The organism is Xylanimonas allomyrinae (assembly GCF_004135345.1).
In the GTDB taxonomy this organism is placed as follows: Bacteria; Actinomycetota; Actinomycetes; order Actinomycetales; family Cellulomonadaceae; genus Xylanimonas; species Xylanimonas allomyrinae.
In genome coordinates, this window is the sequence record NZ_CP035495.1 from 3,733,753 (window position 1) to 3,789,565 (window position 55,813).

Below are 55,813 nucleotides of genomic sequence, written 5' to 3' on the forward strand. Positions count from 1 at the left end.
TACGGGCTGTGGTACTCGCGGTCGCTGTTCGACCGGCACGGCTGGACCGTGCCGACCACGTGGGACGAGCTCCTGGCCCTGGGCGAGCAGGCGAAGGCCGAGGGCATCGCGCTGCTCGCCTACCCGGGCCAGGCCATGAGCTACCTCGCCGACGTGTTCGTCGCCCTCGTCGGCAAGCAGGCAGGCCTCGGCGCGCTGGAGGCGCTCGACAACCTGGAGCCGGGAGCATGGCGGGCCCCCGCCGTCGTCGCGGCGTTCGACGCGCTCGCCGGGCTGCGCACGCGGGGCCTCGTCCTGGACGGCTGCGAGGGGCTCGACCACACCCAGGCACAGACCGCGTTCGTGCGCGGCGAGGCGCTGTTCTACCCGGCCGGGTCGTGGCTCGAGAACGAGATGCGCCACGTCACGCCGGCGGGCTTCGAGATGGCGATCGCGCCCGTGCCGCTGCTCGACGACGACGCCGCGCTCGACGCCGCCGCGCTCACCGTCGTGCCCGGCGAGCCGTTCGTCGTGCCCGCCCGGGCCGCCAACCCCGCCGGGGCGATGGAGTTCCTGCGCGCGATGCTCTCCCGGGAGGCCGCGGCCGACTTCACGCGGCGCACCGGCGTGCCCACCGTCGTGCGCGGCACGACCGGCGACGCCGACCTGCCGGCGCTGCGGACGGTCACCGAGGCCATCGACGCGGGCGCGCAACCGCAGCTGCGAGCGTGGTTCCGCACCTGGTACGAGCCGCTGCGCACCCAGGTGTTCGCGACGCTCGGCGACGTGCTCGCCGGCCGGGTCACGGCCCAGGAGGCCGCCACGACCCTCCAGGAGACCGCCGACGACGTCGCGGCCGACGACGCGATCACGAAGCACACGCGGCGGTGACCGCATGAGGCACGCCCGCACGCGATTCGTCGCCCTGTTCCTCGCCCCCGCGCTGGCGCTCTACGGGGTGTTCGTGCTGTACCCGTACGCCCAGGGCGTCGTCGTGTCCTTCACCGACTGGGGCGGGTACGGCGGCGAGCGCCGGTTCGTCGGGCTCGCCAACTACGCCGAGCTGCTGCGCGACGAGCGGTTCTGGGCCGCGCTGGGGCACAACGCGGTGTTCCTCGCCGTCCTGCCGCCCGTGACGCTCGGCATCGCCGTGCTCCTCGCCGCGCTCACGGCGGTGGCCGGCGGGCCGGGCGGGCGCCTCGGCCCCGTCGCCGGCGCCGGCCTGTACCGCGCCGTCTTCGTGATGCCCCACGTGCTGCCGCTCGTCATGAGCCTGGTGCTGTGGCAGTTCGTGCTCACCCCGAGGATCGGGCTGCTCAACGGCCTGCTCGAACGGGCCGGCCTGGGCGGCTGGGCGCACGCCTGGCTCGGGGAGCCCGGCACGGCGCGCTGGGCGGTGCTCGCGGTGCTCGTCTGGGGCCAGGTGGGCTTCGCCTACCTGCTGCTGCTCGCGGCGTTCGGGGCCGTGCCCGCCGAGTGCCTCGAAGCGGCCCAGCTCGACGGCGCCGGGCGGGTGCGCGTCGTGCGGTCGATCCTGCTGCCCATGACGGTGCGGACCGTCCGGGCCGTGGGGGTGTTCCTCGGGATGCTCGCGCTCGACATGTTCGTCGCCGTCGCGATCCTCACGCCCGACGGCGGACCGTCCGGCTCGACCGAGGTGGTCGCCACCTACATGCAGCGCCTCGCGTTCAGCGCCGGCCGGTTCGGCTACAGCGCGACGATCGGGGTCGCGCTCACGGTCCTGACGCTCGCGTTCGCGCTCGTGACGTTCCGGGTCACGCGCCGCGAACGCGTCGAGTACTGAGGTGACGGCCGTGAGCGCACCCACCCGCCACCGACGCGTCGCCGGGCAGGGCGCCGCCCACCTGGCGCTCGCGGGCTGGGCGGCGCTCGCGGCGTTCCCCGTGGCCTGGAGCGTGGTCGGCTCGCTCAAGTCCGACGCCGAGATCTTCGCCTCGCCCTGGTCGCTGCCCGCGGCCCCACGGTGGGACAACTACGTGCGGGCATGGCGCGAGGCCGGGATCGGGCGGTTCTTCGCCAACACCGTCGTGGTCGTCGGCGGCGCGCTGGCGCTCACGCTCGCGCTGGGGGCCATGGCCGCGTACGTGCTGGCCCGGTTCTCGTTCCGGCTCAACCGGACGGTGCGGACCGTGTTCCTCGCCGGGATGGTCTTTCCCGTGTTCCTGGCGATCGTGCCGCTGTTCGTCGTCGTCGACGCGCTGGGGCTGCTGGGCACGCAGGCCGGGCTGATCCTCGTGCTGGCCGCCTACGGTCTGCCGTTCACGGTGTTCTTCCTGACCGGGTTCTTCAGCACGCTGCCCGGCTCGGTCGCCGAGGCGGCGCTGCTCGACGGCTGCGGGCACGCGGGAGCGTTCTTCCGGGTCATGCTGCCCATGGCGCTGCCGGGTCTGGCGAGCGTCGCGGTCTTCGACTTCCTCGGGCTGTGGAACGGCTACCTGCTGCCGCTCGTGCTCAACCCCGACCCCGAGCGGTACGTGCTGGCTCAGGGCCTGGCCTCGCTCGCCGTCACGCAGGGGTACGCGGCGGACTACTCCGCGCTGTTCGCCGGGCTCGTCCTGACGATGGCGCCCGTGCTGGTCGTCTACGTCCTGCTGCACCGCCGGCTGCGCGGCCTGTCGCTCGGAGCGCTCCGGTGAGCGCCGTGTTCCCGCCCGACCTGTCGCCGTCCTGCCCTGTTCTGCCCAGTCCAGCCCCTTCCCGACAAGGAGACCCACCCGTGACCGACCCGCTGACCGCGGACGAGCGGACCGCCTGGTTCCGCCACGACCACTTCGGGATGTTCGTCCACTACGGCACCTACGCCGTCGCGGGCCGCCAGGAGTGGGTCAAGTACGCCGAGCACATCGACGACGCGACCTACCGCCGCTATGCCGACCACTTCGACCCCGACCTGTACGACGCGCGCGCGATCGCACGCCTCGCGCGCGACGCCGGCCAGCGCTACGTCGTCCTGACCGCCAAGCACCACGAGGGCTTCTGCCTGTGGGACACCGAGACGACGGACGACAACCTGATGCGCACGCGCGGGCGCGACCTGGTGCGCGAGCACGTCGACGCGCTGCGCGCCGAGGGGCTGCGCGTCGGGATCTACTTCTCGCTGCTCGACTGGTCGCACCCCGACTACACCGTCGACTGGTCGCACCCCCTGCGAGACCACCCCGACGTCGCCGGCCTCAACGCGGTGCGCGACATGGGCCGGTTCCGGGCGTACATGCGCGCCCAGCTGTGCGAGCTGCTGACCCGGTACGGGCCCATCGACTACCTGTTCGTCGACTTCACCCAGCCGGGGGTGCGCCACGGGCTGCGCGGCAAGTCGCCCGCGGACTGGGACTCGGCAGGGCTGCTGGCCATGTGCCGCGAGCTGCAGCCGCACATGGTGGTCAACGACAGGTTCGGGCTGCCGGCCGACGTCGCCACGCCCGAGCAGTACCAGCCGGTGCGACCGATCGAGGTCGACGGTGTGCCCGTGCTGTGGGAGGCGTGCCAGACCGTCAACGGGGCCTGGGGCTACGACCGCGACAACCTGGACGACAAGAGCCCCGAGCTGATCGCACGCATGCTCGCCGAGACGGTCTCGCTGGGCGGCAACCTGCTGCTCAACGTGGGCCCGACGGCGCGCGGTGAGGTGCTGGAGCGGCACGCCGACCTGCTGCGCGCCGTCGGCCGGTGGGTGCGGCGCAACGCCGGGGCGATCTACGGTGCGGGCCCGGCCGCGTTCGAGGCGCCGTCGGGCGTCGTCTACACCCAGCGCAGGGACCGGCTGTACGCGCACGTGCTGGCCTGGCCGTTCAAGACGCTCTACCTGCCCGGCCTGAGCGGCAGGGTGAGCTTCGCCCGACTGCTCGCGGACGGGTCGCAGGTCGAGATCGACGCCGCCCCCGAGCGCCCGGAGGGATCGAACCTCAACCCGGCGGCCCCGCCGCCGGGCACCCTGACCCTGACGCTGCCGGTGCGGCGCCCGGACGACCTGATCCCGGTGATCGAGCTGACCCTGCAGCCCGAGGCGAGCGGACCGGCGGGAGAGGGACGCGATGGTGTGGCAGCCCGCCCGTGACCCGCGGCGCGCGAGCGCCTGGACGCGCGAGGAGTGGACGGGGTTCGCCGACCGCCTCCTGACGGGTGCGCGCGCCTACGCGTCGCCGGGCTACGCGCGTCTGACGCTGCCCGGCCCGGCGGGCGCGTACGGCACGGCGGTCGACGGGCTGGAGGGCTTCGCCCGGACGTTCCTGCTCGCCGGGTTCCGCATCGCGGGCGACCCCGGCGGCGCGCGTGACGACCTCGCCCAGCGCTACGCCGACGGCATCGCCGCGGGCGTCGACCCCGCCGCCCCGGCGCACGAGCGCTGGGTCCGCCTGACCGAGCACCCGCAGGCCAAGGTCGAGGCCGCGTCCATCGCGCTCGTGCTCGACCTGTGCCGCCCGTGGGTGTGGGACCGGTTGTCGGAGCGCACGCGCGAGCAGGTGGTCGAGTACCTGTCGCCCGTCGTGGGCGACACCGCCTACCCCGACAACAACTGGCTCTGGTTCCGCGTGGTGGTGCAGACCTTCCTGCGGTCGGTGGGCGGCCCGTGGTCGCCCGACGACGTCGAGTCCGACCTCGCCCGCTACGAGTCGTTCTACCGCGGGGACGGCTGGTACTCGGACGGCCCGCGGCGGGCGTTCGACCACTACGCGGGCTGGGCGATGCACCTGTACCCCGTCCTGTGGTCGCGCATGGCCGGGGCCGACACGCTGGCCGGGGGCCGGTCGGCCACGCACCGGGACCGCCTCGACCGCTACCTGCTCGACGCGGTGCGGCTCGTCGGCGGCGACGGGGGCCCGCTCGTCCAGGGTCGCAGCCTCGTGTACCGGTTCGCGGCCGCCGCGCCCTTCTGGGCCGGGGTGCTCGCCGAGGTCCCCTCGACGACGCCGGGCGTGCTGCGGCAGGCGGCCGGGCGGACGGTCGGGCACTTCCTCGGTCACGGCGTCCCCGAGGCGGGCGACCTGCTGACGCTCGGCTGGCACCGTCAGTGGCGTCCGCTGGCCCAGGGCTACTCGGGGCCGTCGTCGCCGTACTGGGCGGTCAAGGGGCTGCTCGGCATCGCGCTCCCGGCCGGCCACCCCGTCTGGGCGGCCCACGCCGAGCCGTTGCCCGTCGACCTGTCCGACCAGGCGTTCGCCGTCGCGCCGGCGGGCTGGGCCGTGGCGACGACGCGCGCCGACGGTCTTGTGCGGGTCGCCAACCACGGCACCGACCACGCGACGCCCGGCGTGCCGACGGGCGACTCGCCCCTGTACGCCCGTCTCGGCTATTCGACGGCGACGTCACCGCTGCTCGACGAGGACGCGTGGGTCACACCCGTCGACCAGGCGGTCGCGCTCGTCGACCAGCAGGGCCGTACGACCCACCGCACGCCGATGACGCCGCGGAGAACCGTCGTGGGCGACGGGTTCGCGATGGCGAGCTCGGTGACCGACGCGCACTGGATGCGCGACGTCGTCACCCCGCCCATCGACCTCGGTGACGGGCGTGCGGGCACGGCGGTGCCCGCCGGCCGCCTGGAGGTGGTCTCGGTGCTGCGCGGCCCCTGGGAGCTGCGCCTCGTGCGGGTCGCGTCGATGGCCGACGGCGTCGCGGCGCACGACCTGCGGCTGCACGTCGGCGGCTGGGCGCTGCCGGGTGACACCGTCGACGACGGTGCTCCGCGGCCCGTCGAGGTGCGGGTCGACGCAGGCAGCGCCGTCGTGACGTGCGGCGCACTGACCTCGGCGATCGCGAGCGTCGAGGTGGGCGGCATCGGCGACGTCGTCACCGTCGCCGATGCCAGCCCGCTCGCGCGGCGCTCGTTCGTCCCGGTGCTCGAACGTCCCGTCACCGTCGGCTCCTGGTGCGGGGCGCTCGTCACGCTCACCGGGACGAGGCCCCCGCGGCGACGGTGCCGGGCCACGGTGACGGCCGGTGCCGTGGACGTCTGCTGGCCCGACGGTGTCGCGCACCGCGTGGCTCTGCCCGCCGACGGCGCGGCGTGACGCGCGCCGCGCGGCGAAACGATCGTCCGACGGCTGGTCAGGACGCGACGGGACGGGGCGAGGTTCACGGGCCCACGGGGGCGTGCGGAGCCGACCGACACCCGGCCGACCTGCGTAGACGCTCCGTTGCCCGCGCGCACGCGGACCACTGCCGCTGAGTCGATTTGCGACGCCTCGTGGAGAGCGTCCCGTTCGGGTCCCGATGATCTCTGTGCGAGCGCGGCAGTGCCAGGGCCGTCCGCAGCACATGAGGGCAGGGGGCCACCATGCGATCAGGGAAACGGGCGGAAAGAGCGGGGGCTCAGCACGTGCGCCCTCGACGCGGTGGTGGCCTGCGCCGGGCTGCGGCACTCGCGGCGGTTGCCGCGCTCGCGGTCGTGCCGGTCGTCGTCGCCGTCGAGGTGGCGTCGGCGACGGGCTATGTCCTGCCGGTCGACTCGCTCGGGCTGGAGCCCGCGGCGGGCAACCTGACCGACGGATTCTGCGAGTCGACCGTGGGCACCTGCACGCTTCGCGCCGCGATCGAGGAGGCCAACGCCCTCAAGGGCGCGCCCGGTGACGTGACGATCACCGTCCACCCCTCGTTCGCAGGGGGTGTGATCCCGCTCGACAACGCCGTCGGCACGCGAATGCTCACCACGAGCCCGTCGAGCGGGGCCACGGTCACCGGGGACGCCGGCGCGTACCTCGTCGTCACCCAGCCGGTGACCATCGACCTCGGCCACCGGATCAAGCTCCAGGACGCGGCGCCGACGACCGCCGAGTCGGCGTCCGCGGCGGTGTTCTACCTCAACGGACCGGACATCACGGTCCGGGGCGTGGACGACACCTACTCGTCGCAGACCACCTTCTACGTCGGCCCGCAGGCGACCCGCGTGTCGATCACCGACGGTTCGGTGACGACCCCCAACACCGATGCGAAGCGGTTCCTGGTCGTGCGCGGCGGGGCGAGCAACGTGACGTTGCGCGGCTACCAGGTCTCGGGGTACGGCTCGCTCGGGACCGCGGCCGACGCCCCCACGCAGGGGTGGGTGATGGTGGACGGAGCCACCGTCTCGCCCGTGATGGACCTGCTCGTGGACGGCAACACGTTCACCGTGGCGACTCCCGGCGCTCGCTGCGACACCTCGACCGCGGCCGGGTGCACCGCCCCGGCGGTCAACTTCAACTCGGCGGTCGGGCAGCAGGCGACGAGGTTCACCTTCTCGAACAACGTCGTCCGCGGCCTCAACCAGCGTGGCGAAAACTGGCACGCCGGCATCGACATGGGCCGAGCGAAGCTGACCGACACCGTCATCTCCGGCAACACGTTCGAGGACTGCCAGATGTCAGGTGCCGACGCGAGCGCGCTCATCGAGATGAACACCCACTCGACCTCCTCCATGGCGGTGATCGACGGCATCAGGATCGACCACAACGCGTTCTCCGGGCTGAGGACCGCGGTCGAGGGCGGCATTAACAGCGGCGTGATCCGGTTCCCCGGGATCGGGGGACGCTCAAGGGCATCTCGACGGTGGAGCACAACTACTTCGCGGCCAGCCCGGGCAAGCTCGGGCCGCAGGCGATCACGTGGCTGCCGGCCGGGAGCGCTGCCGCCAAGGTGACCGCCTCACGGCTGACCATTCGTGACAACTTCTTCGACGGGCTCGCAAGCGGCACCTCACGCTCGATGATGCGGCTGTGGGACACCGGAGCGGTGTTCGTCACGGGCAACCGGGCCGGCCCCGGCTCGCTCACGCTCGCGAACACCGTGCTCGAGGAGAACGAGGGCGACGCGGTCTACCACCAGAACATCCTCAACAACCTCTACCCGTCGAGCAACGGCAAGCTCAACACCTGGTTCCCGACCGCTCGCTCCAAGGACAACACGCAGACCGGCCCGGTGAACGCGGTCGCGTGCAGCGTCCCCTCGAGGTGGCCCCGCCGACCGACGCCGCCGCGAACGCGTCGACCACGGGAAGGATGCCCCCGGCCGCCAGCACCACGCTCGACGTGTACTGGACGGCGACCACCAACGCCGAGGTGTTCCTCGGCACCTACCCGCTCAACGGCACGAACGAGCGCCAGACGATCGACGTCGCGCTGCCGGTCGCGGGCGACCCTCGCCTGACCTTCGAGGCCGTCGACGGGGGCACGACCGGGCGGATCACCGTGCCGGGACCCGTGGACCCGGTCACCGGCCGGGTGAGCGGTGGGCTGCGCGTGCAGACGCACGACGCGTCGGCAGGGGTCACACCCGCATCGTCGCAGTACAGCCGCGTCGCGACGATCACCGGGCAGTGCGCCCCGGTGTTGACGATCATGCAGGCCGAGACGCAGCCGGAGGAGACGCTGGCCCGCGACCTCAGGTTCACGGTCACCTCGAGCATGGCGCTGGTGCCGGACTCGTTCGAGCCCGGTGACGTGCACGTGACGGCCGCGACCGCGACCTCGACCGGGGCGGACGGCGTGCCGGCCGGTGTGAGCACGCTCGACGGGACGCTGCCCGTCGCCACCGTCGTCTCCGTCACGCCGGTCCCGGGGACGGGCGACACGAGGTTCGAGGTCGTCGTCCGCGCGAACGACACGGCACGGGTCTCGGTGAGCATCGACGCCGACGCCGTCGTCTCGCAGGACTCGGGCCTGCGCAACCCGGCTCCGGCGGCGTCGGGCGCCACGGCGGCGACCGACAGCACGGTGACCTTCGTCAACCCGGTGACCGTCACGCCACCCCGGCTCCGGGTGGTCGCCGGTGACCCGATCGGCAAGGACTACTCGCTGACCCTGATCGCGGGTGCGCCGTCGCCGACGGCGGACCTGCGGTTCACGGCGACGGTGGACCAGCCGGCGGGCACCCCGGAGGTGCGGCTCAGCACGGGCGCGCCGGTGATCCCCGTGGCGGGGACCAGCAGCGAGCCGGTGACGGTCCGGGTCGCGATCGGTGACGTCGCGGCGAACACTCCGGCGACCGTCGTCCACACCGTGGCCTCCGACGACCCGGCCTACGACGGGCTCCTGGTGCCGGCGCTGCGGGTCGCCCTGTTCATGCACGACCCGAACCTGAGGGTCGTGAAGGAGGCGTGGGTGGAGCGCCCGGACGGCACTCCGCTCGACGACACCTCGGTCGAGGGGATCCGGGCGACTGGCGTCCGGGTGCCGGCCGGGTCGCGGCTCGCGGACCAGCAGACCGTGTGCTTCGTGTACACGGTCACCAACGAGACGGCCGGTGAGTGGGCGACCGACGTCACGGAGGTCACCGTGACCGACTCCGACGCGCGGCTCGGCGACGGCGGGGTCATCGGGCAGATCCCCGTGGTCCACGTCGACGAGCCCAAGTCGCTGTTCGCCTGCGCTCGGCTGGTCCCCAGAGACACCACGGTCGGCGGCAACGCCCCGACGGGGGAGTGACGGAATGGCAACCCGGACCCGGCCGAGGGCCGGGCGGTCGCGCACGCTGCTCGTCGTGACGAGCCCGTTCGCCGCCGCCGCGGTGGCGAGCGTGCTGGCTGCTGGCGGCACGCTTGCGGCGTGGTCGAGCGAGGGCTCGTTGCCGGACGTGGTGGTGAGCGCGGGCGACCTCGACCTGCGCGTCGTGGGGGCGCTCTGGCAGCAGGTCCCGCCGGGTTCGGGCGCGACCGCCGGGCAGCCGCTCGCGGACACGAACCCCGGGGTCGTGTCGATGCCTGGCGACGTGTACGCGATCCGGCTCGACGTCGAGACGTACCTGCAGGGCGACAACCTTGAGGGTGCCCTGCGCGTCGAGTACGCCGGAGCCGTCGCCGATGACGTCGCCGCAGGCCGTGCCGCCGTGTCCTTCCACGTCGAGGACGCCGACGGCAACCCGGTCGCTCCCACCTCGGGTGACGCCGACGCCGGGGCGACCGTGGCCGTCCCCGGGCTGCGGGGCGGGAGCGAGGGCGTGACGACGAGCTGGCGCGTCGTCGTGACCGTGCGCGTGCTCGGCGACAACCGGTGGGTCACGCCCGACACGGAGGGGTACCCGGGGGAGTGGTCGTCCGGTGACTTCGTGGTGCACCTCGACCAGGTGCGCCGAGGAGGTGCCGCGGGATGACGCCGACGGCACGACGTGGGGTTCGCGCGGGCGCCGCGGCCGCTGTCGCCGCAGCGGTGACGTGCGCCGCCGTGACGGCGGCGCACGCGCTGTGGTCGCTCGATGCTGCCGTCACCGTCCCGGCGTTCCAGGTCGGCGGGGTCTCGTTCGCCGCCGAGCCGCGCGATGCGGACGACGCGACGACCCTCCGCTATTCCGTCGACGGAGGCGCGGTGGCGGTCCTGGTCCCGGGATCCACGATCGCGCAGGTCCTCGGGCGGACGGGCAACGACCTGGCGCCGGTGATCTGGAGCTTCGACGTGACCGGCTGGGCCGACGGCGCCGCCGGGCTGGTCTACGACGTCTCCGTCGCCGCGCAGGTCGACGCGGTCGGCACCACCCACGACCTGTCGTCCGGGTCGGGCCGGGACGGGACGCTCCTGCGGTACTCGACCTTCAAGGTCTACCCCGCCTCAGGATCGGGCGGCTGCTCGTGGGTCCCCCAGACGGCTCAGCCCGCCGCGGGGCAGGTGCCGCAGAACGTCTACGTCGTCGACGGGGACGCGCACCTGCTCCAGGAACCGGGCGCACGGGCCGGCGAGGGCACCACGCAGGTGTGGTGCGTCGCGATCGCCGCCATCGACCGGCCCGACGGCCTGTACGCCAACGAGGTGACGGCGACAGGGACGGATGCTGCCAAGGGAACGACCCGCGTGTCCGTCGACTCGTGGCATGCGGCCGTGGCCTTCCCGTCGTCTCAGCCCCCGCTGGGCGACTACCGCAACACGGTGCTCGCGCAGGGCGTCGCGGACGGCACGATCGCCCGCGACGCAGACGAGTGGGGTGCCGCCGTCTACCCCGACCCGGGAAGCGAGCCGGACGTGCGCATCACGCTCGACCCGGCCGTCATCCACCCCGGCCAGAACTGACCCAGCACGCCCCTCCCGGGGACCACCGAAAGGAAACCCACACCATGAGCACCAACACCACCAACACCACCAACACCACCGACGCCTCGCTCGTCCTCGTGACGGAAGTCAGGAGGCGCCGCGGGGGCGCGATCTGGCTCGCAGGAGGCGCCGCGCTCGCAGTCGCCCTGCTCGGCGGCGGCACCTTCGCCCTGTGGTCGCAATCGGTCGGGTTGGACGGGGGCACGATCACGGCGGGCGACTTGTCGCTGAGCGCGGAAGCGTCCTCCTTCTACGATGTCTCGGCCGACCGGAACTACACCGAAGCAATCGCCGGGTTGAGCAATCCGGTCGTCAAGGGCCAGAAGATCTCCCCGGAGACGTGGCTGATGGTCCCCGGCGACAAGGTGGCCGCAGTCCTGCCCGTCGTAGTCACCCTGAAGGGCGACAACCTGGTCGCCACCCTGGCGCTCAGCTCGGAGGTGTTCGGCCAGGACAAGGTCATCCCCGGCGAGTACACCTACGCCGTCTACGACGGGAAGGGAACAGCGATCGCCCAGGAGGCGAAGGTGCCGGCAGGCGGGGTCCTGGCCACGCTCCAGGCGAAAGGGCTCGGCCAGGGCGTGGCTGGCGGCGAAGGCATCCCGACCCGTGCGGTGGACGGAACCGAGACTTTCACGGTGGTCGTCTTCGACACGTTCGATGAGAACGGCACGCCCGAGGCTCCAGGTAGGAAGGACGCGCTGACCGACCTGGAGGTGACCCTGACGCAGATCCGCACGCCCGGCGTCGGCAACTGAACGCCGAGTGAGCCGCCGGCGGCGCCTCGGCCCGGTCTGCGGGCCGGGGTGCCCGGCGGTCGCTCAGGACCGAAGGGGGTGGAGCATGCTGCGCAGGCGCGACGTGGCGTGGCGCATCGTCGGCGCGGCAGTCACGTTTGCCGTGTCCATCGCGCTCGTTGCCGTCGTCGTCCTCCTCAGCGTGATCCCGAGGGTGACGGGTGGCGCGAGCCTGACGGTGCTGACCGGCTCGATGGAGCCGACGTTCTCGCCGGGCGACGTCATCGTCGTACGTGGCGTGAGCGAGGACGACGTCTGCACTGACGTCGGTATCGGTGACATCGTGACGTACTTCCCCCGTCCTGAGGATCCCGCTCTGGTGACGCACCGCGTCGTCGGCGTGACGGTCGGAGCGTTCGACGACGGCACCTCCTGCCGGCTTGTCACGCAGGGGGACGACAACACCGCCGCCGACGATCCCGTGTCCCCCGCACAGGTGCGGGGCAGGTTCCTGTACCGGTTCCCCCGGGTCGGGCTGGCCCGCCAGTGGGCGCTACAGAACACCGACGTGGTCCTGGCGGCCCTTGCCGCGTGGGTGGTCGTCGCGCTCGTGTGGAGCGGGCTGCGTCCGTCGCGCACGCGTGTCGTCGTGCAGACCCAGACCGCGCACGACGCCGACCTGCTCCGGGAGAGCGGGCTCGCCGCGCGGGAGCGCCGGGTCGCGCTCCGGGAGGCCGAGCTCGGGATCGCTCGGCCCGGTGGCCGGTCCGGCGGCCGCCCCGCTGAGCATGTGCTCCCGGAGCGGCCCTGATGGCCGGCCGCACACGTGCCGTCCCGTGGGGAGGCGTGGCGTCGACCGTGCGCACGGGAAGCCCGTCTCGCCGCAGGCGAGCCCTGGCGTGGGCGGTCGCGCTGGCGTTCGTGGCGCTCGTGGTTCTCGCCGTGGCGGGGAGGCCGACGCTGGGGTGCGCCGGCGCGGCGCCGCTGACCATCCGCGCCGCGCCCGGCCCCGGGAACCCGACCGCCGGCGCAGCAGCCGTGAGCGGGGGATCAGAGGGCACCGCCGGTGGGTCGGGGCCGTTGCCGCCCGCATCGGTGCCCGGCGACCCGGCGCAGGACGGCTGGGCGCAGGACGGCTGGGCTCAGGACGGCTGGGCGCAGGCGCTCCGGGCGCGGTGGGACGGCCCCACGATGCACCTCGACTGGCGGGGGCGCGCCTATGCGACCGCCGAGGCGTCTTTTGTCGGGGACCGCGTCCTCACGCCCGGCGACGACGTGCACCGGACGCTTGCGGTGGGCAACGGCGGCCCGGCGGACGCCGTCATGACGGTCCGGATCCTGTTCGACGACCAGAGCCTGACGCGCGCCGACGAGGTGCTCGCCGCGCGCGCCGAGCTGTACTGGGATGTCGCGGAGGTCCACGGTGCGCTGTCGATGGACAGGCTCCGGGACGCTCCGGGCGGTTCCACCGTCGTCGCGGCGGTACGCGTGCCGCGGGCCGCGACGGTGCCCGTCACGGTCGGAGTCCGGATGAGGGCCGACGAGACCGCGGGCCGCGACACGGGCGACGACCCGGCGGACGGCATGGCGTTCCGGGTGCTCGTGCGTCTCGGCGCAGACACCTCCTCGGTCCCGGCGCCGGGCGTGCTGCCCCGGACGGGTGCGGCCGTCGCAGACCTGGTTGTCGTGGCGCTCGTCCTGGTGGGGCTCGGGCGGGTGCTGGTCGCCGCGTCGCGCCGCCGGAGCGGGTAGCCCGCGCCGGACCTACGACCGCTCGGCGTGCGCGGGTGGCAGGTACATGCCCGCGAGCGCGCCGGTGTCGCGCGCGTGGAGCGCCGCCCCGACGTGCCGTTCCCGGTACGTCGACGGCGGCAGGCCCGTCGCGGCCAGCACGCCGCGGCGCAGCGCGACCGTGGACCCGAACCCGACGCGAGCGGCGATCTCGGGCAGAGTCATCTCCGCGAACTGCGGGTCGCGCAGGAGCGCGAGCCCGCTCTCGAGGCGGAACGAGGCGATCCACTGCGACACGCTCTTGTCGTCGGCGAAGGCACGCTGGAGGGTGCGTACCGACATGCCCAGACCGCTGGCCACGGTGGCGGGCGTCAGCGAGGGGTCGGTGTGGTGGGTGCGGATGTACTGCAGCGCCTGCTGGCGGTGGCCGAGCACCTGCTCGACGCCGTTGAGGAAGGGCGGAGCGGTGGAGATGGTGGCGCACACCATGGCCTCGAGCGTGCTGCGGATGGACGCCCTGTCCGCCCACGTCTGGGTGCTGTCGTTGCGTTGCAGGAGGCTGCCGACGAAGGCGCTCAAGGCGAGGAGCAGCGGCGTCTTGGGCGGCCAGTGGCCGCAGCGGGCGTGCTCCAGGAGCGGCATGAACCCAGGGTGGTCGGCAGCGATATCGATATGCATACGCGCCGCGACGGTCGAGGCGTGGAACGTCGCAGGCATGTCGCCCGGCAGCAGGAACCCCGAGCCGGGTGTCATGAGGTACTCCTGGCCGTCGACCGTGACCGTCTGCGTGCCGTCGAGCGTGATGCTCAGGCGCGAGACCGGGTGGTTGTGCCCGAAGTTGTCGCCCGGGGTGGAGTGCGTGTGCGGTGTGAACTGAGTCAGCCCGATGTCGATCGGGCCATATCTCGCGCACACGACGCGGCCTTTGAACCGCAGGGCGTCGGCCCGGCGTGCTGGCTTCGCGCCCAGGGCAGCCATGCCCTTCGTGCCCACGAGCGTGCGGACCATGCGGCGGCCGCCGGGCTGTGTGCTCGCGAAGACCGACGGGCAGGAGACCCGGTCGCGCTCGCGGGCGTGGGCGGACACGGTCGCCGGCGCGAGCGCACGAGGTTCGGTCATCGATGACATGCGCCCATCGTTGGGTCCGCGACGGACCGCCTTCGTGCCGATGACACCGCGTGAGCAAGACCGTGTCGTGTAGCGCGCGACCGCACTTCTGGCGGCGTGCGTACGACATTCTGGCGCCGTGCGAACCGTCCGTGTCCGGACTGGACGTTCGTGCGTGCGCGTGACGTGCGGGGATGCGCGGACATCGTTTCCCAGTGAGGAAGATCACATGCCCTCCGGAGTCCAAGGGGCGGACGCTTCCGGCTGTTGCTGACACCCCGTTGCCTCGAGCGCGCGCGTTGTGGCACGATTACCGCCTGAACGGTCGGTCACTTATTCGGGTGAGGAGTCCCCGTACGGGCGGCCGCGCGCGAGCGACGACGAGGTCAGGAGCTGGGATGGCAGAGGCATTTCTCGTCTCGGGTGTGCGAACACCCGTCGGCCGGTACGGAGGGGCGCTCGCGAGCGTCCGTCCAGACGACCTCGCGGCGCTCGTCGTCGGCGAGGCCCTCAGCCGCGCCGGGCTCGACCCCGCGACGCTCGGCCACGACGTCGTCGACGAGGTCATCCTCGGTGCCGCGAACCAGGCGGGGGAGGACAACCGCAACGTCGCGCGCATGGCGGTCCTGCTGGCCGGGCTGCCCGACTCCGTCCCCGGCATCACGGTCAACCGCCTGTGCGCCTCCGGCATGTCGGCCGTCGCGATGGCCGCCCAGGCCGTGCGGGCCGGCGACGCCGACCTCGTCGTGGCCGGCGGCGTCGAGTCCATGACGCGCGCTCCCTGGGTACAGGCCAAGCCCGAGAAGGCGTTCGCCCGCCCGGGCGCGCAGTTCGACACCTCGATCGGCTGGCGGTTCCCCAACCCGCGCCTGCTCGCCCGTGAGAAGGCCACCTTCTCCATGCCCGAGACGGCCGAGGAGGTCGCCCGCGTCGCGGGGATCACCCGCGCGCAGGCCGACGAGTTCGCCTGCCTCAGCCAGCAGCGCGCCGCCCAGGCCGTCGACGCCGGCCACTTCGACGCCGAGATCGTGCCCGTCGAGACGCGCACGGGCCTGGTCGCCGCCGACGAGACACTGCGCCGCGACACCACGCGCGAGCGGCTCGCCGCGCTGCGCCCCGTCGTGCCCGGGGGCAGCGTCGTCACCGCCGGCAACTCCAGCCCGCTCAACGACGGCGCCTCGGCGCTGATCGTGGCGAGCGCCGCCGCCGTCGAACGGTACGGCCTGGTGCCGCGCGCGCGGCTGGTCGCCGCGGCGTCGGCCGGCGTCGCCCCCGAGGTCATGGGCCTGGGCCCCATCCCCGCCACGCGCAAGGTGCTCGCCCGCACGGGCCTGGACATCGGCGACCTGGGAGCCGTCGAGCTCAACGAGGCGTTCGCGACGCAGTCCCTCGCCTGCATGCACGAGCTCGGGCTCGACCCCGAGCGGGTCAACGCCGTCGGCGGGGCCATCGCCCTCGGGCACCCGCTCGGATCCAGCGGCGCACGGCTGCTGGTCACCCTGCTGGGCCGCATGGAGCGCGAGGACGCCCGGCTCGGGCTCGCGACCATGTGCGTCGGCGTCGGGCAGGGCACCGCGACGATCGTGGAGCGCGTCTGATGACCGCCACGCTCACCGAGAACACCCCCGGCACCGCGCCGGCACGCAAGCCCCTGAGGGTCGAACGGCGCAAGGACCGCGTCGTCGCGACGCTCGACCGGCCCGAGGTGCGCAACGCCATCGACCAGGCCACGGTCGACGCGCTGCACGCGCTGTGCGCCGAGCTGGAGGCCGAGCCGCGCACGCTCGTCCTCACCGGCGCAGGCGGCGTGTTCGCCGCCGGGGCGGACATCGCCGAGCTGCGCGAACGCACCGGCGCCGACGCCCTCGCAGGCATCAACACCCACGTCTTCGAACGCATCCACGCCCTCCCGATGCCCGTCATCGCGGCCATCGACGGCTACGCCCTCGGCGGCGGCGCCGAGCTGGCCTACGCGGCCGACATCCGCCTCGGCGCCCCCACGCTCAAGATGGGCAACCCCGAGACGGGGCTCGGCATCATCGCGGCCGCCGGCGCGAGCTGGCGGCTGCCCCGGATCGTCGGCCAGGCCCGTGCCGCCGAGCTGCTGCTGACCGGGCGCATCGTCGAGGCGTCCGAGGCGCTCGCGATCGGCCTCGTCAGCGCGCTGCACCCGGCCGCGGAGCTGCTCGCGGCCGCGCACGCCGTCGCCGACCGCATCGCAGCCAACGACCCGCTCGCCACGCGTCACATGAAGGAAGCCCTCGATGCCCCCGACGAGCTGCACCCGGGGATCGACCTGCGCCTCCAGGCCGAGCTCTTCGACAGCGCAGAGAAGCACCGCCGCATGACGGCGTTCCTGGAACGGAGGTCCAACCGATGAACGGAAGCGTCCCAGCACACGTCGGCGTCCTGGGTGCGGGGCGCATGGGCTCCGGCATCGCGCACGCCTTCCTGCTCGCCGGCTCCGCGGTCACGATCGTGGACCGCGACGACGCGGCAGCCGACGCCGGTCGCGCCCGCGTGGCCCGCGCCGTGGCGCTGTCCGTGGCGCGCGGCACCACGCACGAAGACGAGACGGCTCTGATGGACCGGCTCGAGACCCGCACGGACGTGGCCGCGTTCGCGCCGGCCGGGCTCGTCGTCGAGGCCGTCCCCGAGGACGTCGACCTCAAGACCGACGCGCTGCGCCGCGTCGAGGACGCCATCGGCCCGGGCGCCGTGCTCGCGAGCAACACGTCGTCGATCTCGATCGACCTGCTCGCCGGGCTGCTGCGGCGCCCCGCGGCGTTCGTGGGCATGCACTTCTTCAACCCCGTGCCGGCGTCGTCGCTGGTCGAGGTGGTTCAGGGCGCCGCGACGGCCGCGGTGACGACCGAGCGCGCGTGCGCCTGGGTCGAGGCGGTCCGCAAGACGCCCATCGTGGTCAACGACGCCCCCGGCTTCGCGTCCTCGCGCCTGGGCGTCGCCATCGGCGTCGAGGCCATCCGCATGGTCGAGGAGGGCGTGGCGGGCGTCGCCGACGTCGACGCCGCCATGACGCTCGGCTACAAGCACCCCGTCGGCCCGCTGCGGCTGACCGACCTGGTGGGCCTGGACGTGCGCCTCGGGATCGCCGAGTACCTCGAGAGCCGGCTCGGGCCGCGGTTCGCGCCGCCCGCGCTGCTGCGCGAGCTGGTCGCCGCTGGGCACCTGGGCCGCAAGACCGGCCGCGGGTTCTACACGTGGGACGACGACGGCGCCGGCGTGCCCGTCGAGGTCTCCCGGCTCGTCGGCGCGGGGGCCCTGCGGTGACGGCCACGGTGGACGCCCCCTGGACGATCGAGCTCGGTGAGCTCGACGCCCGGATGGGGGTCGAGGTCCTCGAACAGTCGGCCGACAGAGTCGTTGCGCGCATGCCGGTGGCGGGCAACCGGCAGTCGTTCGGACTGTTGCACGGCGGTGCGTCTGCCGCGTTCGCCGAGGCGATCGGCTCCTGGGCCGCCGTCATCCATGCGGGGCCGGGGCGCACCGCCGTCGGCGTCGACCTGAGCGTCACCCACCACTCCTCCGCGCGCGAGGGTCACGTCACCGGCGTCGCCACCGCGCTGCACCGCGGGCGCACGCTCGCGACGTACGAGGTCGTCCTCACGGCCGACGACGGGCGGCGCCTGTCCACCGCACGCATCACCAACCTCATCGTCACCAAGAAGGAGCCGGCCTCATGACCGCCGTTCCCGTCGTCCCCTCGTACGTCCAGGACACCTGGTGGGTCCCCCGGCAGGACGCGGAGGGCGGGGCCGTCGTGCGCGACGCGGCGACGGGCGAGCCCGTCGCGCGCGTGTCGGCCGCAGGGCTCGACGTCGCCGCCGCGCTCGAGCACGCCCGCACCGTGGGCCAGGAGTCCCTGGGCGCGCTGACGCTGCACCAGCGCGCCCTGCTGCTCAAGCAGATGGCGCTCGCGCTGACCGCGCGCAAGGGCGAGCTGTACGAGGCGTCGGCGCGCACGGGCGCCACGCGCCGCGACTCGGCGGTCGACGTCGACGGCGGCATCGGCGTCCTGTTCACCTACTCGTCCAAGGGGCGGCGCGAGCTGCCCAACGCGAACGTCATCCTCGACGGTCCCGCCGAGGTGCTGTCGAAGGACGGCTCGTTCCTCGGCCGGCACGTGTACACGCGGCTGCCCGGCGTCGCGGTGCAGATCAACGCCTTCAACTTCCCCGTGTGGGGGCCGCTGGAGAAGCTCGCGCCCGCGTTCCTCGCCGGGGTGCCCACGCTCATCAAGCCCGCGACGCCCACCGCGCCGCTCACCGAGGCGTGGGTGCGCATCCTCGCCGACGCCGGGCTGCTGCCCGCCGGCACCGTGCAGCTCGTCTCGGGCGCCGCGCGCGACCTGCTCGACCACCTGCGGCTGGGGGACGCGGTCGCGTTCACCGGGAGCGCCTCGACCGCGCGGCGGCTGCGCGCGCACCCGGCCGTCGCCGAGGCGGGCGTGCGGTTCACCGCCGAGACCGACTCGCTCAACGCGAGCGTGCTCGGCCCCGACGCGCTGCCCGGCACGCCCGAGCTCGAGGCGTTCGTGGCCCAGGCCGTCACCGAGATCACCACCAAGGCCGGGCAGAAGTGCACCGCGATCCGCCGGCTCGTGGTGCCCGGCGTGCTGGTCGACGTCGTCGTCGAACGGCTGCGCGAGCGCCTGGGCGCCACGGTGGTCGGCGACCCGCGCGCGGAGGGCGTGACCATGGGCCCGCTCGCCTCGACCGACCAGGTCGCCGAGGTGCGCCGCCAGGTCGAACGGCTCGTCGCCGACGGCGGCGAGATCGTCGTCGGCGCCCTGCCCGGTGCCGAGGGTCCGCGCGTGCGCCGGGCCGACGGCACCACGGGCACCGTGCCCGGCGGGGCGTTCGTCGCCCCGCTGGTGCTGCGCTTCGCCGACGGCACCGCGCCGGCGCTGCACGAGGTCGAGGCGTTCGGCCCGGTCGCGAGCGTCGTCGGCTACGGCACCGTGGCCGAGGCGATCGCCCTCGTCAACCGGGGCGGCGGCTCGCTCGTGACGAGCGTCGTGACCGACGACCCGCAGGCCGCCGTCGCGATCACCCTCGGCATCGGCGCCGCCCACGGGCGCGTGCTGCTGCTCGACCGTGACGACGCCCGCACGTCGACCGGGCACGGCTCGCCCGTGCCGCACCTCGTGCACGGCGGCCCCGGCCGCGCCGGCGGCGGCGAGGAGCTGGGCGGCGTGCGCGCCGTCCACCACTACATGCAGCGCACCGCCGTGCAGGGCTCGCCCCGCATGCTGACCGCGCTCACGGGCGTCTGGCACCCGGGCGCTGGGACGACGGACGACGGCGAGCACCCCTTCCGCAAGTCGCTCGCGGAGCTGGCGGTCGGCGACCGCGTCGTGTCGGGGTCGCGCACCGTGACGCTCGCCGACATCGAGACGTTCGCGCACTTCACCGGCGACACGTTCTACGCGCACATGGACGCCGACGCGGCCGCCGCCAACCCGTTCTTCCCCGGCCGGGTCGCACACGGGTACCTGCTCGTGTCGTGGGCTGCGGGGCTGTTCGTCGACGCGGCCCCCGGCCCGGTGCTGGCGAACTCGGGGCTGGAGAACCTGCGGTTCGTGACGCCCGTCTCGCCCGGCGACTCGATCCGCGTCGAGCTCACCGCCAAGCAGATCACCCCGCGCGAGACGGAGGACTACGGCGAGGTGCGCTGGGACGCGGTGCTGCGCAACCAGGACGACGCCCTGGTGGCGGCCTACGACGTGCTGACTCTCGTGGCCAAGACCCGCGCCCAGGTGCCCGCGCCGGTCTGACCCGGTCGGGCCGGCCTGCGGGTCCGGCCAGCACAGGTCCGGCCCGCACAGGTCCGGCCCGCACGGGTCCGGCCCGTGCGGGTCAGGCCCGCAGGCCCTCCAGGGCGACGGCCAGGACGTCGTGGGCAAGGTCGTGCGCCGACTGGGAGCGGTCGGGGCGGTACCACTCGACGATCGAGTTGATCATCCCGAACAGCAGCCGCTCGACGACGTGCGGGTCGACGTCGGAGCGCAGCGAGCCGTCCTCGATCGCCGCGGCGACGATCCGCTGCACGCGGTTGTCGAACGCGCGCCGGCGTGCGAGCGCGGCCCGCTCGACCTCGGTGTTGCCGCGCACGCGCAGCAGAAGGGTCACGTACGGGAGCTTCTCGACGAGCACGTGGACGGCGCCGCTGAGCACGTGCTCGAGCTGGTCCGCGGCCGCGCCCTGGGCGGCGGCCGGGTCGTCGAGCACGGCCTCGAGCGCGTCGAGCGCCTCGCCCACGGCGAGCTCGAGGATCTGCTCCTTGGCGGTGAAGTGGTGGTAGAGCGCGGACTTCGACAGCCCGAGCCGCTCCGCCAGCAGACCGACGGACGTCGCGTCGTAGCCGTGCTCGTTGAACGCGTCGACCGCGACGTCGAGGATCTCCCGGCGGTCGTATCCGGGGCGTCCGCGGCGCGTCGGCCGGTCCGGCGTGCGTGGTGCCATGGCGGACATTCTGACAGTGCGCGCGGTGGGGCCCGCGGCGGCGGCACGGCCTGCGTGCGCCACCGCGGGCCGCACCTCAGGCCTCGCGCAGGTCGCGCACCCGCTGCGTCTTGCCCTCGGAGCGGGGCAGGCTGCCGGGCGCGGCGAGCCGCACGGCGACGCTCGACCCCACGAACTCCTTGATCTGGAAGGCGAGCTCGTCGGCCCCGGCCTGTGCCGTCTCGGCCGACAGGCCGGGCTGCGGCTCGACGACGGCGGCGAGCGCGTCCATGCGCCCGGACGTGGTGAGCTCGAGCACGAAGTGCGCGGTGAGCGCCGGGATGCCGAGCACGAGCTCCTCGATCTGCGTGGGGAACACGTTGACGCCGCGCAGGTTGATCATGTCGTCGTTGCGTCCGGTGATCTTCGCCATGCGGCGCATGCCCGGGCGGTCCGTGCCGGGCAGCAGGCGCGTCAGGTCGCGCGTGCGGTAGCGCAGGACGGGGAACGCCTCCTTGGTCAGCGAGGTGAACACGAGCTCGCCGAGCTCGCCGTCGGGCAGGCGCTCGCCGGTCTCGCTGTCGACGACCTCGGGCAGGAAGTGGTCTTCCCAGATGTGCGGGCCGTCCTTGGTCGCGACGCTCTCGCAGGCGATGCCTGGCCCCATGACCTCGCTGAGCCCGTAGATGTCGACGGCGTCGATGCCGAGGCGCTGCTCGAGCTCGTTGCGCATCTCGTCCGTCCACGGCTCGGCGCCGCAGATCGCGACCTTGAGGCTGGTCGAGCGCGGGTCGACTCCGGCCTTCTCCATCGCGTCGGCGATGGTCAGCAGGTAGGTGGGGGTGCACATGATGGCCTCGGGCTCGAAGTCCCCGATGAGCTTGACCTGCTTGGACGTCTGCCCGCCCGACATGGGGATGACGGTGGCGCCGAGCCGCTCGATGCCGGAGTGGGCGCCGAGCCCGCCCGTGAAGAGCCCGTACCCGTAGGCGTTGTGCACGCGCCAGCCCGGCTTGACGCCGGCCGCGCGCAGCGAGCGGGCCACCAGCCCCGACCAGGTGTCGAGGTCGTCGGGCGTGTAGCCGACGACGGTCGGCAGGCCGGTCGTTCCGGACGACGCGTGGATGCGTGCGATGCGGTCGCGCGGCACGGCGAACATGCCGAACGGGTAGTTCGCGCGCAGGTCCGCCTTGGTGGTGAAGGGCAGCAGCGTGACGTCGTCGAGGGTGCGGATGTCGCGCGGGTGGACGCCTGCCTCGTCGAGCGCTTGCCGGTAGTGGGGCACCGCGTGGTAGGCGCGCGCCACGGTCTCCTGGAGGCGCTGGAGCTGGAGCTCCTCGATCTGCTCGCGTGACATCAGCTCCTCGGCGTCGAGGCCGGTCTCGTACGCGCTCAGCGCGGCGTCGGTGCCGAGAAGGGTCCGTTCGAGGCGGGGTGCGGGCGTGGCGTTGGTCGTCGTCGACAAGATGCTCTCCCGTGCGAAGAGGGGTCAGTGGGTGAGGGTGCGCGAGGTCGTGTGGCTGCGGCCGCGCATTTCGGCGACGACGGTGCCGTCGTCGGCCGTGACGGTGACGTCGTACAGCCCCGTGCGGCCGCGGCGCGCGCGGCGCACCGCCGTGGCGGTGAGCACGTCGCCGGACGTGGTCGGGGCGAGGAAGGCGATGTCGGCTCCGGAGGAGATGGTGATGCGCTCGTCCTCGTTGCACGCGACGGCGAACGCCGTGTCCGCGAGCGTGAAGACGACGCCGCCGTGGGTGATGCCGAAGCCGTTGGTGAGCGCGTCGGTGACCGTGAGGGTCATGACCGCGCGGCCGGCGCGCTCCTCGACGAGGGTGATCCCCAGCAGGTCGCGCACGTTGTCCTCGCGCATCATCGCGCGGACCTCTGGGCGGACCTCTGGGCGAACCGTGGGGACGGGTTCGGGCGCGAGCTCTGTCACGTGGCCTCCTCGTTGAGCCGCCGCACACGATACGTGATCGAGGTGGCGGGCCGTCATCTCCAATGTGACCCACACTATACTGACCGAACGATCGTTTGGTAAGGTGCGGCCCGAACAGATCCCGCAGCACCTGCCGAACCCCTTGGAGTCGACGATGACGACGACGACCGAAGCACCGCCGCGTGACGACCAGCAGGTCTTCGACGCACTGATCGAGGCGGACTCCCGCGTGGAGCCGCGCGACTGGATGCCCGACGCATACCGCCGCACCCTGGTACGCCAGATCTCCCAGCACGCGCACTCCGAGATCATCGGGATGCAGCCCGAGGCGAACTGGATCACGCGCGCCCCCAGCCTCAAGCGCAAGGCCATCCTCATCGCCAAGGTGCAGGACGAGGGCGGGCACGGCCTCTACCTGTACTCGGCCGCGCAGACGCTCGGCGCCTCGCGCGAGGACATGCTCGACCAGCTCCACGCAGGCAAGGCCCGCTACTCCTCGATCTTCAACTACCCCGCCCGCACCTGGGCCGACATGGGCGCCATCGGCTGGCTCGTCGACGGCGCCGCGATCTGCAACCAGGTCGCGCTGTGCCGCACCTCCTACGGCCCCTACGCCCGGGCCATGGTGCGCATCTGCAAGGAGGAGTCGTTCCACCAGCGGCAGGGGTTCGAGATCCTGCTCGCGCTCTCGCGCGGCACCGAGGAGCAGCACCAGATGGCCCAGGACGCCGTCGACCGCTGGTACCGGCCCGCGCTCATGATGTTCGGCCCGCCCGACGCCGAGTCGCCCAACTCGCGGCAGTCGATGGCGTGGAAGATCAAGCGCGTCTCCAACGACGAGCTGCGCCGCCGGTTCGTCGGCATGTGCGTGCCGCAGTTCGAGGCCCTCGGGCTGACGATGCCCGACCCCGAGCTGCGCTTCGACGAGGAGACCGGCCAGTGGGAGCCCGGCCCGATCGACTGGGACGAGTTCCACGAGATCCTCGCCGGCCGCGGCCCCCTGAACGCCGAGCGCATGCGACGCCGTCGTGCGGCGCACGACGAGGGTGCGTGGGTCCGCGACGCCGCGGCCGCCTACGCCCGCAAGCAGACCGAGCGCCCGGCACCGGCCGGCGCGAGCAACCACAAGGAGGTGGCGGCGTGACCACGCCTGGCTACAGCGAGAAGGAGTCCTGGCCCCTGTGGGAGGTGTTCGTCCGTGCCGGGCGAGGCCTGTCCCACGTTCACGTCGGCTCGCTGCACGCACCCGACGCGACGCTCGCGGTGCGCAACGCGCGCGACCTGTACACGCGCCGCCGCGAGGGCCTGTCGATCTGGGTGGTGCCCGCCGCGGCGGTCACCACGAGCGACCCCGACGCGCGCGACGAGTGGTTCGAGAGCCCGGCGGGCAAGAACTACCGGCACGCCGTCTACTACACGCACGCCGAGGGGGTGCGTCACCTGTGAGCGCCACCCGCACCGCGGACGACGTCCACGGCGACATCCACCGCGACGTCCACGGCGACATCCACGGCGACGTCCACGTCGATGCCGTCGAGCTCGACCCCGAGCTGGTCGGTGCCGGCGGCGCGGACGCCGACCACGACGTCGCGCAGTACGCCCAGTGGCTGGGCGACGACGCCCTCGTCCTCGCCCAGCGCCTCGGTGCCTGGATCTCCCGCGCGCCCGAGCTCGAGGAGGACATCGCGCTCGGCAACATCGCGCTCGACCTCGTCGGCCAGGCACGGTCGCTGCTGCACCACGCCGGCACGGCCGACGGGCGCAGCGAGGACGACCTCGCCTACTTCCGCGACGAGACCGAGTTCCGCTCGAGCTGGCTCGTCGAGCAGCCCAACGGGGACTTCGCCGCCACCATCGCGCGCCAGCTCGTCGCCTCGACGTACATGCACGAGCTGTACGCGCGCCTCCAGCACGCGAGCGAGCCGACGCTCGCGGCGATCGCCGCCAAGGCGGTGCTCGAGGTCGCCTACCACCGCGACCACGCCGTGCAGTGGACGCTGCGCCTGGGCGACGGCACCGACGAGTCCCGCCGCCGCATGGTCGCGGGGCTCGACGCCGTGTGGCCCTACGTGGACGAGCTGTTCGCCGACACCCCGCTGATCGACCGCCTGGGCGACCGTGCCGTGCGCCCGTCCACGCTGCGCGAGCCCGTGCTGGCCGCGCTGCGTGACGTGCTGCGGCAGGCGGGGCTCGCCGAGCCCGACCTCCCCCCGGCCCCGTGCGGCGGTCGCGCCGGCCGGCACAGCGAGTACCTCGGCTACATCCTGGCCGAGATGCAGGTGCTCGCCCGGCAGCACCCCGGTGCGTCGTGGTGACCAGCATCGACGGCGAGGTCGCGCGCGCCTGGCAGGCGGCCGCCGCCGTCGTCGACCCCGAGGTGCCCGTGCTGACCATCGAGGATCTCGGCGTGCTGCGGTCGGTCACCGTGACGGGCGACACCGCGCGCGCGGCGATCACCCCGACGTACTCCGGCTGCCCCGCCGTCGACGCCATCCGCTGCGACGTCGCCGACGCGCTGCGCGGTGCCGGCTACCGCGACGTCAGCGTCGACGTCGTGCTCGCCCCCGCGTGGTCCACCGACTGGATGACCGACGCCGGCAAGCACAAGCTGCGTGCATACGGCATCGCGCCCCCGTCGGGCCGGGCCGCGCACTCCGGGCCCGTCCCGATCGCGCTGTCCGTCCGCTGCCCGCGGTGCGGTTCGCTGTCCACGCGCGAGATCGCGCACTTCGGCTCGACCTCGTGCAAGGCGCTGTACGAGTGCTCGGCCTGCCTCGAGCCGTTCGACTACTTCAAGGTGCACTGATGACGACCACCGCGACCCCCACCCGCCGCCGCGCCCGCTTCCACACCCTCCGGGTGACGCGGGTGCGGCCCCTGACGACCGACAGCGTCGAGGTCACGTTCGCCGTGCCCGGCGCGCTCGCCGACGACTACGACTACGCGCCCGGGCAGTACGTGGCCCTGCGCGCCACCATCGACGGCCAGGAGGTGCGCCGCAGCTACTCGCTGTGCCGGCCCCCGCAGGCCGGCGAGATCGCCGTGGCGATCAAGCGCGACCACGGCGGACTCTTCTCCACCTGGGCCAACGACGTCCTCGCCGCCGGTGCCGAGATCGACGTCATGAGCCCGCAGGGCACGTTCACCAGCGACCTGCGCGACCTGGACGGCAAGCACCTGGCCGGCATCGCGGCCGGCTCGGGCATCACCCCGCTCATGGCGCTCGTGCGCAGCACGCTCGACGGCTCGCCGACGGCGCGCGTCAGCCTCGTCTACGCCAACCGCTCCACGCCCGACGTGATGTTCCTCGAGGAGCTCGCCGATCTCAAGGACCGCTACCCGGACCGGTTCGCGCTGCACCACGTGCTCACGCGCGAGAAGCGCACCGCCCCGCTGCTGTCGGGCCACCTCGACGCCGACCGCCTCGACGCGGTGCTGAACGGCCTGGTCCGCCCGCAGACCGTGGACGAGTGGTTCCTGTGCGGGCCCCTCGGCCTGGTGCAGACGTGCCGCGACTCGCTCGACCGCGCCGACGTCGACCGGACCCACGTGCGCTACGAGCTGTTCACCACGGGCGAGCCCGGCGACGGCCCTCGCCGCGCCGCGCCGGTGACGACCGGCGACGGGCCGAGCGTCCAGATCGACTTCACGCTCGACGGGCAGTCGGCGCGGGTCACCACCCCCGTCGACGCGCGCGAGACGATCCTCGATGCCGCGTTGCGCGTGCGGCCCGACACGCCGTTCGCGTGCGCGGGCGGGGTGTGCGGCACGTGCCGGGCGCGCGTGATCGAGGGCAGCGTGCAGATGGCCGAGAACTACGCGCTCGAACCGGAGGAGATCGAGCGCGGGTACGTGCTCACGTGCCAGTCGCACCCGACGACGCCGTGCGTCGTCCTCGACTACGACGTGTGAGGGGGGACGCCATGATCAGGCTCACGCTCGACGGCGACGCCGGTGTCGCCGAGATCGTCCTCGACGCCCCCAAGCGGCTCAACGCCATCGACGAGACCGGGCTCAGAGAGCTCGCCGACGCGCTGGCGAGGGCACGCCGCGCCCGGGTGCGCGCCCTGGTGCTGCACGGCGTGGGGCGCGCATTCTGCGCGGGGCGCGACATCGCGGGCGTCGACCCGGCGCTCGACGACCCGCTGCAGTTCCTCGGCGTCCACGTGGCCCCCGTGATGCGGAGCCTGGCCGAGTTCCCCGCCCCGACCTACGCCGTCGCGCACGGCGCGTGCCTCGGCGTCGGACTCGGGCTGCTCATCGCCTCCGACGTGGTGCTCGTCGCCGACGACGCCAAGATCGGCTCCCCGTTCGCCGGCATCGGGGCCACGCTCGACTCGGGCGGGCACGCGCTGTTCTACGAACGGCTCGGCGCGCACCGCACGCTCGACCTCGTGTACTCGGGCCGGCTCATGACCGGGGCCGAGGCCGTCGCCGCAGGCCTGTTCTCACGCGTCGTGCCCGCCGAGGAGGTGCTGGAGGAGGCACGGTCCGCGGCACGCGCCGCCGCGTCCGGCCCCACCCAGGCGTTCGTCGCGAGCAAGCGCCTCGTGGCCGAGCTGCGTGACCGGCGGATCGGGCTGTGGACGTCGATGGACGCCGAGAACCGCGCGCAGGCCGTGCTGTCCGACACCGACGACTACCACGAGGGGTTCGCGGCGTTCCAGGCCAAGCGGGCCCCGCAGTTCACCGGCGCGCCCCTGGCGTCCCGAGCCCACTGAGGCCGTCGACCCGGCGCGTGGCGCCGTCGCCCTTTCACCGCATCAGCGCGACGACGCGGGGTGACGGCTCCACGCGCAGCTCGGCGCGCAGGCGGCGGCGGAACGCGTCGAACGTGCGCCTGGCCTCGACGACGCTGCCCTCGGCCAGGTGCAACGAGATGAGCAGCATCGCCGGCTCCTCGCGCAACGGGTCGAGCTCCGCCGCCGCCTCCGCCGCCGCGATGGCCCACGACGTCTCACCCAGCCGTGCGAGCTCACGCGTCAGGTGCTCCAGAGCGTGCAGGCGCTGACGCTGCAGGCGCCGGCGCTCCTGCTCGACCCACTCGTCGAACTCGCCCAGCAGAAGCTCGGGCCCGACGATCGCGTGCAACGCGTCGACCGCGCGCCGCACCGTCAGCCGCGCCCCCGACAGGACGTCGTCACAGTGGGCGCGCACCTCGTGGACGTCCACCGCGAGCCCCGGCACCAGCCCCAGCGAGCCCGTGCCGACGACGAACCCGCCCGGCAGCACCTGCTTGAGCGTGCGCAGCGACTGCCGCAGGCTCGCGCGGGCGCGGTCCTCGGGCACCTCGGGCCACAGCGTCCCGGCGATGTGCCCGCGCGGGCGCGATCCCTGGAGCGCGAGCAACGAGACGAGCAGGCGCTCGCGGTGCTGGAGCGGGACGGCCGCGCCGCAGCGCTTCACCGTGACGTCCCCGAGCAACGTCACGCGATAGTCACTCCAGGCCGCCTCGCGCCGTGCGGCGGCGGCTTCCACGGTCATCGCCATGAATCGCACCCCGAGTAGTTCGACTCGCACCCCGAGCACCTCCCGCACCCCGGCGCGAAGTGGTCGGCCCTCATGGACAAGAGGGGGCGGGAGCGCGTTCGTGACACGGCACGCCGCGGCTCACGAACACCGCCACGGTAAGGCGGCGCTGCGGCGCACGACAGCCCATGTCACGCGCAGATCACGGTCCGATCACGCCCGCCTCACACGATGGTGACGCACGCACGACGCCCGGGTCACGGGCGCCCGCCTACCGTCGCCTCGTCCCGACACCGTGGGAGAGGGGGTGACAAGCAATGAACGAGATCACGTTCCTCGAGCTGGAGGGCGAGTCGACCGAGCTGCTTCCCGAACGGGAGACGCTGCTGTGGAACACGAACATCTTCCGCACCAACTACGCCAGTGTCGTCGCGTCGAACTCCTCGCTGGCCCTCAACGCCGCGTCGCTGTTCTCCGCGGCATCCAGCAACGCGCTGCAGTCCATCACCGTCGCCCAGGGCTGACCTGCCGGCGCCATGAACGCCCGGTGTCGCCGTGCCGTGGACCCGCGCGGCGCGCAGGGAGCCTCCCACCCCGAGGGCACGCGAGCCGTGCCTGCGGGCGGCGGCACCGGGCCTGTCCAGGAAGTGAGCTGCCATGCACGACCTCATCTCGGGCGACGAGCTCGCCGCGCAGAGCGTCGAACTCCTCCCGGAACGCGAGACGTTGTTCCTCTTCCGGGGCTTCTCGCCGGTCAGCGTCAACGTCGCGCCCGTCGTCGCCGTCAACGTGAGCCTCGCCCTGAACGCCGCGACGATCGGGTCGACGGCCGCCAGCGACATCCTCCAGGGCCTGTCCCTCACCCTCGGGCGCTAGCCCGTCAGCGCGACCACCGGCGCCGGACCGATCTGCGGCGCCGGCGGTCACGCCCCGGAGCAGACCATGACCGCCACGGCCCTCCCGCGTCACGTGCCGCCGCCTGCGCCGCAGCCGGTGTCGCCGTCCGTGCGCGCCGAGCCCCGCTGGGCGCGGCCCGCCGGGACGGCGCTGCTCGGGCGCGTGTCCGGGTCCGGCCTGGCCAGGCCCGCGTACCTGGTGCGCCGCCCGGACGGGCAGGTCGTTCAGGTCTCCGAGCTGGTCAACACCGTGCTCGCGCGCCTCGACCCGCGTCGCACCGCCGCCGAGGTCGCCGCGGCCGTCTCGAGCGCCTACGGGCGCACGCTCACCGCCGACGGCCTCCACCACCTCGTCACCATGAAGCTGCGGCCCGCGGGCCTGGCCGACGACGCCGCGACGCAGCGCGCGCCGGGCCCGGCCGCTCCGCGCTCGGCGCCGCTGCTGAGCCTCGCGCTGCGCGGCACGGTCGTCCCCGCGCGCGCGGTGCGCCGTGTCGCCCGCGTGCTCACCCCCACGTTCCATCCGGCCGTCGTGGCCGCCGTGCTCGCCGCCTGGGTCGCCGTCGTCGTCGCCGTCGTGCTGCGCGCGCAGGTGCTCGACGCCGTCGCGACCGTGCTTCGGACACCCGCCGTGCTCGTGGGCGTCTTCGCGCTCATGACGTTCTGCGAGCTGGTCCACGAGCTGGGCCACGCGGTCGCGTGCTCGTCCTCGGGTGCGACGCCGGGGCGTGTCGGCGTCGGCGTCTACCTGCTCGCGCCCGCGTTCTTCACCAACGTGACGGACTCCTACCGGCTCGGCCGGGCCGGGCGGCTGCGCACCGACCTGGGCGGCCTGTACTACACCGTGTGGTGCATGCTCGCCGTCGCGATCGCGCAGCTCGCGACCGGCGACCCGGTGCTGCTCGTCGTGCTCGTGCTCCTGCACGTCGAGGCCGCAGAGCAGCTCCTGCCGGCCGTGCGGCTCGACGGCTACTACGTGCTCGCCGACCTCGCGGGCGTCCCCGACCTGTTCGGGCGTGTCGCTCCCGTGCTGCGCTCCGTCCTGCCCGGCCGCGCCGTCGACCCTCGCGTGGCCGACATGCTGCCGTGGGCGCGGCGGGCCGTCACCGCGTGGGTGCTGCTCGTGGTGCCGCTGCTCGCGGGCGGGCTGGTGTGGCTCGCCTGGCACGTGCCGCAGCTCGCGCGCACGCTCGCCGACGCCGTCGCGCACCAGTGGTCCCTGCTCGACGCCGCACTGGTGGCCCACCAGTGGCCGGGCGTCGCCCTCGGGCTCGTCTCGCTCGCCCTGCTGGCCGTGCCCGTGGCCGGAGTGGCGGCGTTCGTGGCCCGCATCGTGCAGACGGCCGCCGCCCTCGTGCGCCGCCGGTACGCCCACACCCGGCACGAGGGCCGCGACCGCGAACGATCCAGGAGGCAGATCATGGACGCGATCACCACCCCGGGCGCCCACACGGGCCCCGGACGAGCCGACGACGACGCAGGCCCGGGTGCTCCGCGCCCGCCCGCGGCCGTCGCCGACCCGTGGTTCACTCCCGAGCTCCCGAGCTGGTCCTCGGGGTTCGACCTGCTCGCCGCCCTCGGCCGCGAGCCGGCCGTGCCCGGGCAGAAGCGCGACGCCGCACGTGCGCCCGCGTTCGACGACGCCCGGCACCTCGACGCAGGGCCGGGCGCGGCACCAGCCCCGCCGGCCCGCACCGCTGGTCTCGCCGTCATCCCAGCGGCCGCTCGGACGACCACTCTCGACGGCGGCCCCGAGGGCGGCCCCGACGGCGGTGCTGCACGCGGCCCCGAGGGCGGCCCCGGCGACGGCACCCGCCTGAGCGGTCTCACCGCGGCCGACCTGACCGACGCCACCGTGCTGGGCGCCCCGCGCCGGGTCGCCGCGACCGGCTGGCGTCGCGCCGTGCGCGCCGGCACGCACGGCGCCGTCGCTCTCGGCCCCAGCCGCGCCGAGCTGCGCCACGAGGCCGTGCTCGACCGCGTCCGCACGCCCATCGACGGGACCCGCCGCGTGCTCGTCATGAGCCGCAAGGGAGGTGTCGGCAAGACGTCCGTGACCGTCGGGCTCGGCGCGACGTTCGCGAGCCTGCGCGGGGACCGCGTCGTCGCCGTCGACGCCAACCCCGACGCCGGCAACCTGGCCCGGCGCATCGCGGGGGACTGCGACCGCACCGTCACCGACCTGCTCGCCGACGCCGACCGGATCGACAGCTTCTCGACGATGCGCCGCTACACCTCGCAGTGCCCCGAGTCGCGCCTGGAGGTGCTCGCGTCGAACGACGACGCCCGCATCACGCAGGCGCTCGACCGCGCCGCCTACGAGCGCGTCGTCGGCCTGCTCGACCACTACTACAACCTGGTGCTGCTCGACACCGGCACAGGCATTCTCGACAGCGCCAACCAGGGCCTGCTCGCCGAGGCGGACGAGCTCGTGCTGGTGCTGCGCCCCGCGCTCGACGGCGCCCGCGCCGGCGCGCAGACGCTCGACTGGCTCGAGGAGCACGGTCACGGGAACCTGGTCGGCACTGCCGTGGTCGTCGTCAACGGGGTGGCCGACCCGGCAGACCCGGCCGTCGGCATCGTGCGCGAGCACTTCGAGCAACGGTGCGCGCACGTGGCGCTCGTCCCGTGGGACAAGACGCTGCTCGCCGGCGGGCGCACCACGCTGGGCGCGCTCGCCCCGCGCACACGTGAGGCGTTCATGCAGGTCGCGGCCGCACTCGCCGACTCGTTCCACGAGCGCGGGAGGGCCGACCGGTGAGGGCCCCCGGTACCGCGACGTCGAGCGTCGCCGTGCTGGTGGCGTCCGCGCTGCTCGCCGGGGCGGCCTGGCTCCCGCAGGCGCCCTGGTTCCCGCACGCGTCCTGGTCCTGGGGGACGCAGTCCGACGTCGAGCTGGTCGCGACGGCGCACACCGACGTCGGACGCTCGGCGCTGACCGACGCGCGGGGCCGCACCTTCGCCGTGCGCGACGGCGGTCACGCACGGGCGACGGCGACGGCGTCGGCCCTGTGCGACGGGTGCGCCGGCCGGGCGGCGACCGTCGAGGTCGTGTACGTGCCCCGCGGCGGGGCGACGGCCGACAACGTGGCCGCCGCGTGGGCGTCGGGCGGGTCGGGGACGGCCAGCGCGGTGGCCGTGCAGGTCGTCGTCCAGCGGCCCGGCACGGGCGTGACCGCGAGCAACCGCGCGCTCGCCGTCTCGGCCGACTGCGCGGGATGCACCGCCGAAGCCGTCGCGGTGCAGGTGGTCGTGCTCACGCGGCTCGACCGGACGGTCTCTGCGCGCACCCGGGCGCTGCTCGAGAACCTCGCGGACGTGCTCGGCACTCCGGTGCCGGACGGGCCGCACCTGCGCCGGTCGCACCACAGCGGGCCGTGGGCGCGCGGGGCGGCGTTCCCGGCGCCCGACGGCGCGCGCGGCCGGTCGCCATGGGCCGCGACACTGCTCGCGCCCGCGCCGCTCGCCCGACCGGTGGTGCTGGGCGAGCGGGTGGTGCTGGGGGCGTCGGTGCCGTCGGGGGAGCAGGAACGGCTGGGGGACCCGGCGTCGTCGGGCTCGCCGCCGCCGACCGCCGCGCCGGACGAGCCGGTCGCCCCGGCTCCCGCACCGGGGGAGGGTCCCGACGCCGGGGACTCACCGGAGCCTCCGCCGGGCCCAGGGACGCCGGGCCCGTCACCCTCCACGTCGCCCGTCGTCCCCAGCCCGGCGCCGTCGCCTGCGGTGATGCGGCCCCTGCCCGCGCCCGACGATCCCACGCCGAGCGCGGCCGAGGGGGCGCTCGACGCGGTGCTGGCCCAGCTCGCGAGGGACTACATGACGGGGGCGGTCACGGTCGACGTCGACGAGGGATGACACGTGGCCGCTGGTCGCGGTCGCTCGCGGCCCCCGCACACGACGAAGCACCCGCCCGGGCCACGGCCCGAGCGGGTGCTTCGTGTGTGCCGCGCAGGCGGCAGGTCGGGGCCGGTCAGCCCTTCACTGCCCCCGAGAGGCCGTTGACGATGTGCTTCTCCATGGTGAGGAAGAAGATCAGCGCCGGGATCATGGCGAGCGAGGTGAACGCCATGATCATCGTCGTCGAGGACGAGAACTGGGTCTGGAACGCCTGGACACCAAGGGGAGTGTGACAGACGCGTTCATCCCGAAGATGTTGACGTTGGCGCCACCGACGCGCAGCACGAACAGCGGGAGCATGTACGCGTTCCACGAACCGACGAACGCGAGCACGCCCACCGTGACCATGCCCGGCTTCGCGAGCGGGAGCAGGATGCGGAAGAAGAAGCCGGTGCGCGTCGTCCCGTCGAGGGCCGCGGCCTCCTCCAGCTCCTTGGGGATGGCCTTGATGAACGGGGTGAGGATGACCACCGTCGTCGGCAGCGCGAACGCCACCTGCGGGATGATCACACCCGCCCAGGTCCCGATGAGGCCGACGCTCTGCAGGATCATCCAGGTCGGCAGGATGGCGATGGTCGCCGGGAACATGAGGCCGGCGGCGAAGATGCTGAACAGCACCGGGCCACCCTTCATGTTGAACCGGGCGATCGCGTAGGCGACCGAGACGCCCAGGACGACGACGAGCGCCGTCGTGATGAGGGCGATCGACACCGACGCGATGACCTGGCCGAAGAACATCGGGCCGAACCGCGTCGTCGGGTCGAGGATCTGGCCGTAGTTCGACCAGACCCACGGGTCGGGCAGGCCGCCCGGGTTCAGCAGGAGCTGCGGGTTGGTCCGGAAGCCGCCGAGGACGACGAACAGGACGGGCCCGATCGACAGCGCGAGCGCCACGAGGGCGACGAGGTAGACCCACGGCTGGCTCCAGGAGAACACCCGCTTGTGGCGGATCTCCGGTGTCGCCTCGGAGGTGCGGTCAAGAGTCACAGCGGCCACGTCAGGACTCCTTTCCGATGTCGCGGCTGAGGATGAAGCGCTGGTAGAGCAGCGCGACGATCAGCGTGATGACGAACAGCACGATGGCGATCGCTGAGCCGTAGCCGACGCGGTTGCGGTTCATGCCCTGGTCGACCATGAAGGTCGCCATGGTGTGCATGCCGGTGCGGCCAGGCTGCTGGCCGGTGAGGATCCACACCATGTCGAAGAGCTGGAACGACCCGATGAGGGACAGGAACGCCCAGATGCGGATCGTGGGGCCCAGCAGCGGGATGGTGATCTTGCGCTGGGTCTGCCACCACGTGGCGCCGTCGATCGCGGCGGCCTCGTTGAGCTCCTCGGGCACGCCGGACAGGCCGGCGAGGAACAGGATGATCGCCAGGCCCACGTACTTCCAGGTCAGGATGGCGAAGACGGCCCAGAAGGTGCGCGACCCGAGGATCGCGAACATGCCGGCGTCCGCCGGTGCGGCGCTGGTGTCCATGAGCCACTGGAAGTTCGCGAACTGCTCGAACCCGAGGCGGGTCAGCCAGTCGTTGACCGCACCCTGAGGCGAGAGCATGAGGCTGAAGATGACGCCGGTGATGACCTCGGAGAGGACATACGGCACGAAGATCATCAGCCGGAAGAATCCACGGAACCGCATCTTGCGGTTGAGCAGCAGCGCGACACCGATCGCGATGGGTCCCTGGATGAGCAGCGACATCACGGCGATGAGGAAGTTGTTGCGCACCGCGTGCCAGAACCACGGCTGGCCGAGGGTCTCACCACGTCCCGTGGTGAAGATCTCCGTGAAGTTCTGGAACCCGACGAAGTCGCGGATCGGACTGGTCGGCGTGCCGTTGAACAGCGAGAGGACGACGGCGTAGCCGATCGGGACGAAGACGAAGAGCACGAAGACGAGGAGCGCCGGCCCGGTGAACCCGATCACCTCGAGGCGCCCACGCCGCCGGCGTGCCCGCGCCGCCTTGCTGAGCGTAGGGGTAGACCCCCGGGCGGCGTCGGCCGCCCGGGGGTCAGTCTCGACTGCGGACACTGAGGTCAGCCTGCCCAGGAGTTCGAGATGGCGTCGACGACCTGCTGCGGCGTGCCGTTGCCCTGCATGAACTGCACGATCGCGTCGTTCATCGGGTTGGCGACGGCCGGGCCGAACGCGGTGTCGAGCCAGAGCTGGACACCCGAGGCGTTGGCGAGAGCCTTCTGGGCCGCGGCCTGAGCCGGGTCCTCGATCTCGGCGCCGAGGGAGGCGAGAGCCGGCGAGTTGCCGAGCGCGACGTAACGGCGCTGCACGTCCTCCGAGAGGATGTACTTGAGGAAGTCGACCGTCTCGGCCGGGGCGTCGGCGTGGACGGAGAAGCCGTCGCCGCCACCGAGGATGCGGCCGTCGCCCTCACCGTTCGCGAACGCGGGGAAGGGGAACCAACCGAGGTGGTTCTCCTGGAGCTCCTGCGAGTTCTCGTCGAGGCCGTTGGCCTCGTTGTAGATGCCACCCATGACGCCGCCGTTCCAGACGCCCATGAGCTCCGACGCGGCCTGGCCGAGAGCGACCATGCCGGCCGACGACGCGGCACCCTGCTGGGCCGAGGTGGCCTGCCAGCCGTCGTTGAACGCGTTCGCGTCCAGGATCGTCTGGAGGTTCTCGCCGGTCTTCTCCCACGCGGGGTCGGAGAAGTCACCGGTGGACATGGCCTTCTCGAACGTCTCGGGCGAGACGGTCGAGACGGCGGTGTGGTACCACCAGTGCGCGGCGGGCCAGCCGTCGAGGCCACCGACGGCGACCGGCGTGATGCCGGCGTCCTTCAGCGTGCTCCACGCGGCGAACAGCTCGTCCCAGGTGGTCGGGAAGTTGGTGGTGTCGAGGCCGGCCTTCTCCCACAGGTCGGTGTTGACCCAGAAGCCGGCGGGACCGAAGGTGTACGGCAGGCCGTAGGTCTTGCCGTCGACCTGCCACGCGGTGGCGGGGGTGCCGATCGCGTCGATCGTGTCCGAGGCCACGTCCGACAGGTCCTTGACGATGCCGTCCTCGACCCACTGGGCCAGCTCGCCGCCGCCCCAGCTCTGGAACAGGTCGGGAGCGTTGCCGCCGGCGAACGCGTTGGGGAGCACCGTGTTGCGGAGCTCCTCGTTCTGGAACGCCTGGATGTTGATCGTCACGCCCGGGTTCTTGTCCTCGAACTCCTGGGCGACGTCCTCCCAGAATCCGAGCAGCGGCTCGCCGGTGCCGTTGTGCCACCAGGTGATCTCGACGCCGTTGCCGTCGGCCGAGCCGCCGTTGCCGTTGTCGCCGCCACCGCAGGCGGCAGCGACCAGGGCGACGGTCGCTGCCATAGCGACCATGCCCCCTGCGCGAATCTTGGTCTTCATGGAATGTCCAATCTGATCGGGCGACCGACGTGGTCGCATGAACCCATCCCACCGGGGTCCCGCTCCCCGTGGTGCGAGAGTGCGTGGAACCACGCATAAACGTTTTCCTACTGTTGCGGGGGCACTCGATGGGCGCCACCGGAAGGCGCTTCCAGCGCCAGCGCCGGTGCGGCTGCTTGCCGTCGTCGTCGCGGGGCGTGCCGGACCCCGCAGAGCGCGCTCCGGAGGCCTACGAAGGCGCCCGCGCGCGGTGTCCTCAGGGCCCCGTTCGGTCGTCGGGCGCCCGCGCCGTGCCTGGTAGAGCGCGGTTCGGCGCGCCAACCTAGGGTGGGCGGATGGGCAGTCTGGACGACGTGATGCGGACCGTGATCGACGCTGTCGACGGCGCCCTGGCCGGCGCCGTCATCGACGTCGAGACGGGTGCCCTGCTGGGGGCGGCGCACGAGGTGCCGTATTTCACCCAGGACTACCTCGACGCCGTCGCCGCCGCGGCGATCGAGACCTTCCGTGGTGCGTCCGTGACGCGCGTCGAGGAGCTCATCGCGCAGCACCGCGGGGTGCCGCCCGAGCACCTCGTCGAGGAGGTCCAGGTCACCACGCGCGGCACGCTGCACTTCCTCACGACCGTGCCCGAGAGGCCGGACGTGGCAATCGTTCTTGTCATCGATCGACGTTCGAGCACCGGGATGGGCTGGGCGGCGACCCGCCGCGCGGCCGCCGAGGTGAGTCCGCTCCTGGACGCGCCCGACGCCGCCGCGCCGGGGTCTGGCGGCGCCGGATGAACATCGCGGCACACGAGGCCGAGCGACTCGCGGAGGCGGCCGGCAGTCGATACGACCGTGTGGTGCGACTGGTCCAGGCGATCTTCGGCGCCCCGATCGTCGCCCTCAACCTGCTCGGCCCGCACGAGCAGTTCACCGTCGCGGCGATCGGGCCGTACCAGCGGCGGCTCCCGCTCGACGCGTCGATCTGCGCCACCACCGTGCTCCACGACGACGTCGTCGAGATCCCCGACCTGCGCGCCGACGAGAGGTTCCGCGACTTCCCGATGGTCGTTGCGCCGCCCCGGGTGCGCTTCTACGCCGGGGTTCCGCTGCGCGGCGCGGGCGGGCGCAAGGTGGGGGCGCTGTGCATGCTCGACCTGGTGCCGCGCGAGCTGGGCCCGATGCAGCGCGAGATGCTCGCGGACCTGGGCTCGATGGTCGAGCGCGAGCTCATGGTGCAGGACGAGATGTTGCGCGTCGGTGAGGTGCAGCGGCTGCTCCTGCCGACCGGCCCACCCGCGATGCCCGGGGTCGAGGTCGCCGGGCGCGTGCAGTCGGCACGCGAGGCCGGTGGCGACTTCTTCGACTGGCAGGTCGTGGGCGGCCCCGGTGGGTCGCAGCAGCTCCAGGTGGTGCTCGGCGACGTCATGGGGAAGGGCCTGGCGGCCTCGCTCATCGCCGCCGAGATGCGCGCGGTGCTCGGCACGCACTCGCGGTACGTCGCACTCGACGAGGCCGTGCGCCGCACGAGCGAGGCGACGTTGCAGAACCTGGAGAGCAACGGCCGGTTCGTCACGCTGTGGGGCGGGCGGCTCGACCCCGCCGACGGTACGCTCCGCTACGTCGACGCCGGTCACGGGCTCGCCGCGCTGGCCTCTCCGCGCGGGGTGCGGCGTCTCGTCCAGCGGTCGATGCCGCTCGGGATGCCGGTGCCGGTCACCTGGGCGCAGACGACGGCGGTCATGGCGCCCGACGAGACGCTGGTCGTCGTCAGCGACGGCGTGCTGGACGTCTTCGGGGACCTGGGCATCGCGCTCGACGCGGTGCGTGACCTGATCGTCACCGGCAGGACGTGCGCCGACGTCGTCGACAGGATCGTCGAGCAGGCCGCGGGGCGTGGTGCCACGGACGACGTCGCTGCCGTCGTCGTCCGGCGTGCGAGTGGTGAGCAGGATGCGTGGCGGAGCGAGGACCGACGAGAGGGGCGAGCTGGCTGATGGAGTTCGGGGAGCAGGACGCAGGAACCTACATGACGCTGGCGCCGGAAGGGCGGCTCAACCTCATCTCGGCGCCACCGCTCAAGGCGCGCGTCGACGACCTCGTGCGGGAGGGGCGCACCCGGGTCGTGGTCGACCTGGGGGCTGTCGACCACATCGACTCCTCGGGCCTGGGTGCGCTGGTCGGCGGGCTGAAGGCGGCACGGCAGGCCGGCGGGGACCTGCGGATCGCGCGCGCAGGCGAGCAGGTCCGGGCGGTGCTCAAACTGACAAACCTGGACCGGATCCTCGTGCCGTACCGCACGGTGGAGGAGGCCGGCCATGACTGGTGACGCTGTCGAGCGCAGCGACTACGTGCTTGAAGGGTTCGCCGTGCCGGCGGAGATCGACCATGTCCACGCCCTGCTGGAGCGCGTCGGCGCGGAGCACCCGGAGCTCGACTCGACCGACCTCATGATGTTCGAGACCGCGGTGGTCGAGATCGCGACCAACGTCGTCGAGCACGGACGGCCACCCGGTGAGGTGCGCTGGCGGCTGACCCTGACCGTCCGCCCCGACGAGATCGAAGGCGAGCTGCTCGACTCTGGCCAGGAGTTCAGCCCCGACCTCGACACGCCCATGCCCCACACGCTGGCCGAGGGTGGCCGAGGCCTTCCCCTGGCGAGCGCGCTCCTGCACCGCATCGAGCTCGCGCGGATCGACGACGCCAACCACTGGCGCATGGTGCGGCACCTCACTCCGCCGGCCGGCGCGTGACGGCGCTGGCCCACAGCCACACGAAGCCCTCGCGGCCGTGGGGGTCGCTGTAGCGCACCTCGACCTGCCGGTCCGTCCACGCGACGGCGAGGCCGTCGGCCTCGAACGCACCCGTCTGCCGTTGGGTCACCCAGGCGCGCACCGGCAGCGGGTGCTCGGGGCGCGTGACGCGTGCGTTGTCGCGCTGACGGCGGGGTGCCTCCTCAGGGGAGTCGCGCACGGGGACTCGGTCGACCATCACACCAGAATAGAACATGTGTTCTAGGTATCGGCTTGAGTGAAGTCAACCCGTGTCATGTCTCGGGACATCGGTGACGGGTCTGCATCAGGACATCGGTAACAGTTGATGTGTCAGGACTTCGGTGACACTCCGCGGTTCTTGGGGTGGCCCCTCGGGGTTTGCCGTTGCCGACGCCGCACCCCCGCCACACGCTTTCAGCCTCACGCTGTCAACTCCAGCTCGCGATCGCCCTGTGGCCCGACGACGCGCCACGGGGCGCGGTGAGCACGGTCTGCGTGGAGCGCGGCATCTCGCGCAAGTCGTTCGACGAGCTGCGTCGGCGTGCCCGGGTCGAGGGGCAGGCCGCGGTTCTCGAGTCGCGTTCGCGGCGATCGCGAGGATCGCGCTGAGGCGCGACGAGAGACGGAGCCCGACACGCCGAAACCTGACCATTCCCTCAGTGTATACACCGGGTGTATGGTCGCAGTCATGACGGTTCCCATGGCTCTCCTGGCCCTCCTCGACGAGGGGCCCACACACGGGTTCGACCTCAAGCGTCGCTATGACGCGCTGCTCGGGCATGAGCGTGAGCTCAAGTACGGGCAGGTCTACTCGACCCTCCAGCGCCTCGAGCGCGACGGCCTCGCCGACGGCGTCGGACTTGAGGCGGGTGGGGGCGGTGACCGAAAGGTCTACGCGATCACCGCTCACGGCATCACCGAGCTCGACCAGTGGCTCGCCACGCCAGAGCCCGCGACCGGTCGCCCGGCAGAGGTCTTCACGCGCGTCGTGCTCGCCCTCGTCAGCGGCCGTGACGCCGACCAGGTCCTCGACGCACACCGCCGTGCGTACCTGGACCGCATGCGCGTGCTCACCGCCCGGCGGCACGACGGCGACGTCGTCGACCGTCTCGCGGGCGACTACGAGATCGCCCACCTGGAGGCCGACCTGCGCTGGATCGAGCTGGCCTCCGTCCGACTGACCACGATCGCTGCGCAGGTCCGCGCGGCGGGAGCGAAGGGATCGCACCCATGAACGGGATCGTCCTGGAGGGCCGCCGCCTCGGGCATTCCTACGGCCCCACCCGCGTGCTCGACGACGTCGACGTCACGATCCGCGCTGGGGAGATCGTTGCCGTCATGGGCCCGTCCGGCTCCGGCAAGTCGACGCTGCTGCACCTGCTCGCCGGGCTGCTGAAGCCCGACGTCGGTGAGGTCTGGCTCGCGGGCCAGAGGTTCGACACCTTGGGTGAGCGCAAGCGCTCCGAGCGGCGCCTCAAGGAGCTGGGATTCGTGTTCCAGTTCGGTGACCTGGTGCCGGAACTGACGGTCGAGGAGAACGTCGAGCTGCCGCTCCGGCTGCTGGGCACTCGCCCGGCCCAGGCCCGCGCGCGGGCGCACGAGATGCTCGACCGCCTTGGCGTCGTCGAGCATGCCGCGAAGCGGCTGAGCGAGGTCTCGGGCGGGCAGGCGCAGCGCGCCGCCGTCGCTCGCGCACTGGTGCACACCCCGCCGGTGATCCTCGCCGACGAGCCCACCGGTTCGCTGGACACCACCACGGGCGAGCTCGTCCTGGAGGCGTTCGTCGACGCCGCGCGGGATCAGGGCACCGCCGTCGTCCTGGTGACGCACGAGCTGCGCGTTGCGTCCTGGGCGGGCCGCGACATTCTGCTGCGCGACGGCCGTGTGGTCGGCGGTTCCGCGGCCGGCGACCTGACCGGCGCGTCCGCGGGCTCGGTGTCCGCATGAGCGCGCTCGTCACGCTCGGCCTGCGCCTGGCCCGGGCGGGTAGCCCGCTGCGCGCCTGGTCGATCGCTGCCGGGAACGCGATCGGCGTCGTGCTGCTGCTCCTCGCCGGCTCGCTGCCGCAGGCGATGTATCCCGATCCGATCGAGCGCGGCGACCAGCGTGTCGCTCTGCTGACGATCGCGCTGTTCCTGCTGGTGCCCGCCGCGGTGCTGCTGGTGATGGTCGGGCGACTCTCGTCCGGGGTGCGTGACCGGCGCCTGGCCTCACTGCGCATGATCGGCGTGCCGCCGCACCACACACGTGTGGTGGCCGCGGTGGAGAACGGAGTGCTCGCGCTCGTCGGCGCGGTCGCGGGAGCGGTCCTGTTCCTGGTGGTGCTTCAGCCCACCAGTGCGCTGTTCGTGCGCGACACGACCGTGCTGGGCGAGCGTCTCGACGGCGCCCCGGCCCTGGTCGTCGCCGCGGTCCTCCTGGTGGTTGCCGTGTCGATCGGCGCGGGAACGGCCTCGACGTGGGACCGCGCGCTGCCCGGCACTGCGCCGCGCTCCGAGGCGCGAACCACAAACCCGCGTGCGTGGCGGCTGATCGTGCTGGGCGCCGGGCTGAGCGCGCTTGCCTGGCTCGCCGGCGCCGATATGGGAACGGCGAACCCCGACCTTGTGACGGTCGCGATGCTGGGCGGCGCGACCGCGACCGGCGTCGGGATCGCGCTCGTCACGCCGCTCGTGTCGTCCTGCGTCGCGCGGCTGCTCGTCCGGTCCGACGGCGTCACCTCTCGCCTGGCCGGCCGCGCGATGCAGGCCGACTCGGGAAGTGCGTCCCGGGTCGTCGCAGGGCTCGGCGTGGCCGTGTTCCTCTCGACGGGTGCTCTCGGCGTGCTCGGCGCGTTCGAGGCCGCACCGCAGAACGCGGACGCGATCCGCACGTTCGGTTCCGGCCCGCAGAAGGTGCGCATCATGGCCCCCGCCGATGGCGTCGCCTGGGAGCCGAACGACCTCGACTCGCTTCTTGCGGTGCCCGGCGTTCGCGGACTCGAACCGATCTCGCTCCAGGCTGGCCCCAAAGGTTGCCCTGAAGACGGGACCTGCCTGGAGGTGCTGGTCGGGACCTGTGCGCAGCTCAAGCTCTCGTTTGCGATGACCGGCTGCGACGACACCCGCGCCTCGGTGATCAGCACGGTCGATGCCGACGGCGCCACCCACCCCACCGGCTTCCTTCCGGAGCCGCCGCCCGCGGTCGGCGACACCATCTCGCTCGTCGACGACGACGGAACCGTTGCGCAGTACGTGACCCTCGACGGCCCCACCGTCATCCAGGATCTGCCCCGCCAGCAGGAGGAGTGGGCCTGGCCCAGCGACGCGGTCGCCTTCGTCCCCGTCGCGCTGCTCGGCGACTGGTACGCCGGACAATCGTTCCCTGTCGTCGTCGCCGACGGCGGGAGCGCGATGGTCCGGCAGCTTGAAACCTGGGCAGACGAGCACGGCTACTTCGCTTGGCAGCCCGCCGAGAGGGAGTGGGCCAAGGTCCAGGCGTTCCGTACCGCGGTCTGGTCGCTGTGCGGGGTCGCGATCACGGTCGCCCTCATCGTGCTCGCTCTCGGCGCCGCCGACCGGGCGACCGAGCGCCGCCGGTCGGTCGCTCGTCAGGTCATGGTCGGCGTACCGCCACGTGTACTCCAGCGCAGCCAGCTCCTCCAGACGCTCGTCCCGGTCGCCGTCGCCGTCCTGCTCGCTCTCGGCGCCGGCATCGTCGGCGTCAGCGGCTACACCAACATGGCGGAGCAGGCCTCGACGCTGGACAGCGGCGCGTGGCTCGGCCTCGTCCTCATCGCCGGCGTCGGCGGACTCCTCGCGGCGGCGAGCACCGTGCCGCTGGTGCGCACGCGACTGACCCCAGAACTGCTGCGACGGGAGTGAGGTCGCGTCACGGGACTCGTGCGACGGTATCGCCACGTGACGATGTGGACGGCGCAGCGCGTGCTCCAGGCCGGACCGGCCGAGCGGTCAGGCCCGCGCCACGGTCACGCCCGTGCCCGGAGGCGTTCGATCTCCTCCTCGACGATCGAGTCGTCCAGCTTGGTGAAGACGGGCGACGGTTTGCCGATCGGCGTGCCGGGGACGACGGGCCGTGACCCCACGCAGGGACGTCGCGGTAGTCGCCCGTGATCACCGGGTAGGTGCGTGCGGCGTCGTCGAGGTCGGTGACCTCGTCGATGCGTGGCTGCGGTGCGATGGTCCCGGTGCCGCCGAGCGTCTCGTGGATCGTCTGGGCGCTGTGCGGCAGGAACGGCGACAGGAGCGTGTTGCAGTCGCTGACGGCCTGCGTCACGGTGTGCAGCACGGTGGCCAGCCGGTCCGGGTCGGTCTTGAGCTTCCACGGCTGCGTCTCGGACACGTAGCGGTTGACGTCGCCGACCACGCGCATCGCCTCGGCGATCGCGGCGCGCTGCCGGTTCGCGCCGATGCTCGCACCCACCGTCTCGAACGCCACCGACGTCGTCGCGAGCACGGCGCGGTCCACGTCGAGCAGGGCGCCGGGCGCCGGGATCTGCCCGGTGTTCTTGTGGACCATCGACGCGGTGCGGTTGACGAGGTTGCCCCACCCGGCGACGAGCTCGTCGTTGGTGCGGCGCAGGAAGCTCTCCCAGGTGAAGTCGACGTCCTGGTTCTCCGGCCCGGCCGCCGCCACGTAGTAGCGGAACGCGTCGGGCTGGTAGCGGGCGAGCATGTCGCGCACGTAGATGACCACCCCGCGTGAGGAGCTGAACTTCTGCCCCTCGACGTTGAGGTACTCGCTGCTGACGACGTCGGTCGGCAGCTGGAGCGTGCCGTAGGGGCCCGGCTGCCCGCCTCGTGACCCGCGGCCGTCGTATCCGAGCAGCTCGGCCGGCCAGATCTGGGAGTGGAACGTGATGTTGTCCTTGCCCATGAAGTAGTACGAGCGGGCGTTCTCGTCCGTCCACCAGGCCCGCCACGCGTCCGGGTCGCCCGTGCGGCGCGCCCACTCGATCGACGCCGAGAGGTAGCCGATGACGGCGTCGAACCACACGTACAGGCGCTTGGCGGGGTTGTCCTCCCACCCGGGCAGCGGAACCGGGATGCCCCAGTCGATGTCGCGCGTCATGGCGCGCGGGCGGACGTCGTCGAGCAGGTTGAGGCTGAACTTCAGCACGTTGGGGCGCCAGCCCTGCCGGCCTCGCAGCCAGCCGCCGAGCGCGTCGACCAGCGCGGGCAGGTCGAGGAAGAAGTGGTTCGACTCGACGAACCGAGGGGTCTCTCCGTTGATGCGGCTCTTGGGGTGGACGAGGTCGATCGGGTCGAGCTGGTTGCCGCAGTTGTCGCACTGGTCGCCGCGCGCCCCGTCGTACCCGCAGATCGGGCAGGTGCCCTCGATGAACCGGTCCGGAAGGGTGCGGCCCGTCGAGGGGGAGACGGCTCCCTGGGTCGTCTTCTCGACCATGTAGCCGTTCTTGTGGACCGTGCGGAACATCTCCTGCACGACGGCGTAGTGGTTGCGCGTCGTGGTGCGCGTGAACAGGTCGTAGGTGAGCCCGAGCGACGTGAGGTCTTCGACGATGACGCGGTTGAAGCGGTCGGCGAGCTGCTGCGGCGTGACGCCCTCCTTCTCGGCCTGCACGAGGATGGGCGTCCCGTGCTCGTCGGTGCCCGAGACCATCAGGACGTCGTGACCCGCCATCCGCATGTACCGGCTGAACACGTCGGAGGGGACGCCGAAGCCGGCGACATGGCCGATGTGCCGCGGCCCGTTGGCGTAGGGCCACGCCACGGCCGAGAGGATGTGGGTCATGCGCCCGATCGTAGGGGGCAGCGTCCGAACGGGCGCGCATCCAGGATCTCGGCGAGCTCGTCGAGCAGCAGCTCGGCCTCGCGGGGGCCGAACGGCATCGGCGGGCGCATCTTCAGCACGCTGTCCTCGCGCCCGATCCGGCTGACCAGCACGTGCCGTGCGCGCAGGGCCTCGACGACGCGCCGCGTGCTCGCGGGGTCGGGGCGCGCCCGCGGGTCGTTCCGCGGGCGGTCGAGGATCTCGACGCCGAAGAACAGGCCGGTGCCCTTGACCGGCCCCAGCCGTTCGTGCGCCGCGACGAGCCGCTCCAGGCCGCGGCGCACGACGACGCCGGTCGCGCGCGCCCGCTCGACGAGATCCTCGTCCCGCAGGACGTCGAGCACGGCCAGGCCGGCCGCCGCGGACACCGGGTTGCCGCCGAAGGTGTTGAAGTACATGTTGCGCGGGCCGAACTCGTCGAGCAGCGCCGCGCTGAGGGCGACGCCGCCGACCGGGTGCCCGTTGCCCATCGGCTTGCCCATCGTGACCAGGTCGGGCACCACGCCGTGGTTCTGGTACCCCCAGAACGCGGTGCCCGTGCGGCCGAACCCCGACTGCACCTCGTCGCCGACGACGAGGCCGCCGGCCCCCCGGACCAGGGCGGCCAGCCCGGCGACGTACCCCGCGGGGACGCGGTTGAGGCCTTCGGTCGAGAACAGCGAGTCGAACAGCAGGGCGCTGAGCCCGTGCCCTTCCTGGCGAAGCGAGTCGATGGCGGCCCGGGCCTCGTCCAGCGCCACGGCGAGCACCGTGGCCTCGTCGTGGCCGCGGTCGGCGCCGTCGAGGTCGGGGACCCGCAGGGTGCGCACGTGCGGCCCCAGGCCCTCGCGCGTGCGCAGCCCCGTCGTCGCGGCGGCCAGGGCGCGCGTGTGACCGTGGTAGCTGAAGTCGGAGACGAGCACGCCTTCGCTCGACGTGTGCTGCGCGGCGATGCGCAGGGCGAGGTCGTTGGACTCCGAGCCGCTGTTGGTGAACACCACGCGGTCGAGCGGGGCGTCGAAGGTCGCCAGCAGCCGTTCGGCGTAGTCGACGACGCGGTCGTTGAGGTACCGCGTGTGGAGGTTGAGCGTGGCCGCCTGCCGGGCGATCGCCTCGACGACGCGCGGGTGGGCGTGGCCCACGTGCGGCACGTTGTTGTACGCGTCGAGGTACCGGCCGCCCGCGACGTCCGTGAGCCACACGCCGTCGCCGCCGACCAGCTCCAGCGGTCGGTCGTAGAACAAGGGGGCGTACGGGCCGAGCGTCCGCTCGCGCCGCTCCCGCAGGCCGGTCATGCCGCGTCCCTCCCGGCGTCGCCCGCGGCGTGCAGCGACGGCCACCCCGTCTCGCCCGTCTCGACGAACCGGCGCGCGCCCTCGACGACGAACGGCGCGACGACCTCGTGGTGCCACACGCTCACCGGGTCGTCCGGGCGTTGCGCCGCCCACCCCAGGTAGCTCAGGGCGCGCGCGAGCAGCAGCGGGTGCCACGCCGCGGCGTCGTCGGCCGTGAGCGCGCGCACGGCGGCATACCCGCCGACGAGCGCGGCGACGCGCTCGGCCGCACCGTCGCCGCGACCGCACCAGAACGCGGGCGTCGCCAGGTCGAACATGAACCAGCCCTCGCCCGAGTCGTCGAAGTCGAGCGCCACGAGGCCGTCGGGCGTGGCCAGGACGTTCTCGAACGTGAGGTCGGCGTGGATGAGGCCGTACGTCGCGCGGTCCCGCCGCAGGCCGGCCAGCCGCTCGGCGACGGCGTGCTCGGCGTCGTCCAGGATGTGGCGCTGCTCGTCGTCCAGGGACGCCAGGTCACCGGGGCGGCCCCACAGCGCGGCCGGGCCGGTCAGGCCCGCCGCGTCCCACGCGGGACGCTCCGACGGCGGGACGCTCGCGGTGCTCGCGACCTGGTGCAGCCGCGCCGCGAGCCGCCCGAGCCGGTACAGCGCGCCCGGCTCCGGGCCGGCGCCGTGCTCGAACGCCGCGCCGACGTCGCCCACGGGCGCACCGCCGTCGCACCACTCCTGCATCGTCGCCTGGCGCCGCGTGCCCGCCGCGTCGACGACGACGGCGACGTGCTCGCCGCGCGGCGTCGGCACCGGCGCCGGGACGCGCAGCCCGGCGGCGCGGAACACCTCGAGCGCACGGCACTCGGCCCGCAGCTGCGCGTCGTCGCGGTACCCGGGGCGGTGCATGCGCAGCGCCCGGTCGACGCCGGGCGCGCGCACCCGCCACACGTGGTTCTCGCGGTGCTTGACGAACGAGAGGTCGGCGTCGGCGGCGATCCCGAACGCGGCGAGCGCCGCGCGCGCCACATCACGCTCGACGTCGGGAACGACGCCGTCGTCGGGAACGGTGGGGCAGGACGCGGTCATGAACGCTCCAGGGTCGGCTCGCCGCAAGGCTAGGGGCGGCGGGTGAGCGCGCCGCAGGGCCCGGACGGTCCGCGCGCGCACAGACAACTGCTCGGCACCGGCGGACAACCGCGGCGAGCGCCCCCGGCCTCACGGTGGGGGTCACACGTCCGAGCGCCCTACCGAAGGAGCCCCCCATGACCTCCGCCCCGCAGGGCGGCGCACTCAAGCCGAACCAGCTTGGTGTGCCCGCCATCGTCTTCCTCGTCCTGGCGGCCGTCGCGCCGCTCACCGGCGCCATCGTGGTGCTGCCCCTGGCCATCGGGTTCGGCAACGGCGGCGGCATCCCGGCCGCGGTCATCATCGTCGCGGTCGCGCTGCTGCTGTTCGCCGTCGGGTACGCGCAGATCTCCAAGGAGCTCGTCAGCGCCGGCGGGTTCTACGCCATCGCCGTCAAGGGCCTGGGCCGGGCCGCCGGGGTGATCACCGGGCTCGTGGCGACGCTCGGGTACAACTTCTTCGTCGCCGGGGCGCTCGGCACCATCGGCTTCTTCACGGGGTCGGTGGTGATGCCGGCGCTGTTCGGCGGGTTCGAGGTCCACTGGTTCCTCGCCGGGTCGGTGCTGTTCGTCGTCGCGTTCCTGCTCGCCCGTGCGGGCATCCACGTCAGCGCGCTGATCCTGGGCATCGCCCTGGTGCTGGAGACGCTCATCCTGTTCGCGTTCGTCGTCGTGGTGGCCGTGCGCGGCGAGTTCAGCACGGCCGCGTTCACGCAGGCCTTCAGCCCCACGATCCTCGTGGGCGGCTCGATCTGGATCGCCTTCCTGCTGGTCGCGACGGCGTTCATCGGGTTCGAGGCGACGGCCCTGTTCGGTGAGGAGGCGCGCGAGCCGCGCCGCACCATCCCGCGAGCGACGTACGCGGGCATCATCACGATCGGCCTCCTGCACAGCGTCGTGGGCTGGGCGATCGTCAGCGCCGTCGGCGTCGGCGAGTCACAGCAGGCGGCGCTCGACAGCCTCGCCGACGGCGACCTCACGCTCGACCTGCTCGACTCCTACCTGGGCCCCGTCGTGGGGGCCATCGCCCTCGTGCTGCTCGTGGTGAGCCTGTTCGCGGCACAGCTCGCGTTCCACAGCTCGGCCGCGCGGTACCTGTTCGCGCTGGGGCGCGCGCGCATCCTGCCGGGCTGGCTCGCCACGACCAACCGCAACGGCGTCCCGGAGCGGGGCCAGGTGGTCAACCTGGTGTTCGCGCTCGCGGTCGCGGGCGTGTTCGCGCTGGTCGTCGAGAAGGACGCGGACGGCAACCCGCTGCCGCCCGTGCTGACGCTCGTGCCCGTCGGCATCGGGTTCGGCACGCTCGCCGTCATGATCGTGCAGACGATCGCGGCGCTCGCCGTCGTCGCCTACTTCCGCAAGGCCGCCGACCCGCGGTTGTGGAGCACCCTGGTCGCCCCCGGCCTGGGCTTCCTCGCCCTGCTCGGGTTCAGCATCGGCGCGATCGTCAACTTCACGCTCGTGGCCGGGTCGGAGGCGCTGTACGTGCGGGTGCTGCCGTGGCTGCTGGTCGTGACCGTCGTCGGCGGCCTCGTCTTCGCCGGCCGCCTGCGCACCCGCAGACCCGAGGTGTACCGCGACCTCGACGAGGACCTGGAGCGTTTCGACGCCGCAGACCCCGTGCTGACCGGGGCCGGTGCGCGGTAGCGGCACCGGCCCCGGGCGGAGGCTACGCTCGCCCGCATGCGATTCACGGTGCGCGTGACCTCGGTGGGCGACGGCTGGCGCGCCGACGTCGAAGGGCTCGACGACGCGAGCGTCCAGGTGCCCGAGTGGGCGCAGCTCGACGCGGCGGTCCGTGCCCTGGTGGGGACCTCACGGGGGCGTGGATCGAGGACGTCGAGCTCGACTGGACCGACGGCTGACGCCCGGACGTCGCGAGCCGCCGCGCCGATGGGGAAGGATGTTGCCGTGGATCCCCGTGAAGCTCGAGCCGGTCGCCGCACGGTGGTTCCCACCGCCGCCATGGCCCTCGCCGTGGCGCTCGTCGCCGGTCTCGCGGCATGTTCGCCCGAGCCGGTCGCCGTGCCTCCCGCGGCGCACACGGTCGAGGTGCGTGACCTGCACGAGCACACCCCGCTGCTGACGTCGCCCGATCCGGCCGCGCTGGCGGTCGCCGCGAGCAAGCTCGTGTTCGAGACGTCACCCGTCGTGGTGGTCGCCGGCCTCGGGGACGACGACGCCGCGGCGGCGCTGAGCGCCGTCACGACGGCGCTGCGCGCTCCCGCGCTGCTCGCCGACGGCTCCGACGACCGGGGGCTGCGCAGCGAGGCCGCACGGCTCGGGGCGCGTGCCGCCGTCATCGTCGAGGAGGACCCGGCCGAGGTCGCCGCCGAGACGGGGGCGGCCGTCGAGCCGTCGGCGACGGAGGCCGCGGTGCGTGCTGCGGGCCTGCGGGTGGTGCGCCTCGACCCCGACGCCGTCGTGCCTGGCGGGGCGGCCGACGGCGCCGGCGCGGCACCCGGGACCGAGGGCCCCGCGCTCGACCGGCGCCGGCTCGAGGACCTGCGCGCCGACCTTGGCAGCACGCTGGCCGACGCGGAGCCCGCCCTGCTGACCGAGGTTCTCGCGCTGGTCGATCCCGCGCCGGGCCAGGAGGCGGCGCTCGCCACGCTGCGCGCGGCGGGTGCGGTGACGCGCGACGTTCCCGGCGGTGACCCGGGAGCGTCGGGGGAGACGGTCCGCCTGCTCAGCGACGCGCAGGCGCTGACGGTCGTGGGCGTGGGCCCCGGCTTCGCGGATCCCGCGACGTTCGCGTGGCAGGTTGCGGCCGCCGAGGGCGGGCAGCTCCTGCCCAACGGGAGCCAGCGCGTGCTGCCCGCGAGGTTCGACGCCGTGAGCGCGCGCGTCACCGACCCTCCCGAACGCGCGCTCGTCTCGACCGACGACGCCTCGCCCGACGACGCCTCGACGGGCACCGCCTCGACGGGCACCGCCTCGACGGGCACCGCCTCGACAGCGGATCCTGACGCCCCTCGCGTCCCTGCGCTCGTGCTGCGCTCGGCGACCCGCCTGTGGGACGCCGGGCCCGACCGCACGTATCTGCGCTCCGAGACTGTCGAGTCGCTCACCCCGATGGTCGATGCTGCGCGACGCGCCGGCCGCTACGTCGTGCTCAACCTCGAGGGCGGCAGCATCGCCCTCCTCGACCAGGTGCGGGTGCTGGAGCCCCTGATCGCAGAGGGTGGGGTGGGCGTGTTCGTCCACCCCGAGCAGCGGCGCTCGGGTGCGGGGATCGTGCGCGGCGGCAGCGTCGACGTGGCCGAGCTCCAGGCCGTGGTCGACTACCTCGCCGCCGTCGTCACCCAGCACGGCCTGCCGCAGGTGCTGCTCGCCGTCGGCTCGCTCGACTCGGCCGTGCACGGTTCCGCGTCCCTGGTCGCACGGCCTCAGGTCGCCGTCGTCGACGGCCGCGTCCTGGGAGTCGCGCGATGAGCGCGCTCGGGCTGGTCCCGTGGCCGACGGAGGTCGAGCCTCGCGGCGGCGAGCTCGACCTGTCCGCCGTGCTCGTCGTCTCGGCCGACCCGCTCCGCTGGACGCCGCTGGCCGGCGAGCTGTTCACGCCCCTGGGCGTGGCCGTGACGGGCGCCGGCCCTGACGCGCTCGCCGAGGGCGCCCCCGGCGTCGTCGTCGAGCTGCGGCGCGACGACGCCGCCCCGGGCGGCCCCGAGGGCTACGTGCTCGACGTGCGCGACGACGGCGTGACCGTCACCGCCGCGGAGGCGGCGGGGCTGCTGCACGGGATGCGCACGCTGCGCCAGCTCGTCACCGCACGGCGCACCGTGCCGACGGTCGTCGTGCGTGACTCCCCGCGGTACGCGTGGCGGGGCCTGACGCTCGACGTCGCACGGCACTGGTTCGGGCCTGCGGTGCTGCGCCGCGTCGTCGACCTCGCGGGCACCTACAAGCTGCGCGTGCTGCACCTGCACCTCACCGACGACCAGGGGTGGCGGCTCGAGGTTCCCTCGCACCCCGAGCTGACGCAGCGCTCGGGGCACACCCAGGTGGGCGGCGCGGTGCCCGACGGCGAGCGTGGCTGGCTCACGGTCGAGGAGTTCCGCGACCTGCAGGACTACGCCGCGGCCCGGTTCGTCGAGATCATCCCCGAGATCGACGTGCCGGGGCACACCAACGCCGCCCTGCACGCGTGCGGCGACCTCAACCCCGACGGCGCCCCGACCCCGGCGTACGGCGGGATCGAGGTCGGGTTCTCCCGGCTGTGGGCCGGCAACCCCGCGACCGAGCCGTGGGTGCGCGACGTGCTGGGCGACGTCGCCGCCATGACCGCTGGACGCTTCGTCCACATCGGCGGGGACGAAGCCCTGACCCTCGCCGCCGACGAGTACGCACGGCTCGTCGCGCTCGCCGTCGACGCGGTGCGCGCGGCCGGCAAGACGCCCCTGGCGTGGCAGGAGGCCGCCGTCGCGGCACCCGGCGTGACGTTGCAGTACTGGGACCCGCGCGCCGACGCCGCCCCCTTCCCGCGCGCGGCCGCTGCCGGGTCCCGGTTCGTGCTCTCGCCCGCCTCGCACGCCTACCTCGACCTCAAGTACGACGCCGGCCACCCCATCGGGCAGGACTGGATGGGGTTCGTCGACGTGCGCGACGCCTACGACTGGGAGCCTGCGACCGCCGTGCCGGGGCTGCCGGCCGACGCCGTCGAGGGCGTGGCCGCGGCGCTGTGGACCGAGACGGTCGTGACACCCGACGACGTCTTCTCGATGCTGCTGCCGCGGCTGCCCGCGCTCGCGGAGGTGGCGTGGACGGCACCGGGCGGGCGCGACTGGGCGTCGTTCCGCGAGCGCGTCGCACGGCACGCCCGGGTGTGGGACGCCGAGGGGTGGGCGTGGCACCCGACGCGGCAGGTGGCCTGGCCGGGAGCGGCCGAGGACGCGTGACGGCGCGTCGCCGGCCAGCAGCGTCTCGCCGCCACCCTCGGCGAACCGCAGGCCTCGGCAGCGCCGCCTGCCCCGGGCAGGGGCACGCCAGGGGCGTCCTGGCGGCGTGACCGACGGCTCGCGCTACACCCAGGACCGCAGCCGGATGAGGTTGCGCCAGTAGTCGAACGGCACCTGCTGTGCCGTCCACAGCGGGTAGAACGCCGCCGAGACCACGCAGATCGCCACCACGACGGCCGCGATGACCGCCACGACCCGGCGACGTTCTCGCGCCCTGCCCTCGGTGTGCTCCAGGGCGACGACGCCGACGTAGACCAGCGTGAGCACCACGAACGGCGTGAACGCGATGGTGTAGAAGGTGAACATCGTGCGCTGGGTCTGCAGGTAGGTGACCACCCAGGGCACCCAGCCCGCCACCGTGCCCGACAGCACGGCCAGCGCCCGCCAGTCGCGGCGCGTCGCGCCGAGCACGACGACGGCGACGATCGCGAGCGCCGCGAGCCACCACAGCAACGGGTTGCCGAGCGAGGTGATCGCCGAGGTGCAGCTGGGCGCGACGTCGCAGCCACCCGATCCGGTGTCGCTGGGCTGCCAGTAGAACGACGTCGGCCGCCACTGGATGATCCAGCCGAGCGGGTTGGACTTGTAGTGGTGGTCGGAGACGAGCGTGGTGTGGAACGTCCACATCTGCTGGTGGTAGTGGACGAGCGAGCGCAGCGCCTCGGGCAGCCATGTGACGCCCTGGCCGGGGTTCTGTGCGGCCCACTGCCGCAGGTAGGCGCCCGGGGTCGCGAACCACGACCACCAGGTCGCCACGTAGACGAGCGCGGCCGTCGGCACCAGGGCGAGGAACGCGGGCACGCCGTCGGCGATGATCGCGTCCTCCCACCAGCGGCGGATCCCGGCCGCGCGGCGCGCGGACAGATCCCACAGCACCGTCAGGACGCCGAACACCGCCACGAAGTAGATGCCGGACCACTTGACCCCGCAGGCCAGCCCGAGCGAGACGCCGGCGGCCAGCCGCCACCAGCGGACGCCGAGGCGTGGCCCGTACCGCAGGTGTGCCGCCGGTGCCGCGTCGACGATCGCGGCCACCCGCTCGGCCAGCCGTCGCCGGGCCCATTCGCGGTCCATCAGCAGGCAGCCGAACGCGACCAGCACGAAGAACATGAGGAACTGGTCGAGCAGCGCGACGCGGGAGTGCACGATCGACGTGCCGTCGACCGCCATCAGCAGGCCCGCGACCAGCCCCATCGCCGTCGACGAGAACAGGCGCCGCGCGATCCGGATCACCAGCAGCACGGCAAGGATGCCGACGACGGCGTTCGCGAGCCGCCAGGCTGCCGAGCTGGTCGCGCCCCCGCCCAGCTCCATGCCCAGCGCGATCAGCCACTTGCCGACCTGTGGGTGTACGACGTACGCCGCCTGGTCGAGGAAGGTCTCCACGTGCCCGGCCTCGAACGCCGGGTTCGGGTCCGCGGGCCACTGCGCCTCGAAGCCCAGGCGCCACAGCGTGAACGCGTCCTTGACGTAGTACGTCTCGTCGAAGACCAGGCTGTGCGGCCGGCCCAGGTGGACCAGCCTGGTGACGGCCGCGAGCACCAGGATCGCGCCCGTGCCCAGCCAGCCGTACAGCCGGTCACGCGGTGAGGTACCGAGCGCGAGCCGCCGCCGTCCCAGGAGGGTGCGCAGCAGCCGGTCGCGGGTCGACAGGGTCTCGCCCGGCGACGCCGACGCCGACGTCGCCGGGAACAGGGTGTCGGCCGCGTCGAGGTCGTCCGGGCCACCGAGGTCACCGAGGTCACCGAGGCCGTCAGGGTCGTCGACGTCGCCCGGGGTCGCGCGAACCTGCGCCCCGGCCAGGGGCGACTCGGCCGTGCTCGCTGCCGGTTCGCCGGGGTCGGACCCGGCGGGAGCTTCCTGAGGCTCGGTCACGGTGGGCATCGTAGGGGCAGCGGGTGGGAGCGCGGTGGCGACCGGCGGGTCAGCCATGCGGTGCGGCGTGCGATGGTTGACCGCATGACGTCACCACCAGGCGACGCGGCCCGTGAGGCCGGGTCGCTCGTGCTCGCCGCCACCCCCATCGGCAACGCCGAGGACGCCTCGCCGCGCCTGCGCCGCCTGCTCGCCACCGCCGACGTCGTCGCCGCCGAGGACACCCGGCGCCTGCACGCGCTCGCCGAGCGGCTCGGGGTGAGCGTCGGGGGCCGTGTCGTGTCCTACTACGAGCACAACGAGGCGGCACGCGCCGACGAGCTGCTCGACGTCGTCGACGGCGGCGGCACCGTCGTCGTCGTGACGGACGCGGGCATGCCGGCGGTCTCCGACCCCGGGTTCCGTGTCGTGGCGCGCGCCGTCGAGCGGGGGTGCGCGTGACCGCCGCGCCCGGGCCGTCCGCGGTGCTGACCGCGCTCGCGCTGTCGGGGCTGCCGACCGACCGGTTCACGTTCGAAGGGTTCGCGCCCCGCAAGCCGGGGGAGCGGGCGAAGGCGTTCGCGGCGCTCGCGGCCGAGCCGCGCACGATGGTGTTCTTCGAGGCACCGCACCGCATCGCGGCGACGCTCGAGGCGATGGCCGCGGCCTTCGGGGAGGGGCGCCCGGCCGCCGTGTGCCGCGAGCTGACCAAGACCTTCGAGGAGGTGCTGCGCGGCGACCTGGGTGCTCTCGCCGCGCAGGTCGCCGCCCGAGGCGACGACGGCGGGCCGGGGCTGCGCGGCGAGATCTGCGTCGTCGTCGGCGGGGCGCCGGCCGCGGCGACGCCGTCGCTGGACGACCTCGTCGCGGAGGTCCTCGCGCGCGTGGCCGGAGGGGAACGGCTCAAGGAGGCGGCCACGGACGTGGCGGCGTCGGCGGGCGTGAGCCGCCGCGACGTCTACAACGCCGCCCTCGCGGCGCGGTAGCGCGCGAGAGCGCGGGTCAGAGGGAGGCGGACGCGAGCAGGGCGACGCCCGCGGCGGTCAGCTCCTCGCGAGCCTGGGCTCCCTGCTCGGGGGTCACCGGGATCGTCAGGTCGGTCAGCACGCGCGTCGGCCAGCCCAGCCGGGCCGCGTCGAGGGCCGTGCGCTTGACGCAGTGCGACTCGACCAGCCCGACCACGTCGACCGCCTCGGCACCGGCCTCGCGCAGCACCGCCTCGAGCGGGCGGCCCGCCGGGTCGACGCCCTCGAAGCCCGAGTAGCCGTGCGCGTACTGGCCCTTCTTGACCGACGCGTCAGGTGCGAGGTCCGCCAGCGCCGGGTGCAGCGCCGCGTTCGGCGTGCCGGCGACGCCGTGCGGCGGCCAGGAGTCGACGAAGTCGGGGTGGTCGCTGAAGTGCGGGCCCGGGTCGATGTGCCAGTCCTGCGTGGTGACGACGACGGCGTACCGGTCGCGGTGCGCGCGCACGTAC

At 73.4% G+C, this 55,813-nt stretch carries 50 protein-coding genes and 3 pseudogenes (2 of these 53 running past the window's edge); 39 read left to right on the top strand and 14 right to left on the bottom strand.

From position 1 onward, the window contains the following. From ngcE to ET495_RS16925, 12 genes are all read left to right on the top strand, one after another. Positions 1-870, top strand: partial view of an N-acetylglucosamine/diacetylchitobiose ABC transporter substrate-binding protein gene (gene ngcE / locus ET495_RS16870; RefSeq protein ID WP_162616523.1) — the 3' portion only. 516 nt of this gene lie to the left of the window's left edge; only the last 870 of its 1,386 coding nucleotides appear in the window; its start codon lies beyond the left edge, outside the window; it ends in the stop codon at positions 868-870. 4 nt (positions 871-874) lie between these two features. After that, a complete protein-coding gene (locus ET495_RS16875) occupies positions 875-1,783 on the top strand; it encodes a carbohydrate ABC transporter permease (protein ID WP_129205737.1) in 909 nt (302 codons plus the stop codon). 10 nt (positions 1,784-1,793) lie between these two features. Continuing rightward, positions 1,794-2,636 carry a carbohydrate ABC transporter permease gene (locus ET495_RS16880; protein ID WP_211340873.1) on the top strand — a complete coding sequence of 281 codons (843 nt, stop codon included), beginning with the start codon at positions 1,794-1,796 and terminating at the stop codon, positions 2,634-2,636. Between the two features lie 80 nt (positions 2,637-2,716). Then, entirely contained in the window at positions 2,717-4,054 is a 1,338-nt protein-coding gene (locus tag ET495_RS16885; protein ID WP_129205739.1) for an alpha-L-fucosidase, read from the top strand. Continuing rightward, a complete protein-coding gene (locus ET495_RS16890; RefSeq protein WP_129205740.1) occupies positions 4,032-6,008 on the top strand; it encodes a DUF2264 domain-containing protein in 1,977 nt (658 codons plus the stop codon). The genes ET495_RS16885 and ET495_RS16890 overlap by 23 nt, the downstream gene beginning before the upstream one ends. Positions 6,009-6,316: 308 nt before the next feature. Further along, complete coding sequence (locus tag ET495_RS16895; RefSeq protein WP_129205741.1) at positions 6,317-7,612, top strand: hypothetical protein; 1,296 nt, start codon at positions 6,317-6,319, stop codon at positions 7,610-7,612. Positions 7,613-7,904: 292 nt separating this feature from the next. Further along, a complete protein-coding gene (locus tag ET495_RS16900) occupies positions 7,905-9,395 on the top strand; it encodes a hypothetical protein (RefSeq protein ID WP_129205742.1) in 1,491 nt (496 codons plus the stop codon). Between the two features lie 4 nt (positions 9,396-9,399). Beyond that, positions 9,400-10,059, top strand: a complete 660-nt coding sequence (locus ET495_RS16905) for a SipW-dependent-type signal peptide-containing protein (protein WP_129205743.1) — start codon at positions 9,400-9,402, stop codon at positions 10,057-10,059. Then, on the top strand, positions 10,056-10,967 hold the full coding sequence (locus ET495_RS16910; protein ID WP_129205744.1) for a hypothetical protein: 912 nt from the start codon (positions 10,056-10,058) through the stop codon (positions 10,965-10,967). Before ET495_RS16905 ends, ET495_RS16910 begins: the two co-directional genes overlap by 4 nt. A 44-nt stretch (positions 10,968-11,011) precedes the next feature. Then, the gene (locus ET495_RS16915) at positions 11,012-11,746 is read left to right on the top strand and encodes an alternate-type signal peptide domain-containing protein (protein ID WP_129205745.1); all 735 of its coding nucleotides are present in this window, start codon (positions 11,012-11,014) and stop codon (positions 11,744-11,746) included. A gap of 85 nt (positions 11,747-11,831) precedes the next feature. Then, positions 11,832-12,536 (top strand): signal peptidase I, encoded by a 705-nt coding sequence (locus tag ET495_RS16920; protein ID WP_129205746.1) that lies wholly within the window; start codon positions 11,832-11,834, stop codon positions 12,534-12,536. Next, positions 12,536-13,477: a hypothetical protein gene (locus ET495_RS16925; RefSeq protein ID WP_129205747.1), complete on the top strand. Its 942-nt coding sequence runs from the start codon at positions 12,536-12,538 to the stop codon at positions 13,475-13,477. The genes ET495_RS16920 and ET495_RS16925 overlap by 1 nt, the downstream gene beginning before the upstream one ends. Before the next feature lie 12 nt (positions 13,478-13,489). Here the strand turns inward: ET495_RS16925 and ET495_RS16930 are convergent, their stop codons facing one another. Continuing rightward, positions 13,490-14,575, bottom strand: a complete 1,086-nt coding sequence (locus ET495_RS16930) for a helix-turn-helix domain-containing protein (RefSeq protein ID WP_211340874.1) — start codon at positions 14,573-14,575, stop codon at positions 13,490-13,492. Between the two features lie 386 nt (positions 14,576-14,961). Between ET495_RS16930 and ET495_RS16935 the strand changes: the two genes are divergently transcribed. The 5 genes from ET495_RS16935 to paaZ are packed head-to-tail and all read left to right on the top strand — an operon-like array spanning position 14,962 to position 20,360. Continuing rightward, positions 14,962-16,161, top strand: a complete 1,200-nt coding sequence (locus ET495_RS16935; protein WP_129205749.1) for a thiolase family protein — start codon at positions 14,962-14,964, stop codon at positions 16,159-16,161. After that, entirely contained in the window at positions 16,161-16,943 is a 783-nt protein-coding gene (locus tag ET495_RS16940) for an enoyl-CoA hydratase/isomerase family protein (protein ID WP_129205750.1), read from the top strand. Before ET495_RS16935 ends, ET495_RS16940 begins: the two co-directional genes overlap by 1 nt. Further along, entirely contained in the window at positions 16,940-17,854 is a 915-nt protein-coding gene (locus ET495_RS16945; RefSeq protein WP_129205751.1) for a 3-hydroxyacyl-CoA dehydrogenase family protein, read from the top strand. Before ET495_RS16940 ends, ET495_RS16945 begins: the two co-directional genes overlap by 4 nt. 53 nt (positions 17,855-17,907) lie before the next feature. Beyond that, a complete protein-coding gene (locus tag ET495_RS16950) occupies positions 17,908-18,267 on the top strand; it encodes a PaaI family thioesterase (protein ID WP_129206098.1) in 360 nt (119 codons plus the stop codon). Beyond that, positions 18,264-20,360, top strand: a complete 2,097-nt coding sequence (paaZ, locus tag ET495_RS16955) for a phenylacetic acid degradation bifunctional protein PaaZ (RefSeq protein WP_129205752.1) — start codon at positions 18,264-18,266, stop codon at positions 20,358-20,360. The genes ET495_RS16950 and paaZ overlap by 4 nt, the downstream gene beginning before the upstream one ends. A gap of 82 nt (positions 20,361-20,442) precedes the next feature. On the opposite strand, the gene ET495_RS16960 is transcribed toward paaZ, so the two are convergent. From ET495_RS16960 to paaI, 3 genes are all read right to left on the bottom strand, one after another. Further along, entirely contained in the window at positions 20,443-21,048 is a 606-nt protein-coding gene (locus ET495_RS16960; RefSeq protein WP_129205753.1) for a TetR/AcrR family transcriptional regulator, read from the bottom strand. Positions 21,049-21,124: 76 nt separating this feature from the next. After that, the gene (locus tag ET495_RS16965; protein WP_129206099.1) at positions 21,125-22,384 is read right to left on the bottom strand and encodes an AMP-binding protein; all 1,260 of its coding nucleotides are present in this window, start codon (positions 22,382-22,384) and stop codon (positions 21,125-21,127) included. Between the two features lie 132 nt (positions 22,385-22,516). Next, positions 22,517-22,966, bottom strand: coding sequence for a hydroxyphenylacetyl-CoA thioesterase PaaI (gene paaI, locus ET495_RS16970; protein WP_245993173.1), 450 nt, complete (start codon positions 22,964-22,966; stop codon positions 22,517-22,519). 154 nt (positions 22,967-23,120) lie between these two features. Here paaI and paaA point away from each other — a divergent pair, with 154 nt between their 5' ends. Genes paaA through ET495_RS17000 form a run of 6 tightly spaced genes read left to right on the top strand, consistent with a single transcriptional unit; the run spans position 23,121 to position 27,687 of the window. After that, positions 23,121-24,110, top strand: a complete 990-nt coding sequence (gene paaA / locus ET495_RS16975; protein ID WP_129205754.1) for a 1,2-phenylacetyl-CoA epoxidase subunit PaaA — start codon at positions 23,121-23,123, stop codon at positions 24,108-24,110. Beyond that, positions 24,107-24,412 (top strand): 1,2-phenylacetyl-CoA epoxidase subunit PaaB, encoded by a 306-nt coding sequence (gene paaB, locus ET495_RS16980; protein WP_129205755.1) that lies wholly within the window; start codon positions 24,107-24,109, stop codon positions 24,410-24,412. The genes paaA and paaB overlap by 4 nt, the downstream gene beginning before the upstream one ends. Beyond that, on the top strand, positions 24,409-25,281 hold the full coding sequence (gene paaC, locus ET495_RS16985; RefSeq protein ID WP_425471165.1) for a 1,2-phenylacetyl-CoA epoxidase subunit PaaC: 873 nt from the start codon (positions 24,409-24,411) through the stop codon (positions 25,279-25,281). Before paaB ends, paaC begins: the two co-directional genes overlap by 4 nt. Further along, a complete protein-coding gene (paaD, locus tag ET495_RS16990) occupies positions 25,275-25,772 on the top strand; it encodes a 1,2-phenylacetyl-CoA epoxidase subunit PaaD (protein ID WP_162616524.1) in 498 nt (165 codons plus the stop codon). Before paaC ends, paaD begins: the two co-directional genes overlap by 7 nt. Beyond that, complete coding sequence (gene paaE / locus ET495_RS16995; RefSeq protein WP_129205756.1) at positions 25,772-26,878, top strand: 1,2-phenylacetyl-CoA epoxidase subunit PaaE; 1,107 nt, start codon at positions 25,772-25,774, stop codon at positions 26,876-26,878. The genes paaD and paaE overlap by 1 nt, the downstream gene beginning before the upstream one ends. An 11-nt stretch (positions 26,879-26,889) precedes the next feature. Continuing rightward, the gene (locus ET495_RS17000; protein ID WP_129205757.1) at positions 26,890-27,687 is read left to right on the top strand and encodes an enoyl-CoA hydratase/isomerase family protein; all 798 of its coding nucleotides are present in this window, start codon (positions 26,890-26,892) and stop codon (positions 27,685-27,687) included. A 34-nt stretch (positions 27,688-27,721) separates the two neighbouring features. On the opposite strand, the gene ET495_RS17005 is transcribed toward ET495_RS17000, so the two are convergent. Beyond that, positions 27,722-28,450: an AfsR/SARP family transcriptional regulator gene (locus ET495_RS17005; RefSeq protein WP_162616525.1), complete on the bottom strand. Its 729-nt coding sequence runs from the start codon at positions 28,448-28,450 to the stop codon at positions 27,722-27,724. A gap of 302 nt (positions 28,451-28,752) precedes the next feature. Between ET495_RS17005 and ET495_RS17010 the strand changes: the two genes are divergently transcribed. From ET495_RS17010 to ET495_RS19280, 4 genes are all read left to right on the top strand, one after another. Next, on the top strand, positions 28,753-28,959 hold the full coding sequence (locus ET495_RS17010; protein WP_129205759.1) for a hypothetical protein: 207 nt from the start codon (positions 28,753-28,755) through the stop codon (positions 28,957-28,959). Between the two features lie 133 nt (positions 28,960-29,092). Next, positions 29,093-29,311, top strand: a complete 219-nt coding sequence (locus ET495_RS17015; protein ID WP_129205760.1) for a hypothetical protein — start codon at positions 29,093-29,095, stop codon at positions 29,309-29,311. Between the two features lie 66 nt (positions 29,312-29,377). Next, entirely contained in the window at positions 29,378-32,092 is a 2,715-nt protein-coding gene (locus ET495_RS17020) for a MinD/ParA family ATP-binding protein (RefSeq protein ID WP_129205761.1), read from the top strand. Next, the gene (locus ET495_RS19280) at positions 32,089-33,186 is read left to right on the top strand and encodes a hypothetical protein (RefSeq protein WP_129205762.1); all 1,098 of its coding nucleotides are present in this window, start codon (positions 32,089-32,091) and stop codon (positions 33,184-33,186) included. Before ET495_RS17020 ends, ET495_RS19280 begins: the two co-directional genes overlap by 4 nt. Positions 33,187-33,402: 216 nt before the next feature. Here the strand turns inward: ET495_RS19280 and ET495_RS17030 are convergent, their stop codons facing one another. From ET495_RS17030 to ET495_RS17040, 3 genes are all read right to left on the bottom strand, one after another. Further along, positions 33,403-34,224, bottom strand: coding sequence for a carbohydrate ABC transporter permease (locus tag ET495_RS17030; protein ID WP_245993176.1), 822 nt, complete (start codon positions 34,222-34,224; stop codon positions 33,403-33,405). Position 34,225: 1 nt separating this feature from the next. After that, positions 34,226-35,155, bottom strand: coding sequence for a carbohydrate ABC transporter permease (locus ET495_RS17035; RefSeq protein ID WP_245993178.1), 930 nt, complete (start codon positions 35,153-35,155; stop codon positions 34,226-34,228). A 110-nt stretch (positions 35,156-35,265) separates the two neighbouring features. Further along, complete coding sequence (locus tag ET495_RS17040; RefSeq protein ID WP_162616526.1) at positions 35,266-36,588, bottom strand: ABC transporter substrate-binding protein; 1,323 nt, start codon at positions 36,586-36,588, stop codon at positions 35,266-35,268. 335 nt (positions 36,589-36,923) lie between these two features. Here ET495_RS17040 and ET495_RS17045 point away from each other — a divergent pair, with 335 nt between their 5' ends. Genes ET495_RS17045 through ET495_RS17060 form a run of 4 tightly spaced genes read left to right on the top strand, consistent with a single transcriptional unit; the run spans position 36,924 to position 39,325 of the window. Then, on the top strand, positions 36,924-37,370 hold the full coding sequence (locus ET495_RS17045) for a hypothetical protein (protein ID WP_129205765.1): 447 nt from the start codon (positions 36,924-36,926) through the stop codon (positions 37,368-37,370). Next, entirely contained in the window at positions 37,367-38,569 is a 1,203-nt protein-coding gene (locus ET495_RS17050; RefSeq protein ID WP_129205766.1) for a PP2C family protein-serine/threonine phosphatase, read from the top strand. The genes ET495_RS17045 and ET495_RS17050 overlap by 4 nt, the downstream gene beginning before the upstream one ends. Further along, positions 38,569-38,901 (top strand): STAS domain-containing protein, encoded by a 333-nt coding sequence (locus ET495_RS17055; RefSeq protein ID WP_129205767.1) that lies wholly within the window; start codon positions 38,569-38,571, stop codon positions 38,899-38,901. Before ET495_RS17050 ends, ET495_RS17055 begins: the two co-directional genes overlap by 1 nt. Continuing rightward, positions 38,891-39,325: an ATP-binding protein gene (locus ET495_RS17060; RefSeq protein WP_129205768.1), complete on the top strand. Its 435-nt coding sequence runs from the start codon at positions 38,891-38,893 to the stop codon at positions 39,323-39,325. The genes ET495_RS17055 and ET495_RS17060 overlap by 11 nt, the downstream gene beginning before the upstream one ends. On the opposite strand, the gene ET495_RS17065 is transcribed toward ET495_RS17060, so the two are convergent. Then, positions 39,303-39,563, bottom strand: a complete 261-nt coding sequence (locus ET495_RS17065; protein WP_129205769.1) for a hypothetical protein — start codon at positions 39,561-39,563, stop codon at positions 39,303-39,305. The two genes, ET495_RS17060 and ET495_RS17065, sit on opposite strands and share 23 nt — an antisense overlap. A gap of 167 nt (positions 39,564-39,730) precedes the next feature. On the opposite strand from ET495_RS17065, the pseudogene ET495_RS19050 reads away from it, so the two are divergent. The 4 genes and pseudogenes from ET495_RS19050 to ET495_RS17085 all read left to right on the top strand — a co-directional run. Further along, positions 39,731-39,943 (top strand): annotated as a pseudogene (locus tag ET495_RS19050) (hypothetical protein); the annotation flags it as partial. A 91-nt stretch (positions 39,944-40,034) separates the two neighbouring features. Further along, positions 40,035-40,580, top strand: a complete 546-nt coding sequence (locus ET495_RS17075; RefSeq protein ID WP_129205770.1) for a PadR family transcriptional regulator — start codon at positions 40,035-40,037, stop codon at positions 40,578-40,580. Further along, positions 40,577-41,293, top strand: a complete 717-nt coding sequence (locus ET495_RS17080) for an ABC transporter ATP-binding protein (RefSeq protein ID WP_129205771.1) — start codon at positions 40,577-40,579, stop codon at positions 41,291-41,293. The genes ET495_RS17075 and ET495_RS17080 overlap by 4 nt, the downstream gene beginning before the upstream one ends. Further along, a complete protein-coding gene (locus ET495_RS17085; RefSeq protein ID WP_129205772.1) occupies positions 41,290-43,209 on the top strand; it encodes an FtsX-like permease family protein in 1,920 nt (639 codons plus the stop codon). Before ET495_RS17080 ends, ET495_RS17085 begins: the two co-directional genes overlap by 4 nt. A gap of 104 nt (positions 43,210-43,313) precedes the next feature. On the opposite strand, the pseudogene metG reads toward ET495_RS17085, so the two are convergent. The 3 genes and pseudogenes from metG to ET495_RS17100 form a co-directional block, all read right to left on the bottom strand. After that, positions 43,314-45,100, bottom strand: a pseudogene (gene metG / locus ET495_RS17090) (methionine--tRNA ligase). Then, positions 45,097-46,413, bottom strand: coding sequence for an aspartate aminotransferase family protein (locus ET495_RS17095; RefSeq protein ID WP_129205773.1), 1,317 nt, complete (start codon positions 46,411-46,413; stop codon positions 45,097-45,099). Before ET495_RS17095 ends, metG begins: the two are co-directional and overlap by 4 nt. Then, complete coding sequence (locus ET495_RS17100; RefSeq protein ID WP_129205774.1) at positions 46,410-47,489, bottom strand: phosphotransferase enzyme family protein; 1,080 nt, start codon at positions 47,487-47,489, stop codon at positions 46,410-46,412. The genes ET495_RS17095 and ET495_RS17100 overlap by 4 nt, the downstream gene beginning before the upstream one ends. 176 nt (positions 47,490-47,665) lie before the next feature. Between ET495_RS17100 and ET495_RS17105 the strand changes: the two genes are divergently transcribed. Genes ET495_RS17105 through ET495_RS17115 form a run of 3 tightly spaced genes read left to right on the top strand, consistent with a single transcriptional unit; the run spans position 47,666 to position 52,425 of the window. Then, positions 47,666-49,174 (top strand): APC family permease, encoded by a 1,509-nt coding sequence (locus ET495_RS17105; RefSeq protein WP_129205775.1) that lies wholly within the window; start codon positions 47,666-47,668, stop codon positions 49,172-49,174. Positions 49,175-49,210: 36 nt separating this feature from the next. Further along, positions 49,211-50,962, top strand: a complete 1,752-nt coding sequence (locus ET495_RS17110; RefSeq protein WP_129205776.1) for a hypothetical protein — start codon at positions 49,211-49,213, stop codon at positions 50,960-50,962. After that, positions 50,959-52,425 (top strand): family 20 glycosylhydrolase, encoded by a 1,467-nt coding sequence (locus tag ET495_RS17115; protein WP_129205777.1) that lies wholly within the window; start codon positions 50,959-50,961, stop codon positions 52,423-52,425. The genes ET495_RS17110 and ET495_RS17115 overlap by 4 nt, the downstream gene beginning before the upstream one ends. A gap of 123 nt (positions 52,426-52,548) precedes the next feature. Here ET495_RS17115 and ET495_RS17120 read toward each other — a convergent pair whose 3' ends face one another. Beyond that, positions 52,549-54,369 carry a dolichyl-phosphate-mannose--protein mannosyltransferase gene (locus tag ET495_RS17120; protein WP_129206103.1) on the bottom strand — a complete coding sequence of 607 codons (1,821 nt, stop codon included), beginning with the start codon at positions 54,367-54,369 and terminating at the stop codon, positions 52,549-52,551. 75 nt (positions 54,370-54,444) lie between these two features. On the opposite strand from ET495_RS17120, the pseudogene rsmI reads away from it, so the two are divergent. Beyond that, a pseudogene (gene rsmI / locus ET495_RS17125) lies at positions 54,445-55,325 on the top strand (16S rRNA (cytidine(1402)-2'-O)-methyltransferase). 16 nt (positions 55,326-55,341) lie between these two features. On the opposite strand, the gene ET495_RS17130 reads toward rsmI, so the two are convergent. Then, positions 55,342-55,813, bottom strand: partial view of an isochorismatase family protein gene (locus ET495_RS17130; RefSeq protein ID WP_129205778.1) — the 3' portion only. The gene runs 113 nt beyond the window's last position; 472 of the gene's 585 nt are visible here — the last part of the coding sequence; the start codon falls outside the window, past its right edge; it ends in the stop codon at positions 55,342-55,344.

What these genes read in the sequence shown, in the direction of transcription:
- ET495_RS17040 (WP_162616526.1), bottom strand. Translation starts at nt 36,588, where the DNA reads ATGAAGACCAAGATTCGCGCAGGGGGCATGGTCGCTATGGCAGCGACC.
- ET495_RS17045 (WP_129205765.1), top strand. Translation starts at nt 36,924, where the DNA reads ATGGGCAGTCTGGACGACGTGATGCGGACCGTGATCGACGCTGTCGAC.
- ET495_RS17115 (WP_129205777.1), top strand. Translation starts at nt 50,959, where the DNA reads ATGAGCGCGCTCGGGCTGGTCCCGTGGCCGACGGAGGTCGAGCCTCGC.
- ET495_RS16910 (WP_129205744.1), top strand. Translation starts at nt 10,056, where the DNA reads ATGACGCCGACGGCACGACGTGGGGTTCGCGCGGGCGCCGCGGCCGCT.
- ET495_RS16945 (WP_129205751.1), top strand. Translation starts at nt 16,940, where the DNA reads ATGAACGGAAGCGTCCCAGCACACGTCGGCGTCCTGGGTGCGGGGCGC.
- ET495_RS17000 (WP_129205757.1), top strand. Translation starts at nt 26,890, where the DNA reads ATGATCAGGCTCACGCTCGACGGCGACGCCGGTGTCGCCGAGATCGTC.
- ET495_RS16950 (WP_129206098.1), top strand. Translation starts at nt 17,908, where the DNA reads ATGGGGGTCGAGGTCCTCGAACAGTCGGCCGACAGAGTCGTTGCGCGC.
- ET495_RS16915 (WP_129205745.1), top strand. Translation starts at nt 11,012, where the DNA reads ATGAGCACCAACACCACCAACACCACCAACACCACCGACGCCTCGCTC.
- ET495_RS16875 (WP_129205737.1), top strand. Translation starts at nt 875, where the DNA reads ATGAGGCACGCCCGCACGCGATTCGTCGCCCTGTTCCTCGCCCCCGCG.
- ET495_RS17080 (WP_129205771.1), top strand. Translation starts at nt 40,577, where the DNA reads ATGAACGGGATCGTCCTGGAGGGCCGCCGCCTCGGGCATTCCTACGGC.
- ET495_RS16930 (WP_211340874.1), bottom strand. Translation starts at nt 14,575, where the DNA reads ATGACCGAACCTCGTGCGCTCGCGCCGGCGACCGTGTCCGCCCACGCC.
- ET495_RS16925 (WP_129205747.1), top strand. Translation starts at nt 12,536, where the DNA reads ATGGCCGGCCGCACACGTGCCGTCCCGTGGGGAGGCGTGGCGTCGACC.
- ET495_RS16940 (WP_129205750.1), top strand. Translation starts at nt 16,161, where the DNA reads ATGACCGCCACGCTCACCGAGAACACCCCCGGCACCGCGCCGGCACGC.
- ET495_RS17055 (WP_129205767.1), top strand. Translation starts at nt 38,569, where the DNA reads ATGGAGTTCGGGGAGCAGGACGCAGGAACCTACATGACGCTGGCGCCG.
- ET495_RS17110 (WP_129205776.1), top strand. Translation starts at nt 49,211, where the DNA reads ATGCGATTCACGGTGCGCGTGACCTCGGTGGGCGACGGCTGGCGCGCC.
- paaA (WP_129205754.1), top strand. Translation starts at nt 23,121, where the DNA reads ATGACGACGACGACCGAAGCACCGCCGCGTGACGACCAGCAGGTCTTC.
- ET495_RS17015 (WP_129205760.1), top strand. Translation starts at nt 29,093, where the DNA reads ATGCACGACCTCATCTCGGGCGACGAGCTCGCCGCGCAGAGCGTCGAA.
- ET495_RS16890 (WP_129205740.1), top strand. Translation starts at nt 4,032, where the DNA reads ATGGTGTGGCAGCCCGCCCGTGACCCGCGGCGCGCGAGCGCCTGGACG.
- ET495_RS17010 (WP_129205759.1), top strand. Translation starts at nt 28,753, where the DNA reads ATGAACGAGATCACGTTCCTCGAGCTGGAGGGCGAGTCGACCGAGCTG.
- ET495_RS17060 (WP_129205768.1), top strand. Translation starts at nt 38,891, where the DNA reads ATGACTGGTGACGCTGTCGAGCGCAGCGACTACGTGCTTGAAGGGTTC.
- paaZ (WP_129205752.1), top strand. Translation starts at nt 18,264, where the DNA reads ATGACCGCCGTTCCCGTCGTCCCCTCGTACGTCCAGGACACCTGGTGG.
- paaE (WP_129205756.1), top strand. Translation starts at nt 25,772, where the DNA reads ATGACGACCACCGCGACCCCCACCCGCCGCCGCGCCCGCTTCCACACC.
- ET495_RS17095 (WP_129205773.1), bottom strand. Translation starts at nt 46,413, where the DNA reads ATGACCGGCCTGCGGGAGCGGCGCGAGCGGACGCTCGGCCCGTACGCC.
- ET495_RS17120 (WP_129206103.1), bottom strand. Translation starts at nt 54,369, where the DNA reads ATGCCCACCGTGACCGAGCCTCAGGAAGCTCCCGCCGGGTCCGACCCC.
- ET495_RS16960 (WP_129205753.1), bottom strand. Translation starts at nt 21,048, where the DNA reads ATGGCACCACGCACGCCGGACCGGCCGACGCGCCGCGGACGCCCCGGA.
- ET495_RS17050 (WP_129205766.1), top strand. Translation starts at nt 37,367, where the DNA reads ATGAACATCGCGGCACACGAGGCCGAGCGACTCGCGGAGGCGGCCGGC.
- ET495_RS17065 (WP_129205769.1), bottom strand. Translation starts at nt 39,563, where the DNA reads ATGGTCGACCGAGTCCCCGTGCGCGACTCCCCTGAGGAGGCACCCCGC.
- ET495_RS17020 (WP_129205761.1), top strand. Translation starts at nt 29,378, where the DNA reads ATGACCGCCACGGCCCTCCCGCGTCACGTGCCGCCGCCTGCGCCGCAG.
- ET495_RS17105 (WP_129205775.1), top strand. Translation starts at nt 47,666, where the DNA reads ATGACCTCCGCCCCGCAGGGCGGCGCACTCAAGCCGAACCAGCTTGGT.
- ET495_RS17075 (WP_129205770.1), top strand. Translation starts at nt 40,035, where the DNA reads ATGACGGTTCCCATGGCTCTCCTGGCCCTCCTCGACGAGGGGCCCACA.
- ET495_RS17085 (WP_129205772.1), top strand. Translation starts at nt 41,290, where the DNA reads ATGAGCGCGCTCGTCACGCTCGGCCTGCGCCTGGCCCGGGCGGGTAGC.
- ET495_RS17100 (WP_129205774.1), bottom strand. Translation starts at nt 47,489, where the DNA reads ATGACCGCGTCCTGCCCCACCGTTCCCGACGACGGCGTCGTTCCCGAC.
- ET495_RS16965 (WP_129206099.1), bottom strand. Translation starts at nt 22,384, where the DNA reads ATGTCACGCGAGCAGATCGAGGAGCTCCAGCTCCAGCGCCTCCAGGAG.
- ET495_RS16920 (WP_129205746.1), top strand. Translation starts at nt 11,832, where the DNA reads ATGCTGCGCAGGCGCGACGTGGCGTGGCGCATCGTCGGCGCGGCAGTC.
- ET495_RS16935 (WP_129205749.1), top strand. Translation starts at nt 14,962, where the DNA reads ATGGCAGAGGCATTTCTCGTCTCGGGTGTGCGAACACCCGTCGGCCGG.
- ET495_RS17005 (WP_162616525.1), bottom strand. Translation starts at nt 28,450, where the DNA reads ATGACCGTGGAAGCCGCCGCCGCACGGCGCGAGGCGGCCTGGAGTGAC.
- ET495_RS16905 (WP_129205743.1), top strand. Translation starts at nt 9,400, where the DNA reads ATGGCAACCCGGACCCGGCCGAGGGCCGGGCGGTCGCGCACGCTGCTC.